The sequence below is a fragment of the Vibrio sp. 10N.222.47.A9 genome (assembly GCF_963872585.1).
Lineage (GTDB): Bacteria > Pseudomonadota > Gammaproteobacteria > Enterobacterales > Vibrionaceae > Vibrio > Vibrio splendidus.
The window spans coordinates 1-57,671 of record NZ_CAWNBB010000060.1; the positions used below are offsets into that span (position 1 = coordinate 1).

A 57,671-nucleotide genomic window follows, 5' to 3' on the forward strand; every position below is an offset into this window, starting at 1 on the left:
CTGAATTACGCAACAAAGCCGTTCAGCAGGACTAACCACCATACCAACCCGATCGAGGTCTAATTTAAGATAATATGGAATTTTAAGCACATCACTACCCCAATTTAAATTTAGAGCGACGATATCTGCTTTTTCACCTAACCTAGGATGTTCAACCCAAAAAGGAGCACCATCCTTCCGATACAACGGAAGCTTGATTTTAATCCAATCACCAATATTTTCCCCTGGACAGTGAAAATGAATGACAATGTTATCCGGGACACCTAAAGTAGAGCTTAGACACTCCCCCGTTTCTTGGTGTCTGCCAGTTACATTGTGTCTATTGGTTACTAAGGCACAGTGAGATTCCTGTGAGTTCGAAATCAAAGTAGCAGTGCCAGTACTTAACAGTTGTTCACCGAAGTACATTTCTATAAACAGGGACTTCAAAGACGGAAGTTCTATATTTAAAGGATATATACCTTCTTGTTTTTGTTCGATTTTCATTTCCACGCTCCACAACCTCAATAGTTCGTATAGTAAGGTTTTATACGCAATGCATGGCAAGGCCTCCACACATTGCGAATCATTTTTAACAGTCGGTTAGCTATCTTCTTCTAACAAGCGCGGACCGAATGATGGGTAAGCAACACTTAAGTCATTTAATATTTCGTTTACTAAAATACACGCATCTTGAACAGTATCAGGCAGGATCGACTCTTTAGGGTATCGATGTAAACGGTGCAGTGGATTACCACATGTATTAAAGCATACCTCCCTAATAGCCCCCCAAGTTCCATGAGAATATGTAGAAGACCAGGAGTAGTATTGGTCATAAGCAGACTTTAACCCCGCTTTCTCGCTCAATTTTCTTAAGTCAGCCCCACTCCAACTTCCAAGTTCTATATTAATGAATTCTTCCCACAAGTCCTCGCCAGCAATAGATTCTAGCGTCTCAGTATTAATAAATTTTGGTGGCTCTACGAGTTCGTCAAACTTTAATGCGTTTAGCTTTGCTTGACCTGCGCCATAGGTTCGCCATTTGGTCCAAAGTTGATCGTCATTTTTTTGAATCAGGTATCTTAGACTAATATGTGTTTCTAAAATCGTTCGTAGCCCCAACCTTGCTAGAATGCCAGTGCTAACACCAATCGATACGATTTCACTCAATACCGATAGCGCGTAAAACGCTATACCAAAAACACCATCATGTTTAGCATCAACTCCCGTTGTAGAGTGAGTGTCTCCCCAGTGCTTTTCCAATTCATCTCTAAGCTTATGAATTTCTTCTAAATTGCAACAGCAAGTCTTCGAATTAGTGTTACTTTCAGGAGTCAACTCCAAACATGGAGTATTTTCCCATGACTCTGCCCAAAATTTATTTGACCAAGTCAAATCTTGCTCAACCATTGGGTTGAAGGCCATTTCACATGAACGGATGGATGGACGAATGCTACGTTGATCTCCTTCGTACGGATAGTTAACCCATGTTTCGACCATTTCTTGTGGTGCACGACATTTACCAGATACAACCATCAGCATTAACTTTAGCCAACGACAGTCCGTAGCTTCTTGTGATTGATGAGGTAAACACATACCAATCGCAGCCATCAATACATTAATTTCTGGCTCGGTATGAGGTAAAAATTTCAACCAAGACTCCTTTGCAGGCAAGTCTTTAAATAATTTCAAAACAGTTAAGGCTGAAGCGGTTTTAGGGTTCGACAATAGAAAATCCAAAAACTCATTACGTAGCCCTTCATCTAACTTTGAAATGCCAGTAATAGAGAGATCGGATAAACTTTCTTTATTCGCATGGTTCGAGACAAAGCTAATCACTCTTCTGAATTCAGCAATTGCAAAATCTTGGTCCTGAATAACCCGAATAATCGCAGCCCACAACATTTCAGGAAGACGTTCATTTGACCATGAAGAAAAAGTAACTTTATCTCCTAACTGTGCAAAACTGGGTTGCAACTCAGATCCGACTTTTTTATGGTCCAACAGAGCTGTTCTATTCTTACCGCTTTTCGAGGGTTTCTTTTTTCGCGTATTTTTATTTTTTGGCATAACCCACCAACTCCTAAAAATTTTATCTAGGTAGCTAACAGATCGATAAATATGTTAGCTACTCCACCGTAAACTTAACGACTGTATATTAGTTCTGAACATCCATTTTTGACGATTCAATTAGCTTGAACTTGGTCTCCTCTGTAAATTCCATATTCATAATACGCTCTGTTGACGAATGGCCTAGAATACCAACAGTGCTATGGATGAACTGTGTTGCCTCGTCATTTATACTATTTGCATATTGCATTATTCCCATATTGCCTTTGACGTAATCGATCGCGGATTCGATAGCAACCAGTTGCCATTTACGAGCTATTTTTCCAAAAATCTTTTCTTTTCTTCGGTCCTGAGGGTCATAGGAAACAGCTTCTAATGAAGCCTGCGGGTTCATTTGGTATGTGTGTAGGTTATGTTGATGCCGCTCTAAGGAATTCAGTAAGCTCGAAGTCCCTGAGTTGTACGTACTGCTAAAAGATTGCCCGCTTTTTGCTTGTCGTTTAGACCAACTGACATCTCCTACACCATACTCTCCGAAACTCGACACTGATAAAAAGTAACCTCCAGCTCTGCGAACAGTTACTTCACTAGGAGAAAGAATTCGGTTCGACGCTTGATGACATACGCCCGTTATTCCGTACACTAATCCAGCCCATGACCTAAAGCCCGCTATCTTTTCTGCAACAACTAGATCACCTATTCCTTGCTCAAGGTGGTCACCACCAGTAGCTGTCCCAAAACATCCCCAACGGTTCCCATTACTTGCAACCACGTACGTATGAGCAATGTCCTTTGAAACCTTACCGCTAAAAGCTGGAATACTATAACCTTCTAACTTTCCAATACTCATTGACTACTCCTAAAAAACAAGAACCACTAAAAAGAAAAAATTCTGCATTCGCATACAAATTTTCTCCTAGTCTGGTTTTAGGAAGGCAATTATACCCATTAACCCTATTTATAACAGTGATTTAAAACCTTGCATATAAAACTAGATGCTAAGGTTGCAAGCTCTTATATAACGTATAAAAAAAGAGCCACTTTGATAAAAAGCAGCTCTTAGTATTGGTTACTTTATCGCCGTTTATTGTAGCGCTTTCTTGTGGTATTCGCCCTAACCACTCGCCCGTTTCTGAGCGTATAACCTTTCATTAGCTGGCCGTTTGGTCGGCGGCCTTTGCACTTGTGTCCTTTCATTCGGAATCTCCAGTTTTCGTATCCGTTGCTCTTGGCCTTTTTGCATTCGCTTTATCCAGTTGATGTCCGTTTTCAAAGCTGCAATCGTGCCAAGGCTTGAGATTCAACCTGTAATAAGATTGATGATTAACGCATCAAGGAACGCCATCACTTTGTTTTCCATCGAGATGCGTAGTATTCAAGTAGGTATCCGCATGCCTAGCATATCAACCACAACAGCACCCACTACAAACCAATAAGGGTTAGGGATGCTCTGCAGTGCATTGAAGCCTTGTTCGACATATGGCGCGTAATTGGGAATGAAAGACAAGATGAGTGCTACGAAAGATTAAATAGCTAACAAAGTGTTTCGATAAAATTGAGTTTAAAAGTGACACTGCAACATAACTACCCTCCACTTTAATTGATGAACAGTAACAATTGCCTCGTGACTCGTTATTACAGCAAGCCATAAAACTTGCACACACCACTCTGATTACAACAAACCGAGCCGCTTTAAATTTAACTGTATAAATATACAGTTGAATTGTTACCCCCGTAAAAACCGTACTTATTGAGCAAATAACATTCAGAATCAAGGCTCTGCGTTCAGATTTTAAACTTCCATTTGGTTAAATGAACCTCTTTACTGTATAACCTGAGCTCTGCGTTAGTTTTAGGTATACCGATTCCACCTAGGGTAATACTCAAATAGAATCTTCGATTGCGCCAACTCTAAGGCATTGCGCATTACATTCGAATCACGTGTACGGGTTAGTATCATGAGCGACAAAGCATTCCGAAAACTCAACATATTCCTTTCGATTTTTTGCCTAGCAATCACGCTAGTGTCGTTGATCTCTTTTAATACGCTCATGAATAAGAGCTACGTTATTACACCCGACAAATACCCTACACGCGTTAACACAGACAGAGACCACGATGGTGGCACCGTAGGCTCATTACATAAGTTAGAAGATGGAATTGAGTTACAGTGTGACTTTGAACGGACCTATAGCTTACCCTTCTGTGAAATTGAATTCGTTATATCGACACAAGGTAAAGGGCTCGATCTCTCTACGTTCGATTCGGTCACCATTAATATGGATTACCAAGGCCAAGAAGACCCAAGGTTTCGCTTCTACATTCGTAATTACGACAAGAATTACAGCGTGAAAGGCGATGCTATGTCGAACAAGTTCAATCGCTTAGACTTCTCGTTACCAGATGCAAGCCACATTGATTTGGGCTACTTCAACGTCCCTTTTTGGTGGATTGACCATTACAACCAACCTATTACTAGTAGCGCGGTAGACATTACAAACGCGGTGTCTGTTCAGCTCGGGCTCGGAGCCAGCACGCTTGATGGGCACCATTCAATTAAGATCTCGAGCATTGTTTTCCACGGTAAAATAATCAGCAAAGCTTTGTTAGGCGAACTCCTAATTGGATTATGGGTGACGTACGCCATCTATTATGTGGGTTGTGCATTACATATCGCACAGCGAAGCAAAACGCGCGCAGCAGAGCAACAACGCTATTTAACCCAAGAAATTGAAGAGCTAAAGGTAAAGGCAACAACCGATCCGTTGACCGGATGTAGAAACCGAACCGAAGCGTTAGATACCTTCTATAATTTCGAATGGCTGGTGCAACAAGGAAAAACCATTCACATCGCGTTGTTTGATTTAGACCATTTTAAGCAGATCAATGATCAACATGGCCATGAAGTGGGTGACAAAGTACTTATTCAGTTTGTCGCAACGGCGAACGAGAGCCTTGGTGAGCAGTACTTGCTTTATCGCTGGGGTGGTGAGGAGTTTCTACTCGTTTGCCTGGAACAAACTGCGCTACAGTGTAACGAATCTATCGATAATTTTTACCTAGCAATGGACCAAAGCCCTTGGCCTAAAGCGCTTAAAGTAACGGCTTCGACTGGAGTAACGCAGCTTAAGGAGCATGAATCGATACGTACTGCCATCAAACGTGCAGACAAAGCGCTCTACCAAGCGAAAGACAACGGACGAAACCAAGTCGTTACGTTTGATTAACGCTCGCTAGACTGGACTGCAGCTACACATTCAACTCTCAGCCACTACTCAATCAACACGCCATTAATACCCTGTCGATATCTACTCTCCACTTAAGCATCCATTAAATTTTTAACCGCTGACCAAACAAGCTCATAAGCTTTGTTGTCTCATCAGCATTCTAATCGATTCGTATGCCTATAAGCGCGCTCTCGCCATCGGCTATAACACCATCTGCAATAGCACCATCAATATCATTCTCAGGTTGATACGTATCGTTCCTGAATCGCTCTATAAACAGCTCTTCCGTACGCCTCTAAGCTTCTAAGCACTTGTTCTTAAAGACGCGTATTTGGCTAGTAAAGCGCGCTCTAACCAGTGGTAAGTCACTCGCGGTATCGGTTTGATACATTACCGTCGCTACTTATCTCGCGCTGTTCTTAGATGAAATCCTCATTTGTCTGCTTCTGAACATTCATGCACTCGTACCCACTAAAAATAGAAGTCACAACGTCACTAGCCTTAAAAAACGCCATATATTTAACCACTTAGACGTGGTGACACAAATACTGACACCTAAAATGGCGATTGTTTTACTTTCAGATCTTGCTGTAATTTAATTACACCCCAAAGCCAAGGAAAGCTTGAAAAGTGGATTACTCCGACGTAACTTGCTGAATATAAGGTATTTAATGGTTTTTGGTAGATTGGGATTTAGGGTAACTAAAGAGTTGGGATGTACGAGATAATATACTAGAGGGTAATATATTTAGTTATAGTGCATTAAGGTTTCAAAAAAGAAGGGCTGATGCCCTACTCTTCTTTATTACTCATTTCTTCACGAATTTGCTCAGCAACAATTTTGATCGCTTGTCCTGTGCTGATACCCTGAGTCATCATTTCTTGAATTCGTTCAACAGCTTTCTGTTGTTCTTCGTGAGAAAGGGTTGGTAAGTCGTTTAGCATGCTCTGCTCCTTTATTTAGGAGCAGCACTATATAAGGACTGTTAGTAACTAGCAAGGAAATTGATTGAAGCACCCATTGCATTTTCGTTTGTGTAGTTTGCACTTAGATCCAACTGGAACAAGTTGAGTGGCGAGATACCAATACCGGCTGTGACTGTTCCTTCCGAATCAGAGTAAGCCAGGTTCTTGTAGTACCCTCCCCTTAACTTAAGCTGACGCAGAAGATCGACTTCAGTACCAACACGAATCATCTGTTCGTTATCAGCAAACGAAGTAAACTTCTCAGTCTCGTTTAGGTCGTAATCAACACTGAAAGAAAAGTAATCCGATACAATGCCGGCACCCACTGTGTATACCGGTTCAAGTTGGTAAGTGTATTTACCGCCAACTTGGTGTGTCGCACTACTTGTGCTGCTGTTTAGCGTTCTCGTCGTATCTTTGGTTTCGATGTCTCGAGAGATTAAGTTAGTTGCTGCAACACCCACTCGGAATGGGCCGAAGAACCAAAGCGCACCTGCATCCATGTTAAATGCCGTTTCACCGTCACTGTTTTCTCTTACATCAGATAAATCGTAATCATCAACCGATGCAACATAGTTGTACGTGTAAATACGTTGGATTTTAGGTGTGATACCAAATGAGATGTGTTGGCCCATAAAGGTTTGGTATTTTGCTAAAGATAGGCCGACTTCTGCGACACCGATTGAAACAGCTTCAACGGTAGACAGTTCCACTTTATCTGCATCTGAACCTGTCGTGTAAACGTTAGGTGTCGCAAATGATTCTGTGTAGGCTTTAGCGAAAAGGTTTGCCGCGACAAATTGATTAGGAAGTGCGAAGGCGACTACACCACCCAGTTCAACATTGGCTTGGTTGCCATCCAATTTGTTCAGCGCCGCATCGAGTTCTGCGGTGTTTGATGCATCAACAACACTATCGATGTTCGATTTCATGTCGTTGGGGTCGTTATAGCCACCACCAAAACTTGGCGTGATCATTCCCATATCATCATTACGACGATAAATGGCAACAAGTGCTGGGTTATAGAATGGAGCGGTTAGGAAGTTTGCTGAAACAACACCAACACCACCCATCGCATCACCACGCGCTTCAATGGCGTAGTTTGCTGCTGAAAGAGGAAGACTGGCGAATGCAATTGATGCTGCGAGTAGTTTAGTCGTATTTTTCATGCCGTTTATCTTTGTTAGATCCCTTACATAGTTAACGGCTCAATTCTAAATTACTTTAACTCTTCTTCGCTAGAAATATCATAAGTTTTGCTGATAGTTTGTGCTTGTTCTATCGCTATGTCACCTTGCCAGCGTGAATGCACCATTGAAACCGCCAAAACATAGCGATCATTTGGAAGTTCTTCGCCAGTGAGGTTCATTGGATAATCAGATTCATAGCTCTTGCCCCACACCTGCTCATAGTGTTCATCGACGTAATCGTACAAACCAATTTCGAGCTTAGGAAGTGGACAATAAGGATTCAACAGTTCTTTTTTATCAATGCGCCACGTGTCTTTTGATGCCCAACGAACCTGCTGACGAAAAGCAACGTCACCAAGAATAATCCAAGTACTCCATGAATTACCGCCATCGCCTTTCACACTTAAACGATACAGGCCTGATTCAAGTTGAGATGCTAAATTGTAACGCTTGCGGTATAGGCTCACCGATGCGTTGTTTACCACTTCACTGTCTTTGGTTAGCTCACTGTCCGATGAAACGATCTTATCGACCCACTTCTCGAAGGTAATATCTTGAATGTTGTTTTCGGATTCAACATCAATCGATACGCGAAAAGTATCTCGGCCAGGGCTCTGAATGATGTGTCTTTTAACGACGACTGAACTGATCCAATCTGGGAGTGTTTTTCTGGTGAGGGTTTTACCACAATCTTTGTTCAATGCTTGATCGAACAGCTCATTGAGGTGGTCTTCTCGTGATTGAGAAGAGTTGATTTGCCAAACTTCCACTAGTGAATCAAACATCTGAGGTAAGTCATTATCCAACAGGTGTTTATGAACTTGAGTTAGAGTATCGCTACTCTTAAACCAATCTGCAGCTTGCGCGGTATTCACCACGCAAGACAACATTAATAGTGGAAGTAAGGCTTTTTTCATTACGCTTTCATCTTGTAACCAACGCCACGCAGCGTTTCGATTTCTAGACCCGGCAGTTTCTGTCTTAGTTGCAGAACGTGCGTGTCTACGGTACGTGTTGTTGGGAAATGGTTGTAACCCCATACATGGTCAAGCAGCTCATCACGAGTGAATACACGGCCAAGGTTGCTTGCCAAAAATAGCAGTAGGTCGAACTCAGTACGCGTTAACGTGACTTCCAGTTCATTGAAAAACACTTCACGTGTCGCTTTATCGATAACCAGATTTTGAGCCATCACTTTTGATGCGTCTTGATCTTCAGAATCAGGCAGGCGTAACTGCGCGCGAATTCGAGCAAACAATTCAGCTTCAGCAAAAGGCTTAGTTAGGTAGTCGTTTGCACCTGAGTCTAGGCCCGCAACTTTGTCTTTTACTGTGACGAGAGCCGTTAGCAAAATAACTGGGATGTCTTTCTTTTTCTTCCAACCTGGAAGTGAATCTACTGAGTCACCATCAGGAAGTTGACGGTCTAGAATCACTAGGTCCGCTTGTTCCCAGTAGCCTTCAACTTCAGAGATTAGTTCTGCATGCAAACATTCATATCCAGCTTGCTCAAGGCTAACTAATAAACCGTCAGCTAAATTTTTATCATCTTCAACGAGAAGCAATGTCTGTTTCACAAGGTATCTCCAAAATAAATGTTGTTGGGGGGCCGATAAGCGTCATGTGACCGCCCATTTTTCCGACCATAGATTCCACTATCGTCAGACCTAAACCGAGTCCACTCTTACTTACGAATGGCTTTCTTAGTTGCCCCCAATCTTTGCGGGACAAGTCTCCATTATCTATAACTTTGAATGTCAGCTTCTTGTCAGAAGTATTCAGTTCTAGTATCACTGGTGCGACACCGTATTTAACGGCGTTTCTGATCAGGTTGTCGATGCACGTTCCTAACCAATATACGTTTATTTTTGCAGCAATGTCTTTGTTTACACGGAGTTCAATACCCGGTGCAAATTCTTCTTCAACTTTGTATTGAAGCCACTCTTCAACGCTTGGTACCCACTCTGTTGCGAGCGGTTGGTTGTCTGATTGCAAATAGTCTTTACTTGCTTCTGCCAACTGTCTTAAACGGCGAGTATCTTCACACAGCCTACGAAACTCATCATATACCGATTCAGGTAAGTGTTCGAACTCGCGTCTGAACCCTTCAACCGTCAATGACAAACTTGCAATCGGCGTTCTTAATTCGTGCGTTAGGATTTGAAGCACCAGCATGCGGCTCTTCATCTCTTGTTTCTTACTGTTCCAACGGTAAACTGCCCACCCCAAAACAAGCATGATGTTGGCGAGCGCCAAGATAAACATGGCGACTTGCAGAAGCTCTGAATGATCTTCTATTTCCCAACATACATTACCGCGCTGAACAAAACAGCTTTTGCCTTCTGAAGATAAACTGAACGATAATCCAGAAAGTGTCGCGTTTTCATTCCAGTCTGATTCTTTGTATAGGTAATATCTGTCGCCGCGTTTTACCCACATTTCGTCAAGCTCGACAAACATGCTCGCACCAGCTAACAGTGCCGTGATGGCCTCACTGTCCATGTTTTGTAAACGAGATAACAGTTCATCATGTTCAGTGTTTGGACGCTCTTGAATATGCATAAAGCGTTTCAAAGAATCGAACTTGTCAGGATACTTCTCTACGTATCGCGCCGCATAGGAACCACCACCAGGGTGAATTAAGCCACTACGGCTGAACCAACGATCAGAAAGCTTGGTTCCTTTACACATTGCACGAGTAAAGACCAAAGGCTCGGTGATCAACGGGCTTAACGGTAATTTCCCGCTACACGTTTTTGATAACTGGTATAAGCGTTGTATGTCTTTTAATGGGTACTCTGCGGTTTGTGGCAGCATAGAAGACGGCATGATCAAACGTGTTGGATAATCGGCCTGCAACAATCGAATATCATAAGATTCGATTGCGGTTTCATGATCAAAGAGTTTGGTGAAATTATCGATACGCTCAGGTAAAGAGTCAGCAAGCGCGTTTGCAGACACAGATAACGTAGCGATAAGAAGAGTAAATGTTCTTTTGATGATCACAAACCAACGCAAATTCATATAGATCAAACAAATATATACCATTCGCTATCAAAGATAAATTTTTAACCGCATGAAAAACAGTGGGAATGGTGAGTTATAGCGATAAATCCCATCATATTAGGATTGTGTTGCACAGGCGTACTCGCTAGCTGATTGATGAATCCAGCCATCATTCGAATGGGTTTTCTTGCCCTGTTTGTTGTGGATTTTGGTTAAAACACGTTCTGAGGATCAAAAAAAGGAGCTCAAATGAGCTCCTAGTCTGGTTATTACATTGTGCTTAGAAAACTATTAGTAAACTCTTGGAAATCTTCTTAAAAAACTTCTTAGTAAACTCTTGGAAATTTTCTTAAAAAACTTCTTAGCAAGAGATTAGAAAGTGCTTTCTATAGATGTTCTAGAATGCCTAAACAGCTCTGTTTAGCATCACCAAACAGCATCTGCGTATTCTCTTTGAAGAACAGTGGGTTTTGCACACCGGCGTAACCTGTGTTCATCGAACGCTTGAATACGATAACATTCTGAGCATTCCAAACTTCAAGTACTGGCATACCAGCAATTGGGCTGTTTGGATCTTCAAGTGCTGCAGGGTTCACGGTGTCATTTGCACCAATAACCAATACAGTATCTGTCTCATCGAAGTCATCATTGATTTCGTCCATTTCAAGAACGATATCGTAAGGCACTTTTGCTTCAGCAAGCAGTACATTCATGTGACCCGGTAACCTACCAGCCACTGGGTGGATACCAAATCGAACTTTGATGCCCTGCGCTCTTAGCTTGTCAGTGATTTCATGCACTGGGTATTGAGCTTGAGCTACTGCCATGCCGTACCCTGGAGTGATGATGACTGACTTTGAGTTTTTCAGCATGTCTGCCACATCTTCAGCTGATGTTTCGCGGTGTTCACCCTGCTCTTCATCGCCATCAGACACAACCACGTCTTGGCCGAATCCACCAGCGATAACACTAATGAACGAACGGTTCATCGCCTTACACATGATGTAAGACAGAATCGCACCTGACGAACCTACCAACGCACCCGTTACGATAAGCAGATCGTTCGCAAGCATGAAACCTGCTGCCGCTGCTGCCCAACCAGAGTACGAGTTCAGCATAGAAACAACCACTGGCATATCTGCGCCGCCAATCGATGCCACTAGGTGGTAACCGAATGCGAATGCGATAAGAGTCATCACCATTAATGCGAACATGCTGCCATCAGCTTTAACGAACATGATCATGAGCAATGTAGAAGCAACGATAGCCGCTAGGTTCCACTTATGCTTATGAGGAATGTTCAGTGCTGACGAAGAGATAACGCCGCGAAGCTTACCAAATGCAACAATAGAACCGGTGAAGGTTACCGCACCGATAAACACGCCTAGGAACACTTCCACTAAGTGGATAACGTGCTCTGCATGTGTTGCCGCTTCTGGTGCATCAATGTAGCTGTTGTAACCAACAAGTACCGCCGCCATACCTACGAAGCTGTGCAGAATTGCCACCAGCTCTGGCATTTCGGTCATTTCTACTTTCTTCGCGAAGTGGATACCAATACCACCACCGATCACCATCGCAATGATGATCCACACAATTCCAGCAGAATGAGGGCCAAAGATCGTCGCGATCAACGCGATTGCCATACCCGTGATACCGTAATAGTTACCTGCACGTGCAGATTCCTGTTTCGATAACCCGGCCAAGCTCATTATAAAGAATACAGCAGCAACAATATAAGCTGCTTGTACTAATCCTTCAGACATCTGTTACTCCTTAGTCTTTACGGAACATTTCAAGCATACGTTTGGTCACGGTAAAGCCACCAAAGATATTGATACTTGCAATTAATACGGCAATAAATGATAAGAATGTGACGACGCCACTTCCTTGTCCTATTTGTAACAGTGCGCCTACTACAATGATCCCTGAAATCGCGTTAGTTACGGACATCAGAGGTGTATGCAGTGAATGGCTTACATTCCAAACTACGTAATAACCCACCACACAAGCGAGAACAAAAACGGTAAAGTGAGATAAGAACGCAGCAGGAGCAACCGAAGCTATCCAAGCAAAAGCACCTACAGCAACTGCCATACCCGCCGCTTTTTTAATTGGAGAGACAGGTTCTTGAACTTTTGGTTCAGGTCTCACCGCTTTAGGCTTAGCTTGTTGTGGTTGAGCAGAAACTTGAATTGGTGGAGCTGGCCAAGTCACTTCGCCCTCTTTAACCACCGTTACACCACGTAAGACGACATCTTCAAAGTCGATATTGATGTTGCCATCTTTCTCTTTGCAAAGCAGTTTCAGCAGGTTAACTAAGTTAGTCGCGTATAGCTGAGATGATTGAGTCGGCAGTCGACCAACCATATCGGTGTAACCTACCACTTTCACGCCATTAGCGGTTGTGATCACTTGGTCTGCAACCGTGTATTCACAGTTACCGCCATTCGCAGCGGCAAGGTCCACAATTACGCTACCTGCACTCATACTGTCTACCATCTCTTTGGTAATCAGCTTAGGTGCCGGGCGACCTGGGATAAGTGCCGTTGTAATAATGATATCGACGTCTTTTGCTTGAGCCGCATAAAGCTCTTCCGCTTTCTTGTTGAATGCTTCAGACATCTCTTTTGCGTAGCCATCACCCGCGCTGGTATCTTCCTTGAAATCGACTTCCAAGAATTCAGCGCCCATAGATTCGACTTGCTCTTTTACTTCAGGACGAACATCGAATGAACGAACGATCGCACCCAAGCTACCTGCAGCGCCAATCGCCGCTAGGCCAGCAACACCCGCACCAGCAACCAATACTTTCGCTGGTGGAACTTTACCTGCCGCCGTAATTTGACCCGTGAAGAATCGACCAAACTCATGCGCGGCTTCAACAACGGCACGATAACCGGCAATGTTTGCCATAGAACTCAATGCATCTAGCGCCTGAGCTCTCGAAATTCGTGGAACAGAATCCATCGCCATCACGTTGATGCTACGAGTAGACAATTGTTCCATTAATTCAGGATTTTGAGCAGGCCAAATAAAGCTGACCAATGTTGCGCCATCTTTAAGTAGATCGATTTCGTTTTTAGACTCGTCAACGATCGGAGCGTTAACTTTAAAGATAATATCGGATTTCCAAGCTTCATCTGCGGTAACAACTTTTGCTCCAGCTTGTTCATAAGCTGCATCTTCAAAACTTGCTAACGCACCTGCTTGTGATTCAACACAAACTTCAAACCCTAATTTTAGAAGCTGTTCTACCGATTTCGGCGAAGCAGCGACTCGCGTTTCACCTGCGAGTGTTTCTCTTGGTACACCAATTTGCATAGCTATTCCTTGACTATTGGCACGAATGACTTATTCGTTTGTATCTAACGACAACTAATACTTCAAGCGTTTTGTTCAAAGAACAGGAAAAGTTATTACTTATAACGATTTGGATGGAATTTGAGCGCTTCATTTGAAGAAATGACGACCGTCTCGAACTAAGAGGTCAAACCACTTGCAAATAATCCTTTAAATAACAACTTACTAGCTGTTCTTTGTCCCTAAAACTAAAAAGAGCTTTCAGCATATACACTGAAAGCTCTCTAAATTATGACCAACATCAATTCTAACCCTATTTGGTTAGCTAAATATATTGTCGCCCATTTGGTCGATGAACATCTGCGATTTTTTGAGCATCAATTCATCGGCATCTTGTTTGTTTGAAACAACATCTGAACGAATAAAACGATGAGTTTTGATTTCACCGTCGAATTCTTTCTCGATTCGCCCAGCAACACGGTATTGACCAGATTCTGCAATGGCATCTTGATAGATATTGAAACCTTTATATTCGACTGGCTCAATCTCTACTTTTTGTTCGGTTTTTTCTTTGCCACCAAATAATCTAGAAAAGAATCCCACGTTTTTTACTCCTTAAATGACCGTATTAACCCTAAACTATCACGACTGTTTACGGTTCAACAATGGCTTTTCATACCATTGCAATTCTACGTCATCATCAAAATTGTGTTGACTAAATATAACGGGCACATTGTCGTCACGTTCGCGTCTTCTATCGTCAATAATCATACTTTCAGCATTCTTGACCGCGATCTCACTATTTCGTTTATAGAGTACCAATTTGTCTTCTGGCAATGCCGAAAGAAAATCGATATCGAAACGAATATAGATGGGCTTAAGTTGACCTAAAGCCAAACACGCGAGATCAGCCAACTGTTCGTTGTTATAACTAGACACATATTCCTCGGTAGCCAAAACCTGACCCACCAGAGTTTCCATATAGTTGTGAACATCAACACTAATTTGCATACCACACCTCCATTTGTAGCTATCACGACAGATCGAGTTCTAGCCTGATTGGCAACGACCTACATATTGTTACCTTACTATACCCTACTCATTACTACAGATTTACTAACTGCATGTTAACTAACTATAACGACTAATTAATTTCTCATATATACTGTGTAGTTGGTTCTATGGTTAATAGCAATTCAAATACATATAAAAATGGTTGCACCATTAGCGACCTATGACTATGTTTTTGCTCTGATTTAAGCAAAATGCTTGGCATTCGCTTGTTTAACCGTATCCTACGTATAAAATTAAATTACAAGATCATCAGTATAATTAGGCTCACCACGTAAATGGCATCTTCTTTTGTAACGTCGAGCATGTTTCGATTTTGCTTCCCTCTATTTTTATTGGCAATTTTATTCGCTGGTATGAACAACGTCATTCTCGTGACGGATTCAAACCTAGGGTTTGCTAGCAACCTTCCATATATCTTATTGAGCGTTGCCGTTTTGCTATGCCATACATTCAGACAAGGACGCATGGCCATGGTGTCATTAACCATGCTAGTAGCCTATCTGATCATCCAAGTTCGCTTACAAACTCCTTTGAACACCGGAACCACCTTATTAGAGCTGTCGTTACTTGCGGCATTAGTACCGGTCACTTGCTTATTGGTGTATGCCTTCCCAGATAACGGTGTCAATTCAAAGTCGATGCTCCTCTACGCCATCGTTCTCGTGCTGTTTATGGTTTGGGCGCAATTGATCGTTTCTCATTTCCATGCTGGCGGTTTTGAATCATGGAGTGAAGGCCTACTGTTCATTGTTAGAGACTTCTCCAAACTGCCTTTTGTTTTGGTGTTGTATAGCCTTTGCTTGCTTGGACTGACAGCCATTCTAGTGCTGGTGTACAACCGTTCTATTGATGTTGTCGTTTATAGCACTATCTTGCTGTCCTCTTGTACGTTCATCTTCTTTGACGTGCAGTACATCTCTAGCACTATGTTCTCCTTATCAGGCACGCTGATCATCGTCTATGTGATGTCTGCTAGCCACGATATGGCTTTTAATGACCAACTGACTAACATCCCAGGTCGACACGCCTTAGAAGTCGATATGAAGCACTTAGGCCGTAAATATTCGATGGCGATGGTTGATATCGACCACTTCAAGACATTTAACGATACCTATGGCCATGACATTGGCGACGATGTGCTGAAACTGGTGGCTCGTATTCTTAGAGAAACCACCGGTGGTGCGAAAGCGTATCGCTATGGTGGAGAAGAGTTCACGATTATTTTTAAAGGCAAATACAAGGAACAGGCTAAAGAGCACCTTCAAGTTCTGATTTCAGAGATCCAAAACTACGACATGACCATTCGTAATAGCCACGAGCGTCCTGATGACCATGAAGTGGGTATCAAAAATCGTGGTCAGAACGGGAAACCATCGGAAGTGGTGAATGTGACGGTGAGTATTGGGCTGTCTGATAGTACAACCACCAAGCATCCTGAAGAAGTATTGAAGCTTGCTGACAAGGCACTCTACAAAGCGAAAGAAACCGGCCGAAACAAGCTGTGTGTTAATAGCTAAACGTAAGTGTCGATAGCTAGACTAGAGGGAGCTTAATCTTGGTTAAAGAAAATAACCAAGCTCCCGCCTTTCAAACTGCTTCCGTAATTGATCGTAAACCCTATTCCCACATTATCGACCCAGTCATTAAACAGGTTTGGGTTAAGCAACCAACCTACGCTGCCCTCGTAGTAAGATGTTGTCCCCATAGAAGCCACGGTGTCACCACCTATATCAATTCTTCTTATACTTGAGTACATCGATGTGATGTTTTTATCCCAACGAACCAGATCATAGAAAATCTTGGCTTCATTGGCGATATACCAACCTTCAGGGTGACCAATATCGCCGTTATTGGCTTCGCCCCAACCGACACCATTAAAGTAATGCCAACTGGTACTAAGCTTATATTTACCCCAGTTACTCCGATCTTCAAAGGTCAGTTTGATCTTAGGTTCAATAATGTATGCCCAAGCATCAGTATTGAGGTAGACACCATCCAATTGGTCTTTAACCGATTCAAGTAATGAAGAGCGGTACTCAAAGTCATTACGGTAATAAGATATGTGATTGCCAATCGCAGACTTAAAACTCCAGTATTCGCTTAATTGAGAAACATTTGCATACTCTAAATAACCGGAAACCACCGACTCTTTTTGCAAATCAGATTTTGTTGTTGAAGCATATTCAACATCTTTCTCGATCCGTAATGCCGACAACCGTAGAGTGACTTCTTGATGGTTATCTTCAATATATTCAGGAAGCTCGAATGTGTACGGAAGGCTGATTGAAGCAATATCTTTTCTTCGACTCACCGAATCGTTCGAACCAATCTCTTCATTATCTAAACGAAAAACTTTGTTTGGGTCAAAGTTATTAATACCAAACGTAAACACGTCAGTATCATTGAGCAGAACGCTTGTTGCGAAGGTTTGCTCTAGTTCCTTTCTGAAAAGATCAGACACGGAGTTGGCATTAGCGGTGGTTGGCACTACCGTTAAAAATAGAGGAACCGCTAGCGTCCAGCATGTTTTAGTCACATAAAATGACTTTGAATCTGGCATTTCTCTTATCACTTAAAGTACTTCCTAGCTCAAACGCCAGTAAAGTATAAATTCAAATATTTCAAAGAGCTCACCAACTAACGAGCAAGCTCCAAAATGTTGCGTTGTATGAAGGTATTTCTGCCACTTTGTTTCGCTTGGTAAAGCGCTTGATCGACCTTTTCGTAAATAGAGGCGGTAGATTCTCCCCCATCAGGCACGAATGAGAGCACACCTTGTGACGCTGTCACTCTATCGGAAGCCGTTGAGTGATCATGGGCGTAATTCATTTCATGTAGAGCTTCTTTGACTCGAGTCGCATGTACCTTAGCGGCTTCACTGTCTGTATCGCTAAGAATCAAAACAAACTCTTCACCGCCATAGCGACCGACAAACTCTCCCGCACGCACAAAAAGCTGCTTCAAGGTACTGGCAAGCCCTTGCAAACACTTATCCCCTTGAATATGACCGTAATTATCGTTGTAAGGCTTAAAGAAGTCTACATCAAGAAGTATGACAGTCATGGGTATATTACGTCTTCCGTGCCACGCAATGCTCTCTTCAAGTTTAGTATCCATATATCGACGGTTATACAATTTAGTCAGACCATCTTCATTGGCTTGTTGCTGCAGGAGAATATTCAGTTCTTCGAGCTTGGCGGTACTCTGTTTTAGCTCTCGTCTCATGTGCGCAATACGCTGCATCGCAATCAACTTAGAGTTCAAAACAACTTTGTTTACCGGTTTGATTAGATAATCATCACCACCAGCATCAATCGCTTTCGCAATCATCTCCGGTTCTTCATGACCACTCAAAAAGATGATGGGAACCCATTCTGGGAATTGGCCACGAACCTCATTAGCCACTTCAAATCCATCCATGTCTGGCATGCTAATATCAAGTAACACGAGTTCAGGATCAAAATCAGAATAAACATTCAGGGCTTCTTTTCCGCTACCAACAGCTTCTACAACATGACCCAATTGCTTGAGTCGAATAGCGAGTTGCATCCTGTCTAGTTGAACGTCATCAACCAGCAATATGCGCATCGAAGATCCCTTTTCTATCATCACATCACCTTTATCTAGTGTTGAATATTCAAAGTAGCTCAAATTTGGGCTTAAATCATGCCCTAATCTCTATATTATATTGACTTTTTTACAGATTTTTTTAGCATTGTTTCTTTTTAAAGAGAAATACTATGTCAGACGCTACAAACAACGAAGTACAAGAAATCGATTTAACCACTATCTCACCAGAGCTTCGCCAAGTTATCGAATTTGATGAAGTGCCTAAAGAGATGCACAACATGGTTACTTCTATTCATGAGGTGTCTGAAGAAGCAGTGCGTGAAACTTGGAGCAGCCTTCCAGTAAGCGCACAAAATGTTTTGGACAACTTTGAGCAATTCCACGCTCTAATCTCTGTTAGCCAAGCTTTCGCTGGCGTAAACATGATGGAGGAGTTCCCTACTCTTAAACTTCCAGAAGGCATGTCTGATGAAGAAAAAGAAGAGTACCGAGCTCAACTGCTTGACCAAATTTTACATAACTGTGTAAAAGACATGGCTAAGCAAATCAAGAAAGCGCGCCGTGATGCTATCTTGAAGCGTGATTTCAAAGAAGTTTTCATCCGCTAAGCTATTCATCGCACCTAAATTTAGGTTGAATGCTTAACGAAAACTTAATGATTAAGCCGTATGTTATTTAAAACATGCGGCTTTTTTGTGCCTGCAGCTTTTTCTGTTCGTCACTTATCTGTTTAATCGTCGATATGTCGTTGTGTTTCGTCGTTGCACAAATAATATGACTTTGCACTCATACAGTGTGGCTCAAAACTGGCAGTTATACCGTATAAAAATGACGCATGTATCCATTCATGGAATCAAGATCAATATTCATATCTCGGACAAATATTCATATTGCAGACAAGCATCACACTCGCTGGCAAGCAGCAAGCATCACTGACAAACGTTACACTCGCTGACAAGCAGTAAGTATCGCTGGCAAACGTTAAATTCGCAGACAAACAGTAAGCATCGCTGAAAAGCAGTAAACATAGAAAAGACAATGATCGAACTTATCTCACTCATTGCCTCAAAGGTCGTGCCTGAATCAGTGCGTGACGGCAATATCTCGCTGGGCGACACTCACGCCTTTAATTTGAGCGTAGACTTGCTGACCGATTTCCAAACTCAACTCGTCCAGAGCCCACAAGGTTATGGTGGCCCACAAGTAACAACCAGGCTCTAATTCCAGCTCTACTGCAACACTCTGCTTGTTTGAGCCTTGCTGGTGCGTCTCTACGCTTTTAATGGTCACAGGCAGGATATTACGTATAGAAGTGCCTTGCGGCTGTTCTAGCGTGATAGAGACATCATTTGCCCTAACTTGTAACCTTACCGCAGCTCCAATGTCGCTCGACACCTTCTGAACCCACAACGATGTCGATTTACCAAGCTTCAGTCGAGATAACGCGTAATCGTCATTGTGCTCAGCCAACGTCCCCTCAAACAGTGAACTTTGTTCTGAGAATGATTGCCACGGTTGCATGGCTCTCGATGCCCACACTTCTTCCGTCACACCCGACGAAATGACTTTGCCTTGCTCTATGATCACAAGGTGATTCGCTAAGCGTAAGATCTCATTAAGGCTGTGCGTCACGTAGATGATTGGAATATTCACTGTTTCAGAGAGGTTTTCCAGAAACGGCATCACTTCACGCTTACGAGGTAAGTCGAGAGAGGCCAATGGCTCATCCATCAACAAAATACTCGGCTTAGACAACAAAGCACGTCCAATTGCCACACGTTGCTTCTCACCGCCAGACAGGCGAGCTGGATAGCGATCAAGCAATGAGTCCAAAGACAACAGCGAGACTATTTGCTCAAAGTGCGCTTTGTCAGCACCTTTCATGCCGTACTTAAGATTCGCCGCGACTTTCATGTGCGGGAACAATCGCGATTCTTGGAACACATAACCAACATTGCGTTTATGGGTTGGCAAATTAATACCATTGCGACTATCAAACAGAGTGGTTCCAGATACGCTGATCAAGCCTTTGTCTGGCTGTTTAAGGCCACTGATCGCATTGATAAGGGAGGTTTTCCCCGCACCAGAACGACCAAAAATCGCTGTAATTCCGCTGCTAGGGAGTTCTAAGTCGATATCGAAAAAGGTTTCACCAAGCTGCTGTTGATATTGAAGGATCAAAGCACTCATGCGTTCCCTCCCAAGCGTTTTGCTGACTTTTTGTTGAGCCACTCAGATAGCATTAATGAACCAAGCGCTATCACAATTGAAATGACACACAAACGCGCCGCTTCCATCTCCGCGCCAGGGGTTTCAATAAAGGTATACATGGCCAATGGAATGGTTTGAGTTTCACCGGGAATATTTGAAACGAAGCTGATGGTCGCACCAAACTCACCTAGGCTTCTTGCGAATGAAAGCATGGTGCCGGTAATGATCCCAGGGATCATCAAGGGTAAAGTGATGGTGAAAAACACACGAAGAGGTGAAGCGCCCAATGTGGCCGCGGCCTCTTCCAGTTTACTGTCTACGGTTTCTAGGCTCAGACGAATAGAACGAACCATCAATGGCAGCGCGACAACAACACACGCGAGTGCCGCGCCCTTCCAGCTAAAACTGAATACGATACCAAACACGTCATTAAGCCAAGAGCCAATAACGCCTTGTCTGCCCATCATCACTAGCAACAAGTAACCGATGACCACAGGTGGAAGCACCAAAGGCAAATGGACAATACTTTCTACAATGCTTTTGCCCACAAATTGTTTCTTAGCAAGCAACCATGCCAAGCCTATGCCGATAGGAATAAGCCACAAGATGGCAAACCCAGCGACTTTCAAGCTCAGCATTAAGGCTTGGTATTCGTATTCCGATAAATACATCATTTAACGCACTTCAAATCCAAAACTGTTCAAGGTGTCCTTCGCTTTTTCGCTATTTAGGAAAGTATAAAACTCTTCTGCGACGACTTTATCGCTCAATTTCGCTACAGGGTAACGTATTGGCGTATGTAAATTTGATGGGAACGTCGATACGAGGTTCACTTCTTTAGAAAGCAACGCATCTGTTTTGTAGACAATGCCAAGCTTAGCTTCACTACGCTCTACCAAAGCCAGTGCCATACGAACATTGTTACTTGGTGCCAATCGAGTCTTCACATCGTCCCAGACACCTAACGTTTCTAGCGCTTCTTTCGCATAGATACCTGCAGGAACCGACATAGTATTGCCAACCGCAAGTCTTTCATTCGTTAGCAGTTTAGCCCATTGGTCACCGTTTGAGAGATCCAACGATATTGGCGACTCTTTCGGGGAAATCAGCACCAGTTCGTTTTCGCACAAGTTTGTGACATTGTCACTAGAAACCAATTGACGATCGACTAAATGCGTCATCCATTTTTCGTTTGCCGAGATAAAGATGTCTGCTGGCGCGCCTCTTTCGATTTGGCGTACCAAAGATGACGTGCTCGCATAGACTGGAATAACATCGACAGAATGATCTTTCTCAAACTCTTCGACCAACAAGTTAACCGCATTCGTCATCGACGATGCAGCGTAAACTCGTAGCTTTTCCGCAGCCAAAAGATGACTAGAACTCAATGCCGAAGTTAAGGCGATGGTTAAAAGGATGACTCGCTTTTTCATTATGATCACTTATCTATTGTTCGTTTCAGTTCTTGAGATCGCTTTTAAGTCAGACTAAAGCTTTTAGATTCAGACCTAAATGGTTAATTCCGGCCAAAGCAAGTCAAGATTTAAATGCTCTTCGATGGCATCAGCGATTCGATTGATACCCAGCTCTTTAAGCTGTTCATGGTCAATCGCTGTTACATCGTCGGCTCCTGCCCATTCGCAAATAAGCGACAACGCATCGCTGTTATCGAATACGCCATGCAGGTAAGTACCAAAAATCGAGTTATCTTGATTCACAGCGCCATCAAGGCTGCCTGATTCTAACTGAACCGGTAATGCTATTTCTTTGACATCAGTCCTACCTACGTGGATCTCATACCCTTTTACTTGTGCTGTTTTGCCATCAAGTGTCATGGTGCCGCGCACGTTTGTTAAGGTTTTCTGGTGTGTTAGCGTCGTTTCAGTATCCAGATATCCTAACCCTTCGCTGCTTCCTGGCTCACCTTCAACGCCATCTGGATCGTGGATGATATTTCCTAGCATCTGGTAACCACCACAAATACCCATCACTTTGCCGCCCAAGCGTAAATGACGCTGAATATCTTTATCCCAGCCTTGCTGTTTTAGGTAATCCAAATCTGCCCTTACCGATTTTGTACCCGGCAAGATAATCAAATCTGCATTGTTTACACGTTCACCTTTACCGACATAACGTAAATCAATGGAAGGATTAAGTCTTAACGCGTCGAAGTCCGTATGGTTGCTGATTCGGGTTAGCACTGGCACCACGACTTTAAGTTTAGCTTCTCCGTCAGACTCTTGGGCTGAGGTAATGGCATCTTCCGCTTCTAGGTTAAAACCATGCAGATATGGCAATACACCAATTACTGGCTTGCCGGTTTTCTCTTCTAACCAATCAAGTCCAGATTGAAGTAACGCGATATCGCCTCTAAAGCGGTTTATCACAAAGCCTTTTACGCGAGCTTGTTCAGATTCAGATAACAACTCTAATGTGCCGTAGAGGTGCGCAAAAACGCCACCACGGTCAATATCGGCAACGATGATCACTGGGATGTCCGCTTTCTCGGCAAATCCCATGTTAGCGATATCATTTTCGCGAAGATTGATTTCGGCTGGGCTGCCCGCACCTTCAATCATCACGCTTTCGTATTCTTCAGAAAGTCGGTCAAATGAGTCAATAACCGTATCCATCGCCACTTTCTTGTAATCATGATAACCCGTAGCTTCCATATTACTGATCGCTCGGCCTTGCAGAATCACTTGTGCGCCAGTATCTGAATTGGGTTTTAGCAATACCGGATTCATGTGAACAGTGGGTTCAATGTTACAAGCTTGCGCCTGAACGGCTTGAGCGCGGCCAATTTCGCCGCCATCTTTTGTCACCGCACTGTTTAACGCCATGTTTTGTGGCTTAAAAGGTGCCACTTTGATTCCTTTCCTTGCCAAAACACGGCATAAACCTGCCACCAAAACACTTTTCCCGGCATCTGACGTTGTCCCTTGAACCATAAGGGCGTTTAACGGTGATCGCATCTGTACTTAAATCCTTAATTTCTTAATTTCTTAATTTTCAATTTATAGCTGTAGGCAATATTTCTCTGCCTCCATCTTAACGTCATTGCCGAGTAGATGCTCAATAAAATGAATGGAAAATGAATGTGTTACTCACTCTGGATTCAACCCCAGTGTTGTTTAATAGCTCCATCGAAACGAAGCTTATGAACGATAAGCAGCGCATCAGCAAATAAAACGTACTAACGAAAAGAAACGTTTCAAATTCAGAAAAACGTTTCTACTAAAAACAACATTAAGGGATTCACCATGAAAACAACTGTATTAGCTATCGCATCTACTATTATCCTTGCCCCTACTTTCGCAATGGCTAGTGACCACCACAGCAGCAATAACAGCAATAACAGCAATAGCAAGCACGAGAGCGCTATCGCTTACACAGGGCCGATTGAAACCGTTTCTGTTGCTACACTACTTGCAGACACAAGCATGTTCGCAGAGCAAGAAGCGATTGTAGATGGCAAGATTGTTCGTCAGCTAAAGAATGATACATTTGTCTTCTCTGATGGACAGAGTGAAATTCAAATCGAATTGGATGATGATATCCGCCTAGCACAACCGCTAACTGCTGATACTAAAGTACGTATCTTCGGCGAATACGAAGGCGGCAAGACACCGGAAATCGAAGTGGATCATATCCAAGTTCTATAAGCGATAAATAGAAAACATACTGACTTCAAATAATTGGCCTGCATATTGCAGGCTTTTTTGTATTATACTGCCGAAAAATACAATTTATATGGAGTCACCATGCTAGGTTGCACGAATAAGACTGTCCTTTTAGGACTAGCTGCACTGTGTTCATTCTCTGCGTCTGCAAACAACTTTAACTACAACACATTCGAGCTACGCATGGGGGCTAGCCCTAGTACGTTTGGTGGTGAGTTCACAACACTATTTACTCAAAATGCTCATTTTATCGGTCGTATTGATAGTGGTTTCGAAAGTGACTGGGATGCTGCAGCTGGTGTTGGCTTTAATGGTCCGATTGGACAGTTTGCCGATATCTATGGCCAGATGCTGTTACACAACATCGAGCGAAACGATGAAAACGACATTAAAACGGAAGTAAACATCGGCGTAAAAGCCTGGATCATTGCAAATGTTGAAGTCAACGCACGCCTTGGTCAACTGATTGATAACGATAACAGCAACTCAATTGTTGGTTTTGGTGCTCGTTTTCACTCAACCGATCAACTTTCTGTTGGTGTAGATCTGCGAAACAACGGTACTTATGGCCATCAAATCTTAATGTCTGCTCGATTCGGCTTCTAAACTGAATCAGCTGCCTAGGTTTTATTGATAAGCTAAGGTTTCGTCACTAAGTAATAAATAGCTGTACAAATTACATAGAAAAGCCCCGAACACATTAATGTTCGGGGCTTTTTTGTTTGTTAGTTTCGCTGGCTTTTAGTCGTTCACGCCCTAAGCCAGCGACTTACTTTATAAATTAACCATCAGCATCTTTTTCTGATGATCTAAGTACTCTTCATAAGTACCTTGGAAACTAACCAGTTGCTTGTCTTTCACATCAATAACGTGTGTCGCCAAAGAAGAAACGAACTCACGGTCATGGCTTACGAAGATAAGTGTGCCAGTGTAAACCTTCAACGCATCGTTAAGCGCTTGAATTGCTTCCATGTCCATGTGGTTCGTTGGTTCGTCCATTACAAGCACGTTGATGTCTTGCATCATTAGCTTGCCGAATAACAGACGGTTCTTCTCACCACCTGAACAGTTACGCGCTTTCTTGTTCGCGTCATCAGCAGTAAACAATAGACGACCTAGAATGCCACGTACCATAAGGTCATCGTGCTTCACTGTGCGCCATTGAGAGATCCAATCGAAGATGCTCAGGTCGTTGTCAAAGTCAGTCGTGCTATCTTGTGGGCAGTAGCCTACCGATGCGTTTTCAGACCATTTAACGATACCTTCGTTTTGCTCTAGTTCTTGAACTAGGCAACGTAGCAGCGTGGTTTTACCCACACCGTTCTCACCGATAACAGCAAGACGTGTGCCCGCTTCAAGCAGCAAGTTCCCACCAGCAAACAGTGTTTCGCCATCGAAGCCGTGACTAAGCTCTTTAAGTTCAAGCGCTTGACGGTGCAATTTCTTGCCTTCACCAAAATCAATTGATGGGCTCATACGGCTCGATGATTTCACTTCATCAAGCGTGATTTTGTCCATTTTCTTAGCACGTGAACTTGCTTGCTTCGCTTTAGATGCGTTTGCACCAAAACGGTTAACGAAATCTTGAAGTTCGCTAATTTCAGCCGCTTTCTTAGCGTTGTTTGCTAGAAGTTGGTCACGAATCAAACCAGAAGCTTCTAGGAAGTACTCGTAGTTACCAGGGTAAACACGTAGCTCACCGTAGTCGATATCAGCCATGTGCGTACACACAGAGTTCAGGAAGTGTCTATCATGCGAAATGATGATCATTGTACATTTACGCTGGTTTAGCTCTTCAGCAAGCCAGTTGATCGTGTGAATGTCCAAGTTGTTGGTTGGTTCATCAAGAAGCAGAATATCTGGGTTTGCAAATAGAGCTTGCGCCAGAAGCACACGCAGTTTCCAACCTGGAGCAACTTGCTGCATTAGGCCGAAATGGAACTCTTCTTCGATACCCGCTTGAATTAGGATATCACCTGCACGGCTTTCAGCTGTGTAGCCATCCATTTCAGCGAATTCACTTTCAAGTTCAGCGACTTTCATACCATCGTCTTCGCTCATTTCTGGCAAAGAGTAAATACGGTCACGTTCTTGTTTTACTTCCCACAGTTTTCTATCACCCATGATCACAACGTCGATAACGCTGTATTGTTCAAAAGCGAACTGATCTTGGCTTAGCACACCCAGTTTTTCTCCTGGAGTGATAGAAACGTTGCCTGAGCTTGGCGTTAATGCACCACTTAGGATTTTCATGAACGTTGACTTGCCGCAACCATTGGCGCCGATCAAACCATAGCGGTTGCCGTTACCAAATTTAGCAGAGATGTTTTCAAACAGCGGCTCTGCGCCAAATTGCATTGTGATGTTCGCGGTAGATATCAAAGAACTAATTCCTAAGCGTGTACTGACAGATAATTATTAGGCTATTTCAAGAACCTAAATAAGAAGTACGAAAGTATGGATTAAACAAAAATCGAAGCGCGGATTATATAGAGATCTCGATCACGTTGTCGAGGCCAAACCGTAAACGAATCGTAAACATAGACCATTTAGATGCTTTTCATACGTTATTAACCTGTAAATAGAAAAATCCCCACCAGTTGAACTGACGGGGATTCTATTTATCGACACTAAAGTGTTTTGTTAAAACTATCTCTCTTCAAGTCTAAAAGCCCTGATTATGAGACGAAGCGTTATTTAGTGATTTTCTTTTGAACGTACTTTTGGCTTACATCCACTACCGCAACATCTCTAAAGAAGCTTCTACCCAATAGAATAGGGAAAGAAAGATGCGTTCGATCAGCTAGCGTAAACTCAGTTTTGTCTTTCAGATCGCCGATTTGAATAGAAGCTACGACAACAGCACGTCGTTGTGTGCCTTCCGCGCTCGACTGCTTAATCTTAACCCAACGCTCTACCGGTAAACTGATCTCTTTGGTTGTGATACCGTCATGTTCAATTTTAAACTTAACCCAGTCTTTTCCGTCACGCTCAAAATCAACGATATCTACAGCACTGATCGAAGATGTTGTTGCGCCTGTATCAATACGAGCTTTAAATGCTTCTTTCAAACCAGGAACAAACACCCACTCTTCTTCACCAAGAATCAGTTTTCCATCATCCGTTTTTAACGGTTTTGCTGGCGGCTTTTCAACTGGCTCAGGTTTAACTTCTGGCTCAGTGGGTTTTACGTCTTCAGGCTTCTCTGTAGGTTCCGTTACTTTCTCGCCTTCAGTTGCGTCAGTCTTTGAAGAGTCATCCACAACAGGTTGTTCTACTTGAGGCTTTTGCTCTGGCTCGACAGGAACTTGAGTCGTCGTCGAACAAGCAAACAGGCCACCACTTAGCATTAAAACTACAATCGCTTTCCAATTATACATTCAGTCACCTTTTATTTCGAAACGTTAGCTATCGCTTTAGCTACATAAGGAATATGGGATTCAGAAAGGCCTGCGATATTGATGCGTCCGTCGCCAACACCATAGACTCCATATTCTTCACGTAATTGATTCATTTGAGTTTCTTTAAAGCCTAGTACACTAAACATACCTTTATGGCTTTCAATGAAGTCAAAGTGTGACGTGTTGTAAGTATTTCGCAATTCATCACATAAACTTTGGCGCAGATTTAACAAACGTTGCTGCATTTCACTCAATTCTTGCTTCCAAATCGATGTTAGCTCTTGATTCTGAAGAATTGTTTTAACCAACGCGGCACCGTGATCAGGCGGCATCGTGTAAGTTGAACGAGCAAGCGTGAGAAGCTTACCTTTAGCGTTACTAACGTGTTCGCTGTTCTTACCAATCACAATCGCTGCACCTGTTCTTTCACGGTACAAACCGAAGTTTTTTGAACAAGACGTAGTAATCAGCATCTCTTCTACGTTGTTAGCCATATGTTGAAGACCTTTCGCGTCTTCTTCTAGGCCATCGCCAAAGCCTTGGTAGGCAATATCAACGAACGGTAAGAAACCATTCTTCTGAGATAACTTGGTGATTTCCTGCCACGCTTCAAAGTTGATATCCGCACCCGTTGGGTTATGACAGCAACCGTGCAGTAATACGACGTCTGATGGACCCGCTTTTGCAAGATCATCCAACATTCTTGCAGTATCAACTTGCTTCGTTTCAGGACTGAAGTAGTTGTAGTATCGAACTTTTAAGCCCGCTGCTTCCATCACCGGTTTATGGTTAACGTAGCTTGGGTTTGAGATCCAAACTGTGGTGTCTGGTTGAGAAACTTTCATTAAGTCGCCCAACATACGAAGTGCACCACTTGCCCCCGGTGTTTGAATCGCAGCAACGCGATCCATTGCAGAAGTCCCTTTAAGCAGCAGATCAACCATGCTCTGGTTAAACTCTTCACAGCCTGCGAGGCCAACATAAGCTTTGGTTTTCTGAGTATCGACAACAATGTCTTGAGCCATAGAAACGGCTTTCATGATCGGTGTTTCGCCTTGGTCGTTTTTGTAAACGCCAATGCCTAAATCGACTTTGTCAGTACGAAGATCGCCGCGGTAAGCGACAGAAAGAGATAAAATTGGATCTAAAGTTGGTTTTGGTAGATGTGAAAACATGAAAGTCACAACCCTTTGAAATTCAAGTATTGAATTTTACGTTAACATTTTCGTACTAAAATCAGAAACATTTTTTAATAGAAGAGCTTAGTTACCAGAAGTAATCAGAGATTGGTCATTTTAAGCGAAGATATAGTTTAAATTTCGAACAGTTAAGAGCCAGTTACGCAATGATTAGCTTTATTGTTTAACATACCACAGCTACATCGATCAAACACTCTGCTTGAATTGCCTTGGTGTCATTCCAGACCACGCCTTAAATCGAGTACTAAAGTTAGCGGCATTGGGATAACCCACTATCTCGCCAATATGTTGAATCGACCAATCACTCGACTTCAGCAAGCGTGCTGCGTACTCCATCCTCATGCGCATGATATGAGTCATAGGGCTATGTGAATAATAACGTTGGCACAAACGATGGAAATGGGGCTCTGAACACGGGAATAAGCCTGCCAGCTCATGAACGTTCCATTCCTTGTGGAGCTGCTTTTGTACGTTATCGAACACTCGTCTTAAACGAATCAAATTGCGTGACTGTTGCTGCGGTACCGGCGCATTAATCATGTATTCTATTTGAGCCACACTATGATTAGCAATTGCTCCTCCTAAATCGATGGGTAAGGCAATACTTCTGAGCAAGGTATGAATGCAGGACGACACCACCTCAGCTGCTGGCGAAAGCGTGTAGTTCACTTCATCACTCACGACACCCTCCCATTTTTTATCTGGCGAGAGAAAGATCCATGCAATTTGCCATGTTTCTTCTTCAATCCCGAATCCATTCTCAATGCCCGCAGGCACGGTAATACACGACCCTGGCTCTAGAATGTAGCGACACGCCCCACTTTCTAACCAACCTTTGCCCCTAACCGTATATAGCAGCATGTGCTTTTGTTGGTTTTTCCTATGCACTGAAAAGAAATCTCGACACGACGCCATCCCACACTGAACGATACCGAGCTCTTCGAATGCCAATACATGGCTTTGGTCGACAAACTCTTGATGCGTGTTTTCAGAAATCTCATACCGTTCTTGCTTCTCACTCATTTATCTTTTCGCTCATTGAATTTGCCTGCAACTGAGTCGCCACGTAAGTAATTCGATAGTTTTGGAAAATAGATAGCTTGGCAAAAGTTTGTGATGAACAGGAACAATACAGGCAAACCAAATGCCGATAAACTTCTCGCATATTAACCACAGGGGAAATGCGATGCTCTCGACATATCGTCATTTGGACAAAGAGTTTTGGCAAAAGCTATTACACATTGGTTTGCCTGTCTCACTGCAAACCATGCTGTTTTCATTACTAGGCGTGGTCGATATTTTTATGGTCAATCAGCTTGGTGATTCTGCAACCGCTGCTGTTGGCGTTGGCAACCGCATCTTCTTCTTCAACTTTATCATGGTATCGGGGATTAGCGGAGCTGTGAGCGTGCTAGCTTCGCAATATTTTGGCGCAGGTGATTTCAACGGAATTAGACGCACATTAGCGCAATCATGGGCATTGTCGATTGTCGCCATCATCCCGTTTGTGTTCATTTATACATTGGCTCCTGAATCAGTGGTGTCTGTGGTGGCCTCAGACCCTGATTACGTCCGATTGGCAACGGATTACCTTTGGATAACAGGAGCCAGCCTTATTGGAACCGCGATAGTAGTGCCACTAGAAAGCGCAATGCGATCGGTCGGCGAAGCCAAGCTACCTACCAAGATCAGCATCTGGGCGATCATCATCAATGCGATTCTCAATGCATTTCTGATCTTTGGATTATTAGGCTTCCCAGAGCTAGGTGTGGTTGGCGCGGCAATCGGTACTACGGTGTCTCGATTCTTTCAAACGATAGCGCTGCTTGTTATGGCAAAGAAACACTACGCCCACCTATTTCCGACATTAAGTAATTGGCGAGATGCAATATTACCGAAGCACAGAAAGAAGTACTTCACGATAGCCATACCTATGTTGGTTCATGACACAGCATGGGCGGGTGGCATTCTGATTTATAACGTTATTGTTGGTCAGATGGGCGTTGGCGAGCTTGCGATAATCTCACTGTTATCGCCAGTAGAAAGCATCTTAATATCGGCATTTATGGGGTTTGCCGTCGCTGCTTCGATCATTTTAGGCAACGAGATCGGCGCGAAGAACTATCAACGTGTTGAGAATACCGCTTGGGGATATGTATTGGTCAGCTGTGGGCTTGCGGCTCTGTTAGCCTTGATGTGCTGGTTTGCTAAACCCGCGATCGTGTACATGATCGAGCTTACACACTTAGAGTTCAAAGACACGGCAGTCAACGTTACCTTAGTCATGGCACTCGGCATGATACTGAGAGTCTTCAATATGGTTGGCATTGGCGGCGTGCTGAAAAGTGGTGGAGACATCAACTACAGCATCTTCATCGACCTGTTTGGCCAATGGGCGATTGGTATTCCCCTTGCCTACTTTACTGCGCTAGTGTTGGGTTGGCCGTTAGAATGGGTTTTGATGATTGTGTTACTCGAAGAGCTAGCCAAAATAGTTCTGACGAGCCAACGGATTCAATCTAAGAAATGGATAAATAATCTAATCGACGAGCCTGAGCATATTCCTATTTAGACAGACGCCAAACCGACACTGACGTGCGGGCGATAGATTCAAAAGAACTCACACCCAAAGGCTGATTTGTAGCATTGCGCTAACGATGAAGCCCTTTTTTCTGTTTCTGTTTCTGTTTCTGTTTACGAGAATACTGAATCAGAACAAATCTTATAAGTCAGTAAAGCTATAAGTCAGTAAACCGATGGATGATTTGGTTTGAACTACCACGCCAATCTAACATTGGATCCGCTTTATCTTGCTCGAAGCGACCATCAATCAAGGTATCAACGTATTCCAATACTTGCTTCTGCTTTTCATCAAGCTCATCTAGCTCGTAGCCCGTCCACATCCAGATGTCTTTGCCTTCACATTCTGCTTTCACACGCTGAACAAGCTTAAGCACTTCAGACACGTTCGCCGGATGCATTGGATCGCCACCAGAAAGCGATAAGCCACGACGTTTGATCCGCGGATCGTTCAGATCAGCAATAATTTGGTCTTGTAGTTCTTGAGTGAACAAATGTCCTGAGTCCAACCTTTGCGTCGATTGGTTATAACACCCACGACACTGGTGCACACAACCCGACACAAACAAAGTGCAGCGTGTTCCTGGGCCATTTACAACGTCGATTGGGTGATATTGGTGATAATTCATAAGGCAGTATTGAGAACTCGTGATGGCTTAATAGTTTGAAGTGACATGGTGTAACAGCTGAAACAAAAGAATTGGTATCGACATAGCGCCGATACCAATCTTATTTCTTAAAACGTAGATCTTCTAAGTTCACTAGCTAACGATCGCAGATCTTAACCAAGATCCTTCGTTAGATTAAAGGTGCTTCACGCGGCGTTTAACTTCTTCTTGCTTACCGAAGTTAAATGGTCGTGCATCTGGGCTACCAAGGTAACCACAAACACGGCGTGTTACCGATACTTTGGTTGAGTCGTGATTGCCACACTTAGGACACGTAAAGCCCTTACTTGTACAATCGAATTCACCGTTGTAACCACATTCGTAACACTCATCAATCGGCGTGTTGGTGCCGTAGTAAGGAACACGTGTGTAGCTGTAATCCCATACGTTTTCTAGTGCTTCGATGTTCTTCTGCATGTTCGGGAATTCGCCGTAACAGATAAAACCACCGCTAGAAATTTCAGGATAAGGCATCTCGAAATCGATCTTGTCGTATGGGTTCACTGTCTTCTGCACATCTAAGTGGAAGCTGTTGGTGTAGTAACCACGGTCCGTTACACCATCAATCACACCAAACTCTTTGGTATCGATGCTGCAGAAACGGCTACATAGGTTTTCACTTGGTGTGCCGTATAGGCTGAATGCGTAACCTGTTTCTTTGGTCCAAGATTCCACTTCACGCTTCATGTATTCCACCAGCTCAAGCGCTTTAGCACGCATTTCGCCGTCGTCGTACAAGTGAACGTCTGTGCCGTATAGCGCAGTCATTGCTTCGTGGATACCGATGTAACCAAGAGAAACAGACGCACGACCATTCTTGAAGATATCTGCAATAGAGTCGTCTGCTTTCAAGCGAACGCCACACGCACCTTCCATATATAGGATTGGAGCTACGCGCGCTTTCACGTTTTCTAGACGAGAAATACGAGTTTCTAGCGCACGACGAGCCAGCTTCAGTTTTTCATCAAGCAGTTCGTAGAACTTAGTCATATCTCGTTTTGCGTTAATCGCAATACGTGGCAAGTTTAGGCTAACAACACCTAAGTTGTTACGGCCTTCATGAACCAACTCACCATTTTCTTCGTAAGTATTCAAGAAGCTACGGCAGCCCATAGGCGTTTTAAACGACCCTGTCACTTCTACTACTTTGTCGTAGTTAAGAATGTCTGGGTACATACGCTTAGACGCACACTCAAGCGCTAATTGCTTGATGTCGTAGTTTGGATCTTGCTTCTGGTGGTTCAAACCATCTTTGATTGCAAAAACTAGTTTAGGGAATACCGCTGTTTTACGGTTCTTACCCAAACCTGCAATACGGTTTTTCAAAATAGATTGCTGGATAAGTTTCGAACCCCAGCTTTCGCCTAAACCAAAACCAAACGTCACGAATGGTGTTTGACCGTTAGCCGTGTGTAGCGTGTTTACTTCGTACTCTAGAGATTGGAACGCGTCGTAACACTCTTTCTCGGTACGAGAGATAGCAAAAGCTTCTGAGCTATGAATGTCCCACTCTTTCGCTAACGATAAATGCTTCTCGTAGCTCGCCATTACGTAAGGCTCTAAAACCTCATCGATACGGTTAATCGTAGTACCGCCGTAAATGTGGCTCGCCACTTGCGCGATGATCTGCGCTGTTACCGCTGTTGCCGTAGAGATCGATTTAGGCGTGTCGATTTCTGCGTTACCCATCTTGAAGCCATGCGTTAACATGCCTTTCAGATCGATAAGCATACAGTTAAACATCGGGAAGAACGGTGCATAATCTAAATCGTGGTAATGAATATCACCACACTCGTGAGCTTGTACGATGTCACGCGGCAAAATGTGAGTTTTTGCATAGTGTTTAGCCACGATACCCGCCAGCAAATCTCGCTGAGTTGGGATAACTTTACCGTCTTTGTTGGCATTCTCATTGATCAGATCAACATTGCTTTCTTCGATCAAGCCTTCGATCTCACGAGTTAAAGCGCTTTGCTTTTCACGTGCGATGTCACGGTCATGACGGTATTCAATGTAGGCACGAGCCAGAGACTTATAAGGTCCCTGCATTAGCTCGTTCTCGACCAAAGTCTGAATTTCAGAAATATGAACTTCATCGTAGTCTTCGAGCTTCAACTCAACGGCTAATGCCACATTCAGAGCATAAATAGCAATTTCCTTATCGGCTTTGTCTGATGCTGCTTCCACTGCAGCTTGGATACGATCTCTACTGAATGGAGCTCTTGAGCCATCACGCTTGATTACGATTGATTTCACCACTTCTCCTTACTCTTGAGGTATTCACAGACTTATCCACAAACACACTATATAGAGCGATTTATCGTTTAACTAACACTAGATATTGTGGCGTATTTAACGAGAACCACCAACTTTGAGTATTGATTTGGATCAATAAAACGCGCTCGCTGAACAAGATAAATCCAATATTATTACGTGAGTTCTCAAGTCGAAAAGAAACAATGTAACAATAAAAAAACTGCTAAAAAGAGTTGAATTTTTGGTAAGTGTTGTAGGATAACGGCTCAACTATATTGGACACCAAAATTAGGGATATTTGGGATGAAACGACTTCAAAAGTGGATAATGTTAGCTTGCTTACTCAGTAGCCAGACATTTGCTGAACCTTTGACCATATCCAGTTGGAATATCGAATGGTTATCAACCAACGAGGCTGTGAATAAGTTTTCTGCCCAACGTGATCAAGCTGATTTCGACAAACTTGAAGAATACTTTCAATCCTTAGATGCGGATGTGGTCGCCTTTCAAGAAGTCGACGACGTCAATGCCATTCAGCGCATCGCCGGCGATCAATACAAAATATTGATGTCTGACCGTGCATTGCCCAAAAATAGTAACCGACAATTCAAAGAAGTGAACCAATATACGGGCTTCGCGGTTCGTAAAGGAATCACACTCACCGACTACGCTGACTTTCCTCTGGAAACGAGTGCTAACAGCAAGCTCAGATTTGCCAGTTATATGGTTGTGGAAACGGATTCAAATCCAATTCACATGTTGTCAGTGCACTTAAAGGCCGGATGCAGCGGCGCTTACAAGTCGAACCGTGACTGTTCAAGGCTCAAAGACCAAGCTCAACAACTGAATAAGTGGATACAGCAAAGAGAACGTAAAGGCGAAGACTATGCGATTCTGGGCGACTTTAACCATAACCTCTCCTATTCACGAGATTGGATGTGGAAAGATATGGTGCAAAATACCGATGCTCAGTTAGCAACAAGAAAAACTCGAGCAGATTGTAAAGTGCGCTCAAACCGCAATAACCATCGCACGCATCAATTTCGTTCGGTGATTGACCATATTGTTGTGAGCAAGTCCTTAGATGCATCTCCTGCGAAGCAAAAGGTGTTTGAAACTCAAGACGTTCTGGACTACAAACTCAGTGATCACTGCCCAGTTTCAACAACGATCAAACAGTAAGTTATAGATAACTGCAGATTGTAGATAAGTGCAAATAATAGAAAACAGTAGATATAGAAAGAAGCTGACTGGCTTTTACTGAAAGCGGGTCAGCCTCTCTGTTTGGTCAGATAAGAGCGAATCCTCTCAGCCATGCAATAAGTGGTAGGCGCACTGTTAGCAGCTCTTATTGGTTCGACCCGCCAGCCACATCCCCACCAGCATACTTAAGACGAAAAGCCATACCGTAGGGTTACCGCCACTAAGGCTGGTTACTGCAGGCCCCGGGCAAAAGCCTGCAATCCCCCAACCTAAACCAAAGGCAGTTGAACCTAGAATCAGCTTTCTGTCGATTAGTGGATTGTTACTGCTATCTAAATGTTCGCCATTGATGGCTTTAGCACGCTTTTTAATGACCAGATGATAAAACGGAGCGAAGATCAATAGCGCGCCACCCATAACGAATGCCAAACTAATGTCCCAGTTACCGGTAATGTCTAAGAAGCCGAGTACCTTGTTAGGATCAACCATGCCTGAAATGATCATTCCTGCCCCAAACAGAAGACCTGCGAGTAAACCGATAACGATAGTAAATGAAGAGTTTTTCATTATGCCCCCAAGCCAATCAGGTTGTTAACCAGCACTGTTGCCATCGCGACACCCATAAATACACAGGTTGCGACAATTGAACGTTTAGACAAACGAGCCATTCCGACAATGCCATGACCGCTAGTACAACCGTTCGCCATCTTGGTACCGAAGCCCACCAATAGTCCGGCTATGATAACCACTGCGAAGTTGATCTCTTCTAATTGCGGAAGTTGGTAGCCCGTTGGAATCAATAACCATCCGCTCGCGACCATTCCGACAACAAAAGCAAGTCGCCAATGTTTTTCGGTTTTCTCTGTGTTGGTATCCGAGCTGGGTTCAGATCCTGATTCTAATCTTTTGTTGTTTCTAGACGGCAATAAGCGGCTAACGATTCCGCTGATCCCCGCAACTCGCCCGATCCCCAACATCAGAATAATTGCCGACGCGCCTAGTAGCATGCCACCGAAAAATGCATCCCAAGGTATTAAACTCATCACTGACCTCTCCCATAACGTCGATTAACTCATCAGTCTTAACTTAAATTAGAGTTTACTAATAAATATAAATTAGTCAATGCTAATGTAATAGCGTTATCTTTCGATTTGTAAGTTTGGAATTTAAAAGCGTCCCACATGAAAAAAGCCCCTAGGCGTTAACCTAAGGGCTTAATGTTTTTTCTGTCTTTGGTAAAGAACAGCTATTTGATCTTGTTCTTCTCAGCTATCCACTGCGACATGTACTTGGTACTCGCCATACTGTGGTGTTTAAGCATCGAGCCAAAGAAGTTATCCAGTCGATGAGATTCAAGCTCAGAATCTAGCGCATTCAGTCGCTCGATCAATTTGTCACCCAGTTGATTCTGCTCGTAGTGCGTTTCAAGGATCGAATGACATTGGTTTTGTGCCTTGAGCCACTTCTCTTCATCGTTATAAAGAGCAACAGCTTGTTCAACAAACTCGTCAATATCGTCTGCAACCGCGCCCGGCCATTGCAAATCACCTTGCGGCAACATGCCTTCACTACCAATTTCACTGGTCACGTTCGGAGTTTGTAACTTCATCGCATCAAGCAACTTGCCTTTAATGCCCGCGCCAAATCGTAGAGGCGCGACACACACACGTGCCTGTTCCATCACTTCTTGAGCGTCTTTAGCCCAACCTTTGATATGGAAACCGGTTTTAGGGTTGTGCAAAGCCGTTGCTTTCGGCGGCGGGTAAGATCCGTAAATATGAAGTTCGGATTCAGGTAACTGTTTGCGAATCTTCGGCCAAATCTTCTGTAACTGAAGCACGGCATCCCAGTTCGGTGCGTGTCTAAAGTTACCTATCGTCATGAAATGCTTACGTTCTTCAAAGCTTTTCGTGCTTTCAGGCAGCGTATTGAGGTCAACCATGAACGGGAGATGATGTAGTAACTTTGGATCGATATTGAACTCAGATTGAAGCAGATCCATCTCGTAACTTGAAATGATCAATGAAAGATCACAGCGTAAAATCGCAGCAATTTCACGTTTAGCCAAGTCACTATATAAATGAGCTTTGGTCAGTTCAGTCTCTTTCTTAATAGCTTCGTGGCGTGCATTACGTAGAAACTGCAAGTCTTCGGTATCCAATAACTTAAATGCATTCGGACATACTTTCTCCACGCGCCAGCCAAACTGCTCTTCCATCATAAAACGGTCGAACATCACGACATCGGGTTGCAGCTCTTCAATGTACTGGTCAAAGCTGTCGCAATTCAACTGTATAGATTGGCTCGTGATACCCTCTTCAGAGAGATCAATCATGTGCTCGGTTTCTTGAGCTGGCGTTGCAAATTCAATTAACCAACCTTGTCTCTTGAATAGACGTAAAAGAGACATCATGTGGCTGCCAGCCGCCGATGAATTCGGTTCTGGCCAAACGTAGCCAATTGCTAAAACTTTCTTCAAAACACTTCCTAAGAAATAACAAAAGGGACTGTAGAAGCCCCCTAATTAAACGTTAATCGATTTATATCACTGATTATAATGGGCTCTAAGAACTCAGCGATCAGATTCGCTCACCTACATTGCGAGCTATCATAAGCACTTCATCAGTAGAATACAGGCTTGAAATCGTGGTTTCGACTTCAGCGCCTAATGTCGACTGATACAGCTTTTGTGCAAAATTGTCTGCTCTAGTGGTAACCAGAACATGCTTTAGTGCCGAACCTTGCTGCGCTAGCTGCTGCTTCACTTGCGGCAGAGAGTCAAGAATCAGCTTTTTACCCAATCCTTTGCCCTGTGCGCTTGGCAATACAGCAAGTTGTTCTAGTTCTAAAACTGCTTCCGGTCTAAAGCCACTTTTCTGAACCCAAATAATGTAGCCAACAATTTCACCTTCGCTTTCAGCAACAAAGTTAAGAAAGCGTGGTGAAGCGCTTAAGTTACATTGTAACCACTCTCGAGAATGTTGCTGTCGAACAAAGGCTGCTTGATGAACCAAAGCCGCCCCATCGAGGTCGGCTTTCTTCATAAGGCGCACTTTACTCAAAACACTTTACCCATAATACGTCGCTCATTAGCGTTATTCAGTCGCTGAGTTTGGGTGCGTTTTACAGTGTAAAATAGCTCTTTCTAGAAGCTCTAAAGCAGACTTATCGGCTTCAGGAAGTTTAGCATCCGATTGACCTAGCGGTTCAACGCGGCTGCCCCATTTAATATGGCCAGCACCCCAAGTTAAACCCGCACCAAATGCCGCAACAAGAATGTTGTCGTTAGGCTTAACGAAACCTTGCTCTAGCGACTCACATAATGCAATTGGCACAGTAGCGGCCGATGTGTTGCCGTAGTTTTGGATGTTAACAAACGCTTTCTCGCGATCAATACCCGCCATATCACACAGAGTTTGGATGATTCGGATGTTTGCTTGGTGCGGGATCACAACGTCGATATTATCGGTTGAGATACCTGTGCGGCTCAATACTGTGTGTGCCGCTGCGCCCATGCCTTTCACTGCGCGTTTGAAGATCTCTTTACCAACGAAATCGAAGTCCCAGTAACCGTTGTCAGCCGCAAAGCGGTCCATAGACGTACCGAATTTTGGTACCGCTAGAATATCGCGGCCTTCGGCGTCACAACCGATTTGAGCTTCTTGTAAGCCGACTTGTTCTTCAGTACGCGATAGAACCACAGCGCCGGCTCCATCACCGAAAAGAACCGCGGTATCACGCTTGGTCCAATCAATGAAGAATGACAGACGTTCAGCACCCACAACGATGGCATTACGATAGTTACCCGCCTGAATCAGTCGAGTTGCCGTTTCAACGCCGTAGATGAAGCCCGTACACGCTGCGTTAAGGTCGAAAGCCGCTGCACTCTTAATGCCTAAGTTCTGTTGAACCTTAGATGCGGTATTTGGAATAAGGGAGTCTGGGCTGCACGTCGCGATGATCACGAGATCGATATCTTCGGCTGTTAGGCCAGCACACGCCATGGCATGTTTCGCTGCAACAGTCGCTAGCTCAGAGGTATTTACATGACTGATACGACGGTTTTCGATACCAGTTCGAGTTCGAATCCACTCGTCAGACGTATCAATGAAAGTGCTTAGATCATCATTGGACAGCACGGCTGGTGGTAGACACTTTCCCCAGCCAGTAATTTCGGCGTAAAATTTTGTCATCATTTACCTGTTTATTGTTTGTTTTTATTTAAGTATCGTATTCTAGTTTTAAACAGTATAAGCGCTCCGTGCGTGATTCGTAAATCGCGTTAGCAACGGAGTTACAATAAAAAGAGAAAGTTATGTCTACATTCAACACACGATGCCCTTCTTGTAATGGCGTAAACCGAGTTCCTTCAGAAAGAATTTCAGAAAGCCCAACTTGTGGTAAATGCAAAACAGCATTGCTCGATGGCGCTCCCATCGAGGGAACGTCACTTAATTTCCAATCTATCTTGAACAGTTCACAGCCTGTGGTTGTCGATTTCTGGGCGACATGGTGTAACCCATGTGTGGGTTTTGCGCCAGTGTTCAGCGACGTTGCAAAAGAGCGTTCGGGAGATGTTCGATTCGTTAAGATTGATACAGAAGCTCAGCAACAGCTTGCCGCGATGTACCAAATCAGAAGCATTCCCACGGTGATGGTGTTTAAAGATGGCAAACGTGTCGATACGATTAACGGTGCGTTACCAAAAGGCCAATTTGATCAATGGCTTAATCAAGCTCTAACGAAGTAACACTATTATTTAAGCTATTATTTAAGCTATTGGTTAAGCGATTGAATTAGCTTTTGCTTTGTTCTAAGTAAGCACACAAAAATAGGTTAGAGAGTCTTACCAAATCAAGACTATCTAACCTACTGTTTTATTCGTGGTTATCACTTCGCTTCTTGAGTTAAACCACAGCTTCGCCTTTCGCTTGAATACTAGATTCTTGCTTACCTAACCCGTATTCCTCTTTGATTTGGTCTGCGACTTTTTCAGCAATCATAATGGTTGGCGCATTGGTGTTTGCCCCAATCAGTGTCGGCATCACAGAAGCATCAATGACTCTTAAGTTATCCAATCCATAAACTTTAAGATCGTTATCTACCACGGCTAATGAATCACTACTAGGGCCCATTTTACAGGTCCCGACCGGGTGATACTGAGTGTCTGCACGGTTGCGAATGTCTTGCTCGATAGCCTTGTCATCACTGGCGTCCACTGGGTAGAAAGCATTGCCACGGATGTCATCAAACGCCGAACTCTCTAACATTTGATACTGCTTCTTCCAGCCCTTAATCATGATCTCCATATCTTCAGGATGACTGAAAAACGCAGGATCGATCTTAGGCGGATCATAAGGATCATTACTATTGAGCGTTACGCTGCCGTTGCTTTTCGGACGCAACAAGGTGACATGAGAGGTAAAACCATGACTGGTATGGATTTTTCTTGCATGGTCATCGACAACAGCGACCACAAATACAAACTCTAAATCCGGCACCGCGATATGATCTTCGGAACAAAGAAAACCTATCCCCTCTGCAAAATTACTGCTCATCTTGCCACGGCGTTCTTTGTGCCATAGCGGCAGAGCTTTGGTCATTTCAGAGGCCATTTGTAGCGAGATACCAAAAGTTTCACGCTTTTCACTGCACTTGTACGAATGCACCAAGTCGATATGGTCTTGGAGGTTCTTGCCCACTCCAGGCAACTCATGAACCTGTTCGATGTCATGCGCCTCCAAATCGTCTTTAGCACCGACACCAGACAGTAATAACAACTGGGGAGAACCAAATGCACCAGCAGATAGAATCACCTCTTTGTTGGATCTGATCTGATAACGCTGTCCGTCCGAGCCATATTCAACGCCAACCGCTTGCTTACCTTCAAACAAGACCTTATGCGTGGTGGCTTTAGTAACGACCGTGAGATTCGATCGTGAAAGGTTTGGCGTTAAGTAAGCCTTGGCAGTGCTGCATCGTTCACCATTCAGCTGAGTGACCTGGGTCGGCATCGCCCCAAACTGAGCAGCACCGTTAATGTCTTCGTTACGAGGCACACCTATAGACTCACACGCCGTTAAATAACGTTCCAGCATAGGGCTTGGCGATCTAAGATTTGCCACATTAAGAGGACCACCTTGACCATGAAACTCATCTTGATGAACTTCGTTGTTTTCGGCTTTCTTGAAGTAAGGCAGACATGAATCATAGCTCCATCCCGCATTACCCATGCTTGCCCATGTATCGTAGTCGGAACGGTGCCCACGGGCGTACATCATGGCATTGATAGAACTAGACCCACCAAGTGTCTTACCTCTCGGCTGATAGCCTCTACGACCATTTAAACCCGGCTGTTCAACGGTTTCGAAAGCCCAATTATTGAGTTTGGTTGGCATCATAGCCACCACGCCAACGGGTGTATGAATGAATGGGCTCGTGTCTTTACCGCCCGCTTCTAACAAGCAAACAGTGACATTAGGATCTTCCGACAACCGAGAAGCCATGACACACCCCGCTGAACCACCGCCAACAACAATAAAATCATAACTATCCATTAATCATCTCCGCTATTTCTAGTGGGTGCAATTCGCGCTTCAATATTTTGCCGGTTGCTGTCATGGGTAAGGCTTTGCGAATGAAGACCTTACGCGGATATTTGTAATCGGCCAATTGCTCACGACACCATGTAATCAGAGCTGCACTATCACATTGCGTATGTTCGTGAAGCACCACATGAGCGTGAATCTCCTCGCCTAGGCGATCATGATGTTCACCCACAACCGCGACCATTTCGACATCAGGATGACACATCAATACTTCTTCGATTTCGCGCGGATACACGTTGTAACCCCCACGGATGATCATGTCTTTAACGCGGTCAACAATGAACAAGTTGCCGTGCTCATCGGTGCGTCCAATATCTCCTGTTAGGAACCAACCGTCTCTTATCGCTTCTGCTGTCGCCTCTGGCCTTTGATAGTAGCCTTTCATGACACTTGGACTCTTGATGCAGACTTCACCCAATTCACCCATTGCAACAGAGTTGCCTTGTATATCAGTGATCTTGATAAGGTGACCACACAAAGGTTGACCCACACTGCCAGACAATCGGTCACCATCAATATGATTAAAGGTCGCAACTGGCGCTGTTTCTGATAAACCATAGCCTTCTAATACTGGAAGCTCAAAGCGAGACTCAAACTGTCGTATTACTTCAAGAGGCATAGAAGCACCGCCAGACACGCCAAGTCTCAAGCTGTGTTTAACCTGTTCAGAGCGTTTGCTTGTGTTTTCTAAACTATCAGGAGACTCTTCTCCCGCCTTTAATAACGCAATATACATAGTAGGAACACCCGCAAATACGCTTACTTTGTGGTTAATGATCTGGTCGATCACCAGTGACGGTTCGAAACGCGGAATCAACACCATGGTCGACCCTGTTAGCACACTCGCGTTCATCATGACCGTCTGGCCGAAGCTATGGAATAAAGGCAGTGTAGCCATTGTGGTGTCGCTGTACTCCAATCGCATTAGATACTGTGACGACATCGCATTGGTTTGCATGTTGGTGTGAGAAAGCTCTGCTCCTTTTGGCTGACCTGTCGTACCTGAAGTATAAAGAATCACAGCGGTATCATCACCATGGCAAGCCACAGACTCAAAAGGAATCAAAGGTTGTGCTAACCAGTCAGCGATTGATTCATGCTGCTCGTTTCTTTCTGAAGTCGTGTCTGCGCCGGTTGGGATGGGCATCTCGACAAAGTGTTCACAATGGTTTGCCTGTTCGAAACCTTGTAAGCCATAGCGACCGATGGGCAGCTCTTCACTGCCCTCAAAGCATAAATAGGCTTTCGCGTCAGAGTCATTAAGGTGATAAGCGATCTCTCTTGCTTTAAATAACACGTTCAAAGGCACCACGACGCAGCCTGCTTTCAGAATTCCATAATAGGCAATCGGGAAATACGTGACATTCGGACACGACAACGCGACCTTATCTCCTTTCTTGAGCCCCAGCCTCTTTAAATTAGCGGCGACGTTTCCAGAAAGTTGTTCCAACTGAGAAAAGCTGACTTCATCCGTCCCCATTCGCAGAGCGACTTTATTTGGGAAAAGCGAAGCGCTGCGCTCCAAGTTAACAGCAAGATTGTGCATCCATGATCTCCTTATTCGACTTAGACCTGTTAGTCGCGGTCACCGTAGACGTTGTCGTATTTTGTTTCGAATATGTGTTTAATCTATGTTCATTTGCTCTTTGCTTTCGTTTCCAATCTATTGTTATTTCAGCCCTATGCACACGTGTCCGTGTACGGCTTATTAAATTACAACATTTTGATAACATTCTGCAAAGGTTGCAAAAAGACAAAAAACGGTGATATTCGGACATAATTGCAACACAGCCGACGAAAAGATGTTCGTGGTTAAGATAGAATAAGAACACTCAACAAGAGGCATATTATGGAATACACCGCAGTTTACGAACCGGATATGCAGGCATTTGGTATTCTTGATCTTCAACTATTGTCTCGATATTTTTCATCATCCTTGACGGTCGATACGTTATTGAAAGGCAGTAACATCGATGAGTTCCAGCTCAATACGCCAGATACCCACATCACGCTCGCACAAAAATTAGCGGTGTTCAGTAACGCGCTTGAGAGCTCCAACGTAGAGGGGTTAGGACTAAAAGTTGGACAGGAAGCCCGATTCAGTGATTTTGGTGTGTTGGGTTACGCAGTGTTCAGCAGTGAGACACTGTTAGACGCTCTTTTAATGGGCTTCAAATATCTACGTCTTGCGGGCCCTGTTCTCAAGAAGACCATGTCCGTTGAACATCAAACCGGATACTTTCGCGCAGAACAACTTATCGAGCTCGACTCTTTGTTGCCTTTCTGTTGTGAGTATTGGTTTTCCGCGATTCAAAGTTTGTGTGAAGAAGTGCTACAACAGCCCTTTCCCTCTCTTGTGATCCGCTTCCCTTACCCTAAACCTACCTACGGCGATCTCTATCAGGAGATTTTCCGTTGCCGTGTAGAGTTTGATTGCGAGCAGCTTGAGTGGCAGTTCGATGCAACAAGCCTATATTCACCTTTACCCACGGCTAACCCAATCACGTTACAAATGTGTTTGAAATCTTGTGACGACATGTTGGCTAGAGTCAGTGCGCCCACAAGCCTTAAAGAGAAGATCTCACAAATGTTTATTGAAAGGCCTGGCTGTTACCCTTCCATTGAAGCGCTATCCACAGAATTGGGAATGTCTTCTAGAACACTACGTAGACACCTCAAGGCCGCAGACACGAGCTATCAGAAAATATTGGATCACGTGCGATTTCACCTCTCTAGGCACTATCTTTCATCGACGCATATGAGTATTGAAGAGATCTCCGATAGAGTGGGTTTTTCGGACAGTGCGAACTTTCGGCACGCCTTTCGTAAGTGGAGCGGAAGCTCTCCAAGGCAATACCGTAAAGACATCGGATAATGTTTTTTGATACCTGAATTAAATCCAAATGATGGAAAATTAGAGGCCTATCATCTTCCAAATTAAATAACCATCGAACAAAGGCTTAACAGCTTTTCGACCGTATAAAATCTTGCCAAATCATAAAATGTCGCAATGGTATTTTAGTTTAGATTAGCGATAGATTTCTTTTGTCTTAACGACCATTTTTATTCGTTTTACCCAATTCAGTTTCTCCCCCATAGTCGCGGAAAATTCATCGTTTCTTTTACTATTTAGAGGCTCCTGCATTGGACAACATCCAACCAACAACTCGCATAACTGTTCCTGTTATTGCATTGTCTTTTTACGCGATAGCTTCAGGCTACTTAATGAGTTCATTACCATTAATGCTGTCTGAGTATGGCTTAGACAGTAATCTATCGAGTTGGTTGGCGAGTGCCTTTTATGCAGGTCTTTTAGCGGGTACGTTATTGATTGAGCGTGCGATCGCTCGCGTTGGTCACAAAGACGCGTTCGTCATTGCACTTAGCGTATTTATCGCCACGATTCTTGTATTACCGTTGGCGCCACATCAATCAGTTTGGTTGTTGGCTCGTTTCGTCGCGGGTGTCTCAGTCGCTGGGATCTTTGTGATTGTGGAATCTTGGCTAATGAGCGGTGAAGAATCTCAACGTGCGAAACGTTTAGGGGTTTACATGTGTTCGTTGTATGGCGGTTCGGCCGTTGGTCAACTTGGCATCGGATACCTTGGTATTACGGGCGGCGTGCCTTTCATTGCAATGTTCACCCTGCTGTTTGGAGCAATCATTGTATTGATGTACGGACAAGCGACAGCGCCACAAATTCACGATGCGCAGTCTTTATCACTGAAGCAAATCAGCAAGCTAAGTCACAGCGCTTTGATTGGCTGTATTGTATCTGGGTTAACACTTGGGTCTATTTACGGATTGATGCCTGTCGAACTCGCTCAGCGCAACATCGCACACCAAGACATTGGCGGTTTGATGGCGTTAGTGATTATGGGTGGTATGGCCGTTCAACCGATGGTGACGTGGTTATCTCACCACATAGGACAAGTGTTATTAATGGCTCTATTCTGCCTGCTAGGGGTTGCAAGCATTGGTGTGCTCACTATCAACCATGATTTTTACGTTCTTGGTATGAGCTTGTTTGTGTTAGGTATGGCGACATTTGCACTTTACCCAATTGCGATTAACTTGGGTTGTCGCAATTTAGACCCGAGCTATTTAGTTTCAGTGACTCAAGTTATGTTGTTGTGTTACAGCATCGGCTCTGTAGCAGGGCCATTGGTTGCGGATAGCTTTATGGATTCACAAGCAGGCTTATTCACTTACCTGTTCGCGTCTCTACTCGCTACAACCATCTACATGCTAATTGCTAGCCTAAAGCGTTCTCCTCTACAGATTGCAGGCGAGTAAATCAAATAGGTAGGCACAAGAACTGTATCACTAGGGCTCTTAGTTATGACTTCCCGTCTAAATTAAGAGCCCTTTTTGTTTTATGTCGTCTGGAGGAAAGATCGACAAAAAAAACCTATAACAATAACAATAACAATAACAATAAGATTCATTATTTCAAAAGGTTAGGGTTGGAATACGTAACCTTCACCAGTAATCGTGATGATTAATCCGTCTCCGAATAATGATCTTATTTCAGATATCGCAACAATCACAGATGAGTTGGTCACTTTCTCACTTTCCCAGCCAATCTTCTTTAATTGGCCAACACTGAACAGTTCACCTCGATGTCGATTCATAAATAAAATGATCTTTCGGTACGCCAAAGGCATGGTAGCCAGTACGTAACCATTTTCAACATTGCGAATGAGTTTGGTGTTGAGTTCAACAATTTTACCGTTTAGTTCAAGTACTACGTTGTTTTCAGAGTGGTTCGTTTCTATTGCAGGATAAGAGTCCATTTTTATATCATTCCCTTACTATATAGCCAGCGACAAAGTCAGATTCATTCATATTTATATAACGTCGCTTATAAGTGGACGTTTTAGATTTGACGATAATCAATGGAATTCGTACGGTAAAGAGATTAAATTTTTATTATTAATATATTAACAGGATATCAATAGAAGATTATTTATTACTCCATGACATACCCTTCGTTGGAAACGGTTTGTATACAACGGCAGTCAAGAATCCTCCTTATCTCGTAAATAGCAACCAACACAGATGCAGATGTCACCGCTTTACCTGCCCAGCCTACACGCTTCAAAATTTGCTTGCTCACCACTTGACCTCTGTTCAGGTAAAGATAGAAAAGTACTTTACGATGAGGCTCAGCAAGCGTTCCTATTATTGAACCACAACCCTGCTTGCGTACGATTTTAGTGCCTGATTGAAACTCTTTATTGTTTAAAATGAGCTTCGACGGAAGAGCTAAATCATCCGTCTCACTGATAACTTGGTGCATTAATTCCTCGTGTTGCATAAGCAGTCGTCTCTGAGATATTTCCAATACTATCGAATAGAGCAAAAATACTAAATTAATAGATAGCTCAATACAGTAATATTACTGCAAAGCTTGATCTTGCGTAATTGATCGAGGAAATAAGCAAGGCTAACCAAGAAGTCGATGGCTTTTTCGATATTGGCTGGGTGACAGACCAAAATGTTTTTTAAAGCGATGTGAGAAGTTATAAGGATCTTTGTAGCCTAAACGGTTGGCAATCATAGAGACAGACCAATCTTGATATTTCAGCAAACTGGTGGCTTTATCCATGCGCAATTGAATCAATTTACTGCGTGGTGAGAGGTTGAATAGCGTCTTGGTGACTCTATTGAGCTGCTCTTCACTGATGAACACCCTTTCGGCCATCCCTGCCACTGTCCATGGCTGGTGCAGACTGCTTTCAATCTCGTTATAGAGCGCTTGAACACGTGCGGTGGTGCTGGTCGATTTGGGTTCAAACCCCGTCAATGTTCGGATGATTTCACTCAAAAGCAACTTACGGTAACTGGCTCTACCGCCTATCTCAAAGTAAACCAAGTTCATTAATGACCAGATCTGCTCACACTCTCCGAACGGCACTATCCCCTGACCTAAACTTGCTATGTGCTGCCATTGCTGCGTATCAGGCGTCAGCATCCACGCCATTTTCCAATAATTATATTGAGGATCGAGTTCAAAACGAAATGGGGTTTCGGCAGGAAGAACCACCAGCGTATAAGGCGTAATCGCTTGTACCGAGGTTGAAGTGGTTAGAATTCCACCCCCTTCTTGAGTAAAAATCAACGTATGAACATTGACGGATTCTCGCTCAACCCAATAACCATCGTATAGCTTTGCCATACCGCCCATATAGACACCAAAGCTTTTCATCTCTGGGACATCTTCAACGGTCAAAAAACGTTCTTTGCACTGTTCGGCAAGAAAAACGTCATCGTGCCAAGTGGATTTTGGCTTCATTGATTCAATGACGGATTCGCACAGGTTTTGTTGTTTTTTAAACATGTTGTTACTTCGCTCAAAACACTATAGTTCTGCCATAAATCGGAGAGCTTATGACAACTAACATCAACCCTAACTCATCTATGAATAACAAGCCAGAGAGCATCTTACCTCGTATCGTTAAACTTGGTTTACCTGTTGCTTTGCAAAGTGCGCTTGTCGCTATTCTTGCCCTTGCTGACGTATTAATGGTCAGTGATTATGGTATGGAAGCAGCTGCAGCTGTGGGAATTGCGTCAAAATGGCACTTCGTTGCTATTATGATTATGGCAGGGTTGGCCTCAGCAAACGGTACATTAGTCGCTCAATACTGGGGAAAGAATGACCGAAAAAGCGCACGAACAGTATCATCGATTGCGATGATATTTGGCTTAAAAGTTCTGCTGCCTGTTACTGCAATCATCACTCTTGGTTCTCAGTTTTTAATGATGTTGCAAACCAGCGATCAAACCGTGATTGAACTTGGCGCGACTTACCTATGGTATGGCTTCCCTGTTCTACTTCTGACTCACATTGTTGTCGTGGTAGAAGCAAGTATGCGCTCATCAGGAGACACCGTAACTCCGCTATTATTAGGCGGCGTTACCATCGCACTCAACATTGCGCTTAACTTCGTTCTTATTAAAGGTGCTTTCGGCATTCCAGCAATGGGCGTCGCAGGTGCGGCATTGGCGACAACCTTAGCGCGATTGATTCAAGTGGGCTTAATGTATAGCTACATGCGTATGCGTAAACATTGGCTATTAACGACACCGAGCTCACCACATCGCCCGTCATTGTGGTTGTCTTACCGTCGCATTGCTTTGCCGTTGACGATGAATGCTGTGTTGTGGGCAATGGGTACCATGGCATATCAAATGATTTTCGGTCACATGGGCACGACTGAGCTTGCGGTGTTTTCGATGCTCGCACCATTTGAATCGCTGTGTTACTCGATCTTCTTTGGTATCTCAGTGGCGTGTTCTGTTTTGTTAGGGCATTCATTAGGCCGTGATGAATTTGATGACGCGATGAGCATGGGTCTAACATTCATTAAAGCCGTCGTTGGTTTTGGCGCGGTCGTTGGGTTGCTACTGTTTATGGGTAAAGAACATATTCTATCATGGCTAAACCTTTCTACCGATGCATTGTACCCACTCGCTGCACCTGCAATGACTATTATGTGTTTTGCGGTAGTCATTCGTATGCTCAACATGGTGATCATTAACGGTATTATTCGTGCTGGTGGTGATAACGCTTTTTGCCTGCGAATGGATTTCATCGCGATGTGGATGGTTGGGATTCCAGTGTGTGTTTACGGCGCATTTGTCGCTGGATGGGATTTCAAATACATCTATGGTCTGATGTTGGTAGAAGAAGTGGTGAAACTGGCCATCTGTTCACACCGATACTTGAGCCGACGCTGGATCAATAACCTGACGGTTACCTACGAAGAGCCTCAAGCCGCGTAATCTCTTACGTTCTAGGTTTAGTCATCGAATATAAAAACAAAAAGGTCTGAGAAATCAGACCTTTCTTATTTCTAAACCGTTTTCCACTGCAAACAATACGTTACTTTTTGTTCATTCGGATATGGCGGTTCGACACATTCGGCAATGGCTTCTCAGGCACTTTTCGTTTTTCATGTATCAAGTGTCTGATCGCTAAAATCGGATGCTTGAGTAACATTCTTGGTCCAGCATATCGCATCACTAAACGCATCTGCTCTTTAGGGTCAGGCTTATAGCAATGAATCGGACACTTATTGCAGGTTGGCTTCGCCTCGCCATAAGGACAGCGATCAAGTCGTGTTTCAGCATAACGCAACAGTTGTTCGCACTCTTCACATAACGCGTTGTCCAAACGAACAGCACCGTGATGATCTTTGCAATAGATGTGCACCATCGCAATAACGGTTTTGTACTCCGTTGCGAGTTCACCTTGTAGAATGTTGTTATGTTTGAACATGATTAATTACCTAATGAGAGACCATACAGGTTGAGATTGACGCTTTCATTGATCGCCTCTTCAACTCGCTCAAACACAAAACCCAACTTAGTCAGCAGTGCGATGCTTCGAATATTATCAGAGGTCGTGATGGCAACTAAATGATCGATATCAGCATTATGTTGAGCTTGTTCAATTATCGCTTGTGCCGCTTCCCTTGCATAACCTTGGCCATAGACTTCAGGTACAAAACCATAACCAATATCATGCGCCTCTAGTGTATCTCTTTTAATCAAACCACAGACACCGATTGGCGTTGAAGACGCTTTAATCTCGACCATCAGTAAACACACACCCTTCTCTCTATACATCTTAAGAATGTTGTTTTCGATGTATTCAACAGCCTTGCCAGTATCTGTAATTTCCTTGTCTCCGATGTAACGTAAGAAATCTTCTGAGCTATATAATCGCTGAATAAACGCCGCATCTTGAGGTGCGATCATTCTTAATCGTAAGCGTGCGGTTTCGACTGCCTGCATAGTGATATTTTCCTTGCTGGATAGCATGTAAATATTGAGTTCTAGATCTAAAATGATTATCCTCCACCGCATAAACTAAATACAAGGCTATGCAGCAATGAACCGTAAGAAAAAAATCAATCAAATTCTAAAGAAAAGACAGAAACAGGCGACGTCTAAACTGCATGGTAGCAACAAGCCTCGCTATATTTCTAAAGCTGACCGCGCAAAAATGGAAGCTGAAGAGCAAGCGAAAGCCGCTCAAGAGCAAGCTGAAGGCACAGTTGAAGCTTCTGTTGAATCGGAAGAAGCTGGTATCGAAACTAAAGAGACAAAAGCTGCAGAGTAAGTTTTAAACTCGCAGTACTCTTGCCCAGCACTCTGACCAGAGCCAACGGACAAGAACAAAAAAAGCAGCCTCTATTTGGGCTGCTTTTTTGATCGTGTTTTTTGAACGAGCTGTTTATTAGCTAACGGTTTATTAGCTAACTTGTTTTAGCCACTTAACCTTTGAAAGGCTCAACTTCCCAGCGAGCAAAGGGCGCGTTTGTGTTAATCCCTGCTCTTCCCCAACGGTCTACGGAATCAACAACAAGAATTCGCTCATTCGGTACCAGTGACTTAATCAACGTCGTTGGCTTTTTCGCTGTGACTAACCAGAGTGCATCGTCTTCTGAAAACATGGCTTTGAGTTTCGCTTTGTCTTGCTCTGTCCATTCCAGTTCTGCTTTGAACATACGCTCTTCAACAAACAGTTGGCTACCAGAAGCAAAATCTTCCAAGCTTTCTGAAAGCAACAGTACTGAATCTACGTCGTTATCCAATAACACCGCTTGTTGCTTGTTAATCAGTTCACGAACATCAAGCATCACGCGTTGTAGGTTGCTATCAATGGTCTCAGCTTGCGCCGACCACAACAACTTAAAGTCATCAGCCACAATTGCCGCCATACGCGTTAGATTGGTTGGGTTTAACCACGCGTATTTAGACACTTCACCATTTGATAACGTCAGCGCAGCGACACCTTGCGCGCGCGGTGTAATCGCTTGAGCAGCATCCACCTCAACCAAATGGATGTTGCCTTGTCTTGCGTATACAAATGTAGGATCAGCTTGCCAGATAGATGACAGCGTTAGAGCAACGGTCGCCTTTTCTCCTGATTGAAGGACTTTGCTCGCCCCCTTAGTACCAAACCAGTTAGGCAGACGATCAATACCGTAGCGTTTTGGTGGTAGATATTCAGTCGTAATGTCTGTGCCTTTGGTTAGCTCTGTCGCTAGCGCATAAGTCACAGGCGTACTGGTGAGGATATCTTCAGCATTAGCGCTGATAGACACCATTGAGCCAACCAACAATAGACTACTAAGTGCACTCACTTGAGTCGCTGTTTTTACTGAGCTTGAAATACGATTCATCAAAGAAGTCATGGTTATGCCTTTCTTATAATTCGATATAGCGTCGCCGCTAGGAAAAACGTTGCAGAAACGATGATGATTGAAGCGCCCGATGGCACTGGCAGTTTAAGCTCCATCGGTAATACCGTTCCGACCAAACACGCGATGGTTGCCAGCAACGCAGAAAGCAAAACAAAGCTGCCCATGCGTTTTGTCAACAGTCGAGCCGTCGCGCCTGGGATGAGCAGTAATGCCCCAACAAGAACCGCACCCACGATCTTCACTGCTGCAATCGTCACCAAAGTAATCATCATGACAAACAAGTAGTCATAAAAGCTGGTGTTATAGCCACGAACCTTGGCAATATCAGGGCTAATACAAGTGAGAAGAATACGGTTGAACGTCGGTATCAAGAGCAAAATGATGAGTGCGCAGCTGCCTACGAGGATTGCTAAGTCTTGATCTGTTACCGTGAGAATCGAGCCAAACAGCACGTTTTCAAGCATGTGAATGTTGATCTTACGCGCCACGTACATCAACAATGCCGCGCCGACCGCTAAAGCGAGCGCAAGGAAAACGCCGACTAAAGTATCGTATGGCACATTGGTTCTGTTTCTTACAAAATGAAGAAGCAAAGCAAAGATCATACAGAAACTGAACAGACCAATAATTGGGTTTTCTGGTGGCTCACCAAGCAAAACACCGATAGCAATACCGGTTAATGCAGCGTGACCTACCGCTTCAGAGAAGAAAGCCAGACGCTTTGCAATCACCAAAGTACCAAGGCCACCTAATAACGGGCCAAGTAATAGCGCCGCAACCAAAGCATTCACCATGAACGCGTACATGAAGCTGTTTGATAACCAACCCGCTTCAACGCCACTTATGGCAAGTTGTCGTAACCAATCCATTACGCAACCTCCTTCGATTTAACGATAGCTACGCCACTGCTGTAGTGCTGGAACAAGCTTTCAATCTTACTTGGGTGTAGTACCTGTTCATGTGGACCACTATCCACCAAGAATCGATTCACAACATGTACATTAGCCTCTAGGCGACGCACTGCGGTTACATCATGGTGAACGGCAAGAATCGTGCGACCTTCGTCAACGCATTCACGAACTAGCGATTCTAAATAACGAACGCCCTGCTCATCCATACCAGTCGTAGGTTCATCCAACACCAACAAACTTGGGTTATCCAATAGCGCTTGAGCAAACAACACACGTTGCTGCTCACCACCCGACAACTGTCCCATTCGGCGATCGCTACGTGTCGCCATACCGACGCGATCCAATTGTGCTAATGCAAGATCCAATTGCTTGGACTTACGACGCCAAAATAGCGGAATTCGAGTTTGGTTAAGCAACACGAAATCCATGACCGTCAAAGGCAAGCTCGATTCGAAGGTCGCTTTTTGAGGAACGTAACCAATACTTGGCTTTTCTGGCCAATGAATATTAATTTGCCCAGAGAAAGGCGTAAGGCCAAGAACAGAGCGCAGCAAAGACGTTTTGCCTCCGCCGTTTGGCCCCATGATCACATGGCACTGACCCGCTTTAAGTTCTAGTGAGATATCGTCAAGAATGACGTTGTTGTCGTATTGCAGACCAAGTTGATTGATTGAAATTGAAGGACCTAGCATTATGCGTTCCCGCTCTTAGCTTGGTTCGCCGCCGCAAATTTCATTGCTTCGATTAACGTCTCGAGGTTCTTCTTCATCTCAACTTCGACTTTGTCGTCTTCATATTCGCCATGCGTCATGTGAGAAAAACGGTAAAGCTGAACACCTGTTTCCGCTTCGATGGTGTCAACAAAACGGTTTGGCATGTTGAGCTCATAGAACAGAACATCAATACCTGATGCGCGGATCTTTTCAATCGTCTCTTGCAGTTGGCTAGCACTCGGTTCAACACCGTGTGCAGGCTCAATCACCGCTGCCACATCTACACCAAACTCTTGCAGAATGTACCCATACGCATTGTGCGTGGTCGCCACTTTCATGCCTGAAGTATCGAGTTCGCCTAATGACAACATCGCATCACGCTTCATAAAGCGAAATTGCTTGGCGTACTTACGCGCGTTTTTTCGATAAAACGCCGCATTGTCTGGGTCGAGCTTAGAGACTTCACTGGCGATGGTATAAACCTTCTGGATGGTTGTAGAAAGTCCAACAAAGGTATGCGGGTTCACAGCACCTTGACCAACAGACTGGCCTAATGCGGGAAGTAGAGGCACTTCTTTGTTTGCTTCGATCACCACTAAGTCATCACGTTGCGCGGCTGAAATTACTTTTAGTGCGAAGTCATCATGACCAATACCGTTTACCACGATGGCGTCCATCTGGCTTAATCGCTTTAAGTCGTTCGGTTGTGGTAAGTAGTTATGCGGATTAAAGCCAGCATCAACCAAAGGAAGGATGTTCACTTTGTCACCCACTACCGCTTTTACGTAGCTGTAGTAAGGTTGAAGCGTGATACCAATCGTCAGCTTATCGCTATCGATCTTGTATTCTTTTGCCAGTGCATTGGGTGTCATTAACACCGCCAATAACGACATGAACAGAGTCATAATTCGCATAGTAAATCTCTTATTATTTTTGAACATTCTGTTTTTCGAGAATCTGGGGTTAATGAGAAGAAGCATCATGCTGATCAGCAACTTCTGACTCATTCACCACCAATTTCCAACCAGTAGACTCAAGCGTGTGTTGGTCAAAAGTAGCTGGCTGTTTCGCTACACCACCAAAGAAAATCCAGATTTCAGGTGAAACGCTGTTGGCGTTTAAAATAAAGGAGTCAGCAAAGCCATGTTCGCTTTGTGCAGCATATTCACTTGGTGCAGTATCTTCACTTGATGTAGCTTGTTCACTTGGTGTCGCGTATTCACTTGGCGTAGAAAAGTAGTAACCACGCTCGTCCAATAACCAAGTATGATAACCTTTGCGCTTCCAACTCTGATCTTCAACAAATGGCGCGACCCATTCATCCTTAAGTGACACAACACTTGGCCATTCACCGTCTGAGTCCATACGCAGGTCACGAATTTCTTCATGTGCTAAACGCAGCTCTGACAACATTGCCAAGTTTTCTTGTTCAACATCAGTCACCAGAATTTGATGATCAAGTACCACTTTCGCATGGGATTCTGCTTGATGAAATGGGATCGCGACCGTGGCAAAGCTCAGGATGAATACAATGATCAGCCCTACCCATTTACCTTCTCTGCCACCCGTATCAGCACGTACGCCTTGGATCATCATTTTTCGCTGATCTCAACAACGTCGACTTCAACAGGAAACTCGTGGCCTGAATCAAACACAAGGTAAAACTCAGTATCTGGGTTTGGAAACTCAACGATGGAGCGCTTATCCGTCATCTCTTTTGCAATCAAGTTGTCTTCGTAGTCGTACATCTGAACCGCGTAATCAATCGCTTTGCTACCGTCTGAATAGCCCGCTTCGCAAGCCACGGTTTTGCCTTCAAACCAGCAGCTCATCAGTGGAAAGTGAGCTTGTGCAGGTAATGCAGCGAAACCAAGTCCTAGAGCTAAGCAAGGAGTCATTAAAGCGTTAAGTTTTGTTTTTATTGTCATGGTTCATACCCTAGCCACAGTGCAAATTCTCAGTAGTAAACTGAGCGATAAAGGGCTCAAATGAGCCCTTAAGTTTTTTGGTTGCTTAATCAGGGATCTAGCCCCGACATCACAGATTATTGAAGCAGTGCTTCGAACGTTAGGTGAACGTTCGCGCTTGCTTTGTCTGCCAGTGGGTTGTCAATCAACTCACCTTTGTAGTTCGCTTTCATTACGTAACGACCAGCCACGTCTGGAGTGAATGTGATTTCGCCGTTCTCATCACTCACTACATCAATCTGTTCTTGGTGGTTGCGGTAAAGCGTGCCTTCACGAGTGATTTCCGCTTTCACGTCTTTTTGAATTTCACCGTTGTAGAAGAATTGGAATGTCACCGGTTCGCCTTCAATGATGTCTGAAGGGTGCGTTACTGGCTTCATTTCAAGTAGCTTGCCTTCAATTTTGAAGACTGAATCCGATGGCTTACCTACTGTGATGTAGCTTTCTGCACGAGTGAAGCTGATTTGTGTTACCACGTCACGCGACTTTTCAGGAAGAACTGAATCACGTTCCGCTTTGTTTGCTTTGATCCATTTCACTGTGTCACGACGACCCGCTTTGTACTGTGTGTAGTAAGATGGCTGGTTGTTGATCGCAACTTTGTGTGTACCTTCTTCTTCAAAGTAGAAATCGAAGATTGAACGACGTTTACCGCGAACAACAAAGTTAGGACGCTCGCTACGGCCATCAGGCATGATGACATGTGCGTTTTCACTGCCTGCTGGCTTATCGAAAACGAACGTACCGTGAGATGCAGTAACGTCGAACGTTAGCCAGTCACCGCCTTCTTTAGACACGGTAAAGTGAGACGGCAGGATCCAACGTGGGTGAGCTTGCGCTGTTGTCGTTGCTGCTAGGCCGAATGCCATCACACCCGCTAGTGCAAGTGCCTTAATTTTTGTCTGTTTCATCATGTTCAATTCCATTATTTATAATTGTTAGCCGTGTCGCTCTATCTGAGCCTACGATGACGACTGTCTATTCTGTTGAGTTTGCTTTTGCTATTCGCACTTACTATTTAGCGATGTAGTTCAGAGTGATTTCACCCGTCTCTTCTGTCGCCTTTAGCTCATAAGAAGCATTTACATCCGTTAGCGATACTTTTTGACGAAGGTAATTACGGCCGCCGTGTTCACGCACAACCTCGATATGAACCGTGTATTCGCCTTGCTCTAGAGCTTGGCCGTCATCGCTCTTACCATCCCAAACGAAACGGTACTGGCCAGCAGGACGCGTTGCAGACGTCACAGCATCAACCAGTTCACGATCGTAACGCCCAACTTTTCTCCACCAGCTACGTAAGTCTTTAAGCCATTCATCTTTACCGACCCAAAGCTCAATGGTTTTCACTGACTTTCGTTCGCTGTTCTCTACCCACACCGCCACATAAGGACGCGCGTACATAGAGGTATCAATCTTTGGAAGCTTAAAGTTCACATCAAGTTTTGCCGTATCAGGGATCGCTTGTGCCATACCTAGGCTTGGCAAAAGAGATAAAGCAAGAAGCGCCTTGCTCCAGTTCATTTTTTTCATGTTTAACAACCTTTTAAATCCGTTTAACCTTTAGTTCGTTCTTCAGGCTGATTCATCAAGCAGACTCATCAACCTGATTCATCACGCTAACTAATAGTTAAGGTACGGCGACAAAATAGATAGCAAGTGAGATT

Annotated in this window: 57 protein-coding genes and 1 pseudogene (1 of these 58 running past the window's edge); 12 read left to right on the top strand and 46 right to left on the bottom strand. The window is 43.9% G+C overall.

The genetic code is table 11. The annotated features are described in order from the left end of the window. The 4 genes and pseudogenes from AACT19_RS19950 to AACT19_RS19965 form a co-directional block, all read right to left on the bottom strand. Nucleotides 1–486: pseudogene (locus AACT19_RS19950) on the bottom strand (serine protease); the annotation flags it as partial. Between the two features lie 96 nt (nt 487–582). Then, nucleotides 583–2,049, bottom strand: coding sequence for a DUF5677 domain-containing protein (locus AACT19_RS19955; protein WP_076648405.1), 1,467 nt, complete (start codon nt 2,047–2,049; stop codon nt 583–585). Nucleotides 2,050–2,137: 88 nt separating this feature from the next. Next, nucleotides 2,138–2,899, bottom strand: a complete 762-nt coding sequence (locus tag AACT19_RS19960; protein ID WP_076648407.1) for a hypothetical protein — start codon at nt 2,897–2,899, stop codon at nt 2,138–2,140. Between the two features lie 264 nt (nt 2,900–3,163). Continuing rightward, nucleotides 3,164–3,349 carry a hypothetical protein gene (locus AACT19_RS19965; protein ID WP_339373548.1) on the bottom strand — a complete coding sequence of 62 codons (186 nt, stop codon included), beginning with the start codon at nt 3,347–3,349 and terminating at the stop codon, nt 3,164–3,166. Between the two features lie 619 nt (nt 3,350–3,968). Here AACT19_RS19965 and AACT19_RS19975 point away from each other — a divergent pair. Then, nucleotides 3,969–5,276: a GGDEF domain-containing protein gene (locus AACT19_RS19975; RefSeq protein WP_076648409.1), complete on the top strand. Its 1,308-nt coding sequence runs from the start codon at nt 3,969–3,971 to the stop codon at nt 5,274–5,276. Between the two features lie 792 nt (nt 5,277–6,068). Here the strand turns inward: AACT19_RS19975 and AACT19_RS19980 are convergent. The 9 genes from AACT19_RS19980 to AACT19_RS20020 all read right to left on the bottom strand — a co-directional run bounded on the left by AACT19_RS19980 (nt 6,069) and on the right by AACT19_RS20020 (nt 14,751). Next, nucleotides 6,069–6,221 (bottom strand): YoaH family protein, encoded by a 153-nt coding sequence (locus AACT19_RS19980; protein ID WP_017073513.1) that lies wholly within the window; start codon nt 6,219–6,221, stop codon nt 6,069–6,071. A gap of 41 nt (nt 6,222–6,262) precedes the next feature. Further along, on the bottom strand, nt 6,263–7,411 hold the full coding sequence (locus AACT19_RS19985) for a conjugal transfer protein TraF (protein ID WP_076648411.1): 1,149 nt from the start codon (nt 7,409–7,411) through the stop codon (nt 6,263–6,265). A 50-nt stretch (nt 7,412–7,461) separates the two neighbouring features. Beyond that, a complete protein-coding gene (locus AACT19_RS19990) occupies nt 7,462–8,349 on the bottom strand; it encodes a DUF2861 family protein (protein ID WP_017082176.1) in 888 nt (295 codons plus the stop codon). Further along, nucleotides 8,349–9,008, bottom strand: a complete 660-nt coding sequence (gene vxrB, locus AACT19_RS19995; RefSeq protein WP_019351050.1) for a response regulator transcription factor VxrB — start codon at nt 9,006–9,008, stop codon at nt 8,349–8,351. The genes AACT19_RS19990 and vxrB overlap by 1 nt, the downstream gene beginning before the upstream one ends. Beyond that, nucleotides 8,983–10,455, bottom strand: coding sequence for a sensor histidine kinase VxrA (gene vxrA, locus AACT19_RS20000; protein WP_076648413.1), 1,473 nt, complete (start codon nt 10,453–10,455; stop codon nt 8,983–8,985). The genes vxrB and vxrA overlap by 26 nt, the downstream gene beginning before the upstream one ends. Nucleotides 10,456–10,823: 368 nt before the next feature. Next, complete coding sequence (pntB, locus tag AACT19_RS20005; RefSeq protein WP_017079246.1) at nt 10,824–12,203, bottom strand: Re/Si-specific NAD(P)(+) transhydrogenase subunit beta; 1,380 nt, start codon at nt 12,201–12,203, stop codon at nt 10,824–10,826. Between the two features lie 10 nt (nt 12,204–12,213). Further along, complete coding sequence (pntA, locus tag AACT19_RS20010; RefSeq protein WP_076648415.1) at nt 12,214–13,761, bottom strand: Re/Si-specific NAD(P)(+) transhydrogenase subunit alpha; 1,548 nt, start codon at nt 13,759–13,761, stop codon at nt 12,214–12,216. Between the two features lie 300 nt (nt 13,762–14,061). Further along, complete coding sequence (locus AACT19_RS20015) at nt 14,062–14,343, bottom strand: HlyU family transcriptional regulator (RefSeq protein ID WP_004731023.1); 282 nt, start codon at nt 14,341–14,343, stop codon at nt 14,062–14,064. A gap of 39 nt (nt 14,344–14,382) precedes the next feature. Beyond that, on the bottom strand, nt 14,383–14,751 hold the full coding sequence (locus tag AACT19_RS20020; RefSeq protein WP_004731025.1) for a late competence development ComFB family protein: 369 nt from the start codon (nt 14,749–14,751) through the stop codon (nt 14,383–14,385). 338 nt (nt 14,752–15,089) lie between these two features. Here AACT19_RS20020 and AACT19_RS20025 point away from each other — a divergent pair, with 338 nt between their 5' ends. Next, nucleotides 15,090–16,331, top strand: a complete 1,242-nt coding sequence (locus tag AACT19_RS20025) for a GGDEF domain-containing protein (RefSeq protein WP_076648417.1) — start codon at nt 15,090–15,092, stop codon at nt 16,329–16,331. Between the two features lie 32 nt (nt 16,332–16,363). Here the strand turns inward: AACT19_RS20025 and AACT19_RS20030 are convergent, their stop codons facing one another. Together AACT19_RS20030 and AACT19_RS20035 are read right to left on the bottom strand one after the other, a co-directional pair. Continuing rightward, the gene (locus tag AACT19_RS20030; protein WP_076648419.1) at nt 16,364–17,374 is read right to left on the bottom strand and encodes a Solitary outer membrane autotransporter beta-barrel domain; all 1,011 of its coding nucleotides are present in this window, start codon (nt 17,372–17,374) and stop codon (nt 16,364–16,366) included. Between the two features lie 77 nt (nt 17,375–17,451). Beyond that, nucleotides 17,452–18,423, bottom strand: coding sequence for a diguanylate cyclase domain-containing protein (locus AACT19_RS20035; RefSeq protein WP_017087061.1), 972 nt, complete (start codon nt 18,421–18,423; stop codon nt 17,452–17,454). Nucleotides 18,424–18,554: 131 nt separating this feature from the next. On the opposite strand from AACT19_RS20035, the gene AACT19_RS20040 reads away from it, so the two are divergent. Further along, entirely contained in the window at nt 18,555–18,992 is a 438-nt protein-coding gene (locus AACT19_RS20040; protein WP_076648421.1) for a DUF3069 domain-containing protein, read from the top strand. A 475-nt stretch (nt 18,993–19,467) separates the two neighbouring features. Here AACT19_RS20040 and modC read toward each other — a convergent pair whose 3' ends face one another. The 4 genes from modC to AACT19_RS20060 all read right to left on the bottom strand — a co-directional run bounded on the left by modC (nt 19,468) and on the right by AACT19_RS20060 (nt 23,570). After that, nucleotides 19,468–20,574 carry a molybdenum ABC transporter ATP-binding protein ModC gene (modC, locus tag AACT19_RS20045; protein ID WP_004731038.1) on the bottom strand — a complete coding sequence of 369 codons (1,107 nt, stop codon included), beginning with the start codon at nt 20,572–20,574 and terminating at the stop codon, nt 19,468–19,470. Then, on the bottom strand, nt 20,571–21,269 hold the full coding sequence (gene modB, locus AACT19_RS20050) for a molybdate ABC transporter permease subunit (RefSeq protein ID WP_004731040.1): 699 nt from the start codon (nt 21,267–21,269) through the stop codon (nt 20,571–20,573). Before modB ends, modC begins: the two co-directional genes overlap by 4 nt. Continuing rightward, a complete protein-coding gene (gene modA, locus AACT19_RS20055) occupies nt 21,270–22,028 on the bottom strand; it encodes a molybdate ABC transporter substrate-binding protein (protein WP_054543074.1) in 759 nt (252 codons plus the stop codon). A 75-nt stretch (nt 22,029–22,103) separates the two neighbouring features. Beyond that, nucleotides 22,104–23,570 carry a cobyric acid synthase gene (locus AACT19_RS20060; protein ID WP_076648423.1) on the bottom strand — a complete coding sequence of 489 codons (1,467 nt, stop codon included), beginning with the start codon at nt 23,568–23,570 and terminating at the stop codon, nt 22,104–22,106. A 288-nt stretch (nt 23,571–23,858) separates the two neighbouring features. Between AACT19_RS20060 and AACT19_RS20065 the strand changes: the two genes are divergently transcribed. Then, on the top strand, nt 23,859–24,260 hold the full coding sequence (locus AACT19_RS20065; protein WP_076648425.1) for a YgiW/YdeI family stress tolerance OB fold protein: 402 nt from the start codon (nt 23,859–23,861) through the stop codon (nt 24,258–24,260). 99 nt (nt 24,261–24,359) lie between these two features. Further along, nucleotides 24,360–24,884: a hypothetical protein gene (locus tag AACT19_RS20070; RefSeq protein ID WP_017087055.1), complete on the top strand. Its 525-nt coding sequence runs from the start codon at nt 24,360–24,362 to the stop codon at nt 24,882–24,884. A 168-nt stretch (nt 24,885–25,052) separates the two neighbouring features. On the opposite strand, the gene AACT19_RS20075 is transcribed toward AACT19_RS20070, so the two are convergent. From AACT19_RS20075 to AACT19_RS20090, 4 genes are all read right to left on the bottom strand, one after another. Then, the gene (locus tag AACT19_RS20075; protein WP_076648427.1) at nt 25,053–26,660 is read right to left on the bottom strand and encodes an ABC-F family ATPase; all 1,608 of its coding nucleotides are present in this window, start codon (nt 26,658–26,660) and stop codon (nt 25,053–25,055) included. Nucleotides 26,661–26,971: 311 nt separating this feature from the next. Further along, nucleotides 26,972–27,658 (bottom strand): putative ATP-dependent zinc protease, encoded by a 687-nt coding sequence (locus AACT19_RS20080; RefSeq protein ID WP_017087054.1) that lies wholly within the window; start codon nt 27,656–27,658, stop codon nt 26,972–26,974. Between the two features lie 11 nt (nt 27,659–27,669). After that, nucleotides 27,670–28,854, bottom strand: a complete 1,185-nt coding sequence (locus AACT19_RS20085; RefSeq protein ID WP_076648429.1) for an amino acid aminotransferase — start codon at nt 28,852–28,854, stop codon at nt 27,670–27,672. 210 nt (nt 28,855–29,064) lie between these two features. Beyond that, on the bottom strand, nt 29,065–29,901 hold the full coding sequence (locus tag AACT19_RS20090; RefSeq protein ID WP_076648431.1) for an AraC family transcriptional regulator: 837 nt from the start codon (nt 29,899–29,901) through the stop codon (nt 29,065–29,067). A 121-nt stretch (nt 29,902–30,022) separates the two neighbouring features. On the opposite strand from AACT19_RS20090, the gene AACT19_RS20095 reads away from it, so the two are divergent. Beyond that, nucleotides 30,023–31,450, top strand: a complete 1,428-nt coding sequence (locus tag AACT19_RS20095; protein ID WP_076648433.1) for an MATE family efflux transporter — start codon at nt 30,023–30,025, stop codon at nt 31,448–31,450. Between the two features lie 166 nt (nt 31,451–31,616). Here AACT19_RS20095 and nrdG read toward each other — a convergent pair whose 3' ends face one another. Both nrdG and nrdD read right to left on the bottom strand, forming a co-directional pair. After that, nucleotides 31,617–32,087: an anaerobic ribonucleoside-triphosphate reductase-activating protein gene (gene nrdG, locus AACT19_RS20100; protein ID WP_017090409.1), complete on the bottom strand. Its 471-nt coding sequence runs from the start codon at nt 32,085–32,087 to the stop codon at nt 31,617–31,619. Between the two features lie 174 nt (nt 32,088–32,261). Continuing rightward, nucleotides 32,262–34,382 carry an anaerobic ribonucleoside-triphosphate reductase gene (gene nrdD / locus AACT19_RS20105; RefSeq protein ID WP_076648435.1) on the bottom strand — a complete coding sequence of 707 codons (2,121 nt, stop codon included), beginning with the start codon at nt 34,380–34,382 and terminating at the stop codon, nt 32,262–32,264. 303 nt (nt 34,383–34,685) lie between these two features. On the opposite strand from nrdD, the gene AACT19_RS20110 reads away from it, so the two are divergent. Beyond that, complete coding sequence (locus tag AACT19_RS20110) at nt 34,686–35,564, top strand: endonuclease/exonuclease/phosphatase family protein (protein WP_076648437.1); 879 nt, start codon at nt 34,686–34,688, stop codon at nt 35,562–35,564. Between the two features lie 156 nt (nt 35,565–35,720). Here the strand turns inward: AACT19_RS20110 and AACT19_RS20115 are convergent, their stop codons facing one another. The 5 genes from AACT19_RS20115 to AACT19_RS20135 form a co-directional block, all read right to left on the bottom strand. After that, a complete protein-coding gene (locus AACT19_RS20115; RefSeq protein ID WP_017095735.1) occupies nt 35,721–36,152 on the bottom strand; it encodes a YeeE/YedE family protein in 432 nt (143 codons plus the stop codon). Next, complete coding sequence (locus AACT19_RS20120) at nt 36,152–36,628, bottom strand: YeeE/YedE family protein (protein ID WP_076648439.1); 477 nt, start codon at nt 36,626–36,628, stop codon at nt 36,152–36,154. The genes AACT19_RS20115 and AACT19_RS20120 overlap by 1 nt, the downstream gene beginning before the upstream one ends. 203 nt (nt 36,629–36,831) lie before the next feature. Continuing rightward, the gene (locus AACT19_RS20125; RefSeq protein WP_076648441.1) at nt 36,832–38,064 is read right to left on the bottom strand and encodes a glycosyltransferase; all 1,233 of its coding nucleotides are present in this window, start codon (nt 38,062–38,064) and stop codon (nt 36,832–36,834) included. A 100-nt stretch (nt 38,065–38,164) separates the two neighbouring features. Next, nucleotides 38,165–38,629, bottom strand: coding sequence for a GNAT family N-acetyltransferase (locus AACT19_RS20130; protein WP_076648443.1), 465 nt, complete (start codon nt 38,627–38,629; stop codon nt 38,165–38,167). Nucleotides 38,630–38,680: 51 nt separating this feature from the next. Next, nucleotides 38,681–39,778: a ketoacyl-ACP synthase III gene (locus AACT19_RS20135; protein ID WP_004731084.1), complete on the bottom strand. Its 1,098-nt coding sequence runs from the start codon at nt 39,776–39,778 to the stop codon at nt 38,681–38,683. Between the two features lie 122 nt (nt 39,779–39,900). Here AACT19_RS20135 and trxC point away from each other — a divergent pair, with 122 nt between their 5' ends. Further along, the gene (gene trxC, locus AACT19_RS20140; protein ID WP_004731082.1) at nt 39,901–40,335 is read left to right on the top strand and encodes a thioredoxin TrxC; all 435 of its coding nucleotides are present in this window, start codon (nt 39,901–39,903) and stop codon (nt 40,333–40,335) included. A gap of 157 nt (nt 40,336–40,492) precedes the next feature. On the opposite strand, the gene AACT19_RS20145 is transcribed toward trxC, so the two are convergent. Next, complete coding sequence (locus AACT19_RS20145) at nt 40,493–42,142, bottom strand: GMC family oxidoreductase (RefSeq protein WP_076648445.1); 1,650 nt, start codon at nt 42,140–42,142, stop codon at nt 40,493–40,495. After that, complete coding sequence (locus AACT19_RS20150; protein WP_076648447.1) at nt 42,135–43,739, bottom strand: long-chain-fatty-acid--CoA ligase; 1,605 nt, start codon at nt 43,737–43,739, stop codon at nt 42,135–42,137. The genes AACT19_RS20145 and AACT19_RS20150 overlap by 8 nt, the downstream gene beginning before the upstream one ends. A 303-nt stretch (nt 43,740–44,042) precedes the next feature. On the opposite strand from AACT19_RS20150, the gene AACT19_RS20155 reads away from it, so the two are divergent. Both AACT19_RS20155 and AACT19_RS20160 read left to right on the top strand, forming a co-directional pair. Beyond that, nucleotides 44,043–45,068 (top strand): AraC family transcriptional regulator, encoded by a 1,026-nt coding sequence (locus tag AACT19_RS20155; RefSeq protein ID WP_054546823.1) that lies wholly within the window; start codon nt 44,043–44,045, stop codon nt 45,066–45,068. 269 nt (nt 45,069–45,337) lie between these two features. Next, entirely contained in the window at nt 45,338–46,489 is a 1,152-nt protein-coding gene (locus tag AACT19_RS20160) for an MFS transporter (protein WP_017079268.1), read from the top strand. Between the two features lie 164 nt (nt 46,490–46,653). Here the strand turns inward: AACT19_RS20160 and AACT19_RS20165 are convergent, their stop codons facing one another. The 3 genes from AACT19_RS20165 to AACT19_RS20175 form a co-directional block, all read right to left on the bottom strand. Continuing rightward, nucleotides 46,654–46,989, bottom strand: a complete 336-nt coding sequence (locus tag AACT19_RS20165) for a winged helix-turn-helix domain-containing protein (protein WP_017079269.1) — start codon at nt 46,987–46,989, stop codon at nt 46,654–46,656. A gap of 176 nt (nt 46,990–47,165) precedes the next feature. After that, on the bottom strand, nt 47,166–47,513 hold the full coding sequence (locus AACT19_RS20170) for a winged helix-turn-helix domain-containing protein (protein ID WP_029222224.1): 348 nt from the start codon (nt 47,511–47,513) through the stop codon (nt 47,166–47,168). 129 nt (nt 47,514–47,642) lie between these two features. Then, entirely contained in the window at nt 47,643–48,536 is an 894-nt protein-coding gene (locus AACT19_RS20175) for a helix-turn-helix transcriptional regulator (protein ID WP_076648449.1), read from the bottom strand. Between the two features lie 50 nt (nt 48,537–48,586). On the opposite strand from AACT19_RS20175, the gene AACT19_RS20180 reads away from it, so the two are divergent. Then, on the top strand, nt 48,587–49,984 hold the full coding sequence (locus AACT19_RS20180) for an MATE family efflux transporter (protein WP_076648451.1): 1,398 nt from the start codon (nt 48,587–48,589) through the stop codon (nt 49,982–49,984). A 100-nt stretch (nt 49,985–50,084) separates the two neighbouring features. Here AACT19_RS20180 and AACT19_RS20185 read toward each other — a convergent pair whose 3' ends face one another. Continuing rightward, nucleotides 50,085–50,480, bottom strand: coding sequence for a nitrous oxide-stimulated promoter family protein (locus tag AACT19_RS20185; RefSeq protein ID WP_076648453.1), 396 nt, complete (start codon nt 50,478–50,480; stop codon nt 50,085–50,087). 2 nt (nt 50,481–50,482) lie between these two features. Continuing rightward, nucleotides 50,483–50,998 carry a GNAT family N-acetyltransferase gene (locus AACT19_RS20190; RefSeq protein WP_076648455.1) on the bottom strand — a complete coding sequence of 172 codons (516 nt, stop codon included), beginning with the start codon at nt 50,996–50,998 and terminating at the stop codon, nt 50,483–50,485. A gap of 97 nt (nt 50,999–51,095) precedes the next feature. Between AACT19_RS20190 and AACT19_RS20195 the strand changes: the two genes are divergently transcribed. After that, entirely contained in the window at nt 51,096–51,326 is a 231-nt protein-coding gene (locus tag AACT19_RS20195; protein ID WP_004731171.1) for a DUF2986 domain-containing protein, read from the top strand. 154 nt (nt 51,327–51,480) lie between these two features. Here the strand turns inward: AACT19_RS20195 and AACT19_RS20200 are convergent, their stop codons facing one another. The 9 genes from AACT19_RS20200 to AACT19_RS20240 all read right to left on the bottom strand — a co-directional run. After that, nucleotides 51,481–52,404 (bottom strand): ABC transporter substrate-binding protein, encoded by a 924-nt coding sequence (locus AACT19_RS20200; protein ID WP_076648457.1) that lies wholly within the window; start codon nt 52,402–52,404, stop codon nt 51,481–51,483. Between the two features lie 2 nt (nt 52,405–52,406). After that, a complete protein-coding gene (locus AACT19_RS20205) occupies nt 52,407–53,282 on the bottom strand; it encodes a metal ABC transporter permease (RefSeq protein WP_076648459.1) in 876 nt (291 codons plus the stop codon). Further along, complete coding sequence (locus AACT19_RS20210) at nt 53,282–54,016, bottom strand: metal ABC transporter ATP-binding protein (RefSeq protein WP_076648460.1); 735 nt, start codon at nt 54,014–54,016, stop codon at nt 53,282–53,284. The genes AACT19_RS20205 and AACT19_RS20210 overlap by 1 nt, the downstream gene beginning before the upstream one ends. Beyond that, nucleotides 54,016–54,951, bottom strand: coding sequence for a metal ABC transporter solute-binding protein, Zn/Mn family (locus AACT19_RS20215; RefSeq protein ID WP_076648462.1), 936 nt, complete (start codon nt 54,949–54,951; stop codon nt 54,016–54,018). Before AACT19_RS20215 ends, AACT19_RS20210 begins: the two co-directional genes overlap by 1 nt. Nucleotides 54,952–55,000: 49 nt before the next feature. Further along, nucleotides 55,001–55,633, bottom strand: a complete 633-nt coding sequence (locus AACT19_RS20220; RefSeq protein ID WP_076648464.1) for a DUF6162 family protein — start codon at nt 55,631–55,633, stop codon at nt 55,001–55,003. Continuing rightward, complete coding sequence (locus AACT19_RS20225; RefSeq protein ID WP_054542419.1) at nt 55,630–55,965, bottom strand: hypothetical protein; 336 nt, start codon at nt 55,963–55,965, stop codon at nt 55,630–55,632. Before AACT19_RS20225 ends, AACT19_RS20220 begins: the two co-directional genes overlap by 4 nt. Nucleotides 55,966–56,081: 116 nt before the next feature. Beyond that, on the bottom strand, nt 56,082–56,918 hold the full coding sequence (locus AACT19_RS20230) for a DUF4198 domain-containing protein (protein WP_076648466.1): 837 nt from the start codon (nt 56,916–56,918) through the stop codon (nt 56,082–56,084). 100 nt (nt 56,919–57,018) lie between these two features. Next, on the bottom strand, nt 57,019–57,537 hold the full coding sequence (locus AACT19_RS20235; protein ID WP_017093561.1) for a DUF2271 domain-containing protein: 519 nt from the start codon (nt 57,535–57,537) through the stop codon (nt 57,019–57,021). 97 nt (nt 57,538–57,634) lie between these two features. Next, a protein-coding gene (locus AACT19_RS20240) for a PepSY-associated TM helix domain-containing protein (RefSeq protein WP_076648468.1) crosses the window boundary here: on the bottom strand, nt 57,635–57,671 show its final stretch. It continues 593 nt past the right edge of the window; the window shows 37 of its 630 coding nt (coding positions 594–630); its start codon lies beyond the right edge, outside the window — the gene reads right to left on this strand; it ends in the stop codon at nt 57,635–57,637.

Coding starts and splice junctions, on each gene's coding strand:
- AACT19_RS20220 (WP_076648464.1), bottom strand. CDS start 55,633: ATGATGATCCAAGGCGTACGTGCTGATACGGGTGGCAGAGAAGGTAAA.
- AACT19_RS20190 (WP_076648455.1), bottom strand. CDS start 50,998: ATGCAGGCAGTCGAAACCGCACGCTTACGATTAAGAATGATCGCACCT.
- AACT19_RS20195 (WP_004731171.1), top strand. CDS start 51,096: ATGAACCGTAAGAAAAAAATCAATCAAATTCTAAAGAAAAGACAGAAA.
- AACT19_RS20060 (WP_076648423.1), bottom strand. CDS start 23,570: ATGCGATCACCGTTAAACGCCCTTATGGTTCAAGGGACAACGTCAGAT.
- AACT19_RS20145 (WP_076648445.1), bottom strand. CDS start 42,142: ATGGATAGTTATGATTTTATTGTTGTTGGCGGTGGTTCAGCGGGGTGT.
- AACT19_RS20095 (WP_076648433.1), top strand. CDS start 30,023: ATGCCGATAAACTTCTCGCATATTAACCACAGGGGAAATGCGATGCTC.
- AACT19_RS20080 (WP_017087054.1), bottom strand. CDS start 27,658: ATGTATAATTGGAAAGCGATTGTAGTTTTAATGCTAAGTGGTGGCCTG.
- AACT19_RS20235 (WP_017093561.1), bottom strand. CDS start 57,537: ATGAAAAAAATGAACTGGAGCAAGGCGCTTCTTGCTTTATCTCTTTTG.
- AACT19_RS20130 (WP_076648443.1), bottom strand. CDS start 38,629: ATGAAGAAAGCCGACCTCGATGGGGCGGCTTTGGTTCATCAAGCAGCC.
- AACT19_RS20170 (WP_029222224.1), bottom strand. CDS start 47,513: ATGCAACACGAGGAATTAATGCACCAAGTTATCAGTGAGACGGATGAT.
- modB (WP_004731040.1), bottom strand. CDS start 21,269: ATGATGTATTTATCGGAATACGAATACCAAGCCTTAATGCTGAGCTTG.
- pntA (WP_076648415.1), bottom strand. CDS start 13,761: ATGCAAATTGGTGTACCAAGAGAAACACTCGCAGGTGAAACGCGAGTC.
- AACT19_RS20200 (WP_076648457.1), bottom strand. CDS start 52,404: ATGACTTCTTTGATGAATCGTATTTCAAGCTCAGTAAAAACAGCGACT.
- AACT19_RS20175 (WP_076648449.1), bottom strand. CDS start 48,536: ATGTTTAAAAAACAACAAAACCTGTGCGAATCCGTCATTGAATCAATG.
- AACT19_RS20155 (WP_054546823.1), top strand. CDS start 44,043: ATGGAATACACCGCAGTTTACGAACCGGATATGCAGGCATTTGGTATT.
- AACT19_RS20070 (WP_017087055.1), top strand. CDS start 24,360: ATGCTAGGTTGCACGAATAAGACTGTCCTTTTAGGACTAGCTGCACTG.
- AACT19_RS20215 (WP_076648462.1), bottom strand. CDS start 54,951: ATGCGAATTATGACTCTGTTCATGTCGTTATTGGCGGTGTTAATGACA.
- AACT19_RS20135 (WP_004731084.1), bottom strand. CDS start 39,778: ATGACAAAATTTTACGCCGAAATTACTGGCTGGGGAAAGTGTCTACCA.
- pntB (WP_017079246.1), bottom strand. CDS start 12,203: ATGTCTGAAGGATTAGTACAAGCAGCTTATATTGTTGCTGCTGTATTC.
- AACT19_RS20185 (WP_076648453.1), bottom strand. CDS start 50,480: ATGTTCAAACATAACAACATTCTACAAGGTGAACTCGCAACGGAGTAC.
- vxrA (WP_076648413.1), bottom strand. CDS start 10,455: ATGAATTTGCGTTGGTTTGTGATCATCAAAAGAACATTTACTCTTCTT.
- AACT19_RS19955 (WP_076648405.1), bottom strand. CDS start 2,049: ATGCCAAAAAATAAAAATACGCGAAAAAAGAAACCCTCGAAAAGCGGT.
- trxC (WP_004731082.1), top strand. CDS start 39,901: ATGTCTACATTCAACACACGATGCCCTTCTTGTAATGGCGTAAACCGA.
- AACT19_RS20110 (WP_076648437.1), top strand. CDS start 34,686: ATGAAACGACTTCAAAAGTGGATAATGTTAGCTTGCTTACTCAGTAGC.
- modA (WP_054543074.1), bottom strand. CDS start 22,028: ATGAAAAAGCGAGTCATCCTTTTAACCATCGCCTTAACTTCGGCATTG.
- AACT19_RS20150 (WP_076648447.1), bottom strand. CDS start 43,739: ATGCACAATCTTGCTGTTAACTTGGAGCGCAGCGCTTCGCTTTTCCCA.
- AACT19_RS20210 (WP_076648460.1), bottom strand. CDS start 54,016: ATGCTAGGTCCTTCAATTTCAATCAATCAACTTGGTCTGCAATACGAC.
- AACT19_RS20205 (WP_076648459.1), bottom strand. CDS start 53,282: ATGGATTGGTTACGACAACTTGCCATAAGTGGCGTTGAAGCGGGTTGG.
- AACT19_RS20030 (WP_076648419.1), bottom strand. CDS start 17,374: ATGCCAGATTCAAAGTCATTTTATGTGACTAAAACATGCTGGACGCTA.
- AACT19_RS20085 (WP_076648429.1), bottom strand. CDS start 28,854: ATGTTTTCACATCTACCAAAACCAACTTTAGATCCAATTTTATCTCTT.
- AACT19_RS20230 (WP_076648466.1), bottom strand. CDS start 56,918: ATGATGAAACAGACAAAAATTAAGGCACTTGCACTAGCGGGTGTGATG.
- AACT19_RS19990 (WP_017082176.1), bottom strand. CDS start 8,349: ATGAAAAAAGCCTTACTTCCACTATTAATGTTGTCTTGCGTGGTGAAT.
- AACT19_RS20180 (WP_076648451.1), top strand. CDS start 48,587: ATGACAACTAACATCAACCCTAACTCATCTATGAATAACAAGCCAGAG.
- AACT19_RS19980 (WP_017073513.1), bottom strand. CDS start 6,221: ATGCTAAACGACTTACCAACCCTTTCTCACGAAGAACAACAGAAAGCT.
- AACT19_RS20120 (WP_076648439.1), bottom strand. CDS start 36,628: ATGAGTTTAATACCTTGGGATGCATTTTTCGGTGGCATGCTACTAGGC.
- AACT19_RS19960 (WP_076648407.1), bottom strand. CDS start 2,899: ATGAGTATTGGAAAGTTAGAAGGTTATAGTATTCCAGCTTTTAGCGGT.
- AACT19_RS20165 (WP_017079269.1), bottom strand. CDS start 46,989: ATGGACTCTTATCCTGCAATAGAAACGAACCACTCTGAAAACAACGTA.
- AACT19_RS20035 (WP_017087061.1), bottom strand. CDS start 18,423: ATGATAGAAAAGGGATCTTCGATGCGCATATTGCTGGTTGATGACGTT.
- modC (WP_004731038.1), bottom strand. CDS start 20,574: ATGAGTGCTTTGATCCTTCAATATCAACAGCAGCTTGGTGAAACCTTT.
- AACT19_RS19985 (WP_076648411.1), bottom strand. CDS start 7,411: ATGAAAAATACGACTAAACTACTCGCAGCATCAATTGCATTCGCCAGT.
- AACT19_RS20040 (WP_076648421.1), top strand. CDS start 18,555: ATGTCAGACGCTACAAACAACGAAGTACAAGAAATCGATTTAACCACT.
- nrdG (WP_017090409.1), bottom strand. CDS start 32,087: ATGAATTATCACCAATATCACCCAATCGACGTTGTAAATGGCCCAGGA.
- AACT19_RS20020 (WP_004731025.1), bottom strand. CDS start 14,751: ATGCAAATTAGTGTTGATGTTCACAACTATATGGAAACTCTGGTGGGT.
- AACT19_RS20025 (WP_076648417.1), top strand. CDS start 15,090: ATGGCATCTTCTTTTGTAACGTCGAGCATGTTTCGATTTTGCTTCCCT.
- AACT19_RS20225 (WP_054542419.1), bottom strand. CDS start 55,965: ATGACAATAAAAACAAAACTTAACGCTTTAATGACTCCTTGCTTAGCT.
- AACT19_RS20115 (WP_017095735.1), bottom strand. CDS start 36,152: ATGAAAAACTCTTCATTTACTATCGTTATCGGTTTACTCGCAGGTCTT.
- AACT19_RS20065 (WP_076648425.1), top strand. CDS start 23,859: ATGAAAACAACTGTATTAGCTATCGCATCTACTATTATCCTTGCCCCT.
- AACT19_RS20090 (WP_076648431.1), bottom strand. CDS start 29,901: ATGAGTGAGAAGCAAGAACGGTATGAGATTTCTGAAAACACGCATCAA.